The sequence below is a fragment of the Streptomyces sp. NPDC000941 genome (assembly GCF_053599555.1).
The window spans coordinates 1-45007 of record NZ_JBSFMM010000087.1 but is presented as its reverse complement, the minus strand read 5'-3'; the positions used below and the strand labels follow the sequence as shown (position 1 = coordinate 45007).

At 70.0% G+C, this 45007-nt stretch carries 33 protein-coding genes; 23 read left to right on the top strand and 10 right to left on the bottom strand.

Annotated features, from left to right (window positions below; translation table 11 throughout):
* The 4 genes from iolD to iolC form a co-directional block, all read right to left on the bottom strand.
* On the bottom strand, nucleotides 1-1755 hold a 1755-nt coding region (gene iolD, locus ACWDSL_RS26495; RefSeq protein WP_450489442.1), incomplete at its 3' end, for a 3D-(3,5/4)-trihydroxycyclohexane-1,2-dione acylhydrolase (decyclizing).
* Complete coding sequence (gene iolB / locus ACWDSL_RS26490; protein WP_450489440.1) at nucleotides 1752-2672, bottom strand: 5-deoxy-glucuronate isomerase; 921 nt, start codon at nucleotides 2670-2672, stop codon at nucleotides 1752-1754. The genes iolD and iolB, both read right to left, overlap by 4 nt.
* 38 nt (nucleotides 2673-2710) lie before the next feature.
* Nucleotides 2711-3598, bottom strand: a complete 888-nt coding sequence (locus ACWDSL_RS26485; RefSeq protein WP_450489438.1) for a Cgl0159 family (beta/alpha)8-fold protein — start codon at nucleotides 3596-3598, stop codon at nucleotides 2711-2713.
* Between the two features lie 118 nt (nucleotides 3599-3716).
* Complete coding sequence (gene iolC / locus ACWDSL_RS26480) at nucleotides 3717-4664, bottom strand: 5-dehydro-2-deoxygluconokinase (protein WP_358635865.1); 948 nt, start codon at nucleotides 4662-4664, stop codon at nucleotides 3717-3719.
* A gap of 301 nt (nucleotides 4665-4965) precedes the next feature.
* On the opposite strand from iolC, the gene ACWDSL_RS26475 reads away from it, so the two are divergent.
* From ACWDSL_RS26475 to ACWDSL_RS26450, 6 genes are all read left to right on the top strand, one after another.
* Entirely contained in the window at nucleotides 4966-5982 is a 1017-nt protein-coding gene (locus ACWDSL_RS26475; protein ID WP_450489435.1) for a sugar ABC transporter substrate-binding protein, read from the top strand.
* Nucleotides 5983-5989: 7 nt separating this feature from the next.
* Nucleotides 5990-7057 (top strand): ABC transporter permease, encoded by a 1068-nt coding sequence (locus ACWDSL_RS26470; RefSeq protein ID WP_450489433.1) that lies wholly within the window; start codon nucleotides 5990-5992, stop codon nucleotides 7055-7057.
* A gap of 5 nt (nucleotides 7058-7062) precedes the next feature.
* Nucleotides 7063-7929 carry an ATP-binding cassette domain-containing protein gene (locus ACWDSL_RS26465; protein WP_450489431.1) on the top strand — a complete coding sequence of 289 codons (867 nt, stop codon included), beginning with the start codon at nucleotides 7063-7065 and terminating at the stop codon, nucleotides 7927-7929.
* 238 nt (nucleotides 7930-8167) lie between these two features.
* A complete protein-coding gene (locus ACWDSL_RS26460; protein WP_450489429.1) occupies nucleotides 8168-9085 on the top strand; it encodes a sugar phosphate isomerase/epimerase family protein in 918 nt (305 codons plus the stop codon).
* Between the two features lie 59 nt (nucleotides 9086-9144).
* A complete protein-coding gene (locus tag ACWDSL_RS26455; RefSeq protein ID WP_450489427.1) occupies nucleotides 9145-10164 on the top strand; it encodes a Gfo/Idh/MocA family protein in 1020 nt (339 codons plus the stop codon).
* A gap of 291 nt (nucleotides 10165-10455) precedes the next feature.
* Nucleotides 10456-10662, top strand: a complete 207-nt coding sequence (locus ACWDSL_RS26450) for a helix-turn-helix transcriptional regulator (protein WP_450489425.1) — start codon at nucleotides 10456-10458, stop codon at nucleotides 10660-10662.
* 18 nt (nucleotides 10663-10680) lie between these two features.
* Here the strand turns inward: ACWDSL_RS26450 and ACWDSL_RS26445 are convergent, their stop codons facing one another.
* Nucleotides 10681-12048 (bottom strand): 6-phospho-beta-glucosidase, encoded by a 1368-nt coding sequence (locus tag ACWDSL_RS26445; protein ID WP_450489423.1) that lies wholly within the window; start codon nucleotides 12046-12048, stop codon nucleotides 10681-10683.
* On the bottom strand, nucleotides 12045-12800 hold the full coding sequence (locus ACWDSL_RS26440; RefSeq protein WP_450489421.1) for a DeoR/GlpR family DNA-binding transcription regulator: 756 nt from the start codon (nucleotides 12798-12800) through the stop codon (nucleotides 12045-12047). Before ACWDSL_RS26440 ends, ACWDSL_RS26445 begins: the two co-directional genes overlap by 4 nt.
* Before the next feature lie 198 nt (nucleotides 12801-12998).
* Between ACWDSL_RS26440 and ACWDSL_RS26435 the strand changes: the two genes are divergently transcribed.
* The 4 genes from ACWDSL_RS26435 to ACWDSL_RS26420 are packed head-to-tail and all read left to right on the top strand — an operon-like array spanning nucleotide 12999 to nucleotide 17247.
* The gene (locus ACWDSL_RS26435; protein ID WP_450489419.1) at nucleotides 12999-14030 is read left to right on the top strand and encodes a carbohydrate kinase family protein; all 1032 of its coding nucleotides are present in this window, start codon (nucleotides 12999-13001) and stop codon (nucleotides 14028-14030) included.
* Nucleotides 14027-15439, top strand: a complete 1413-nt coding sequence (locus ACWDSL_RS26430; protein ID WP_450489417.1) for an extracellular solute-binding protein — start codon at nucleotides 14027-14029, stop codon at nucleotides 15437-15439. The genes ACWDSL_RS26435 and ACWDSL_RS26430 overlap by 4 nt, the downstream gene beginning before the upstream one ends.
* Nucleotides 15440-15452: 13 nt before the next feature.
* A complete protein-coding gene (locus tag ACWDSL_RS26425; RefSeq protein ID WP_450489415.1) occupies nucleotides 15453-16421 on the top strand; it encodes a carbohydrate ABC transporter permease in 969 nt (322 codons plus the stop codon).
* A gap of 4 nt (nucleotides 16422-16425) precedes the next feature.
* On the top strand, nucleotides 16426-17247 hold the full coding sequence (locus ACWDSL_RS26420; protein WP_450489413.1) for a carbohydrate ABC transporter permease: 822 nt from the start codon (nucleotides 16426-16428) through the stop codon (nucleotides 17245-17247).
* A 10-nt stretch (nucleotides 17248-17257) separates the two neighbouring features.
* Here the strand turns inward: ACWDSL_RS26420 and ACWDSL_RS26415 are convergent, their stop codons facing one another.
* Complete coding sequence (locus ACWDSL_RS26415) at nucleotides 17258-19558, bottom strand: MMPL family transporter (protein WP_450489411.1); 2301 nt, start codon at nucleotides 19556-19558, stop codon at nucleotides 17258-17260.
* Nucleotides 19559-19735: 177 nt separating this feature from the next.
* Here ACWDSL_RS26415 and ACWDSL_RS26410 point away from each other — a divergent pair, with 177 nt between their 5' ends.
* From ACWDSL_RS26410 to ACWDSL_RS26400, 3 genes are all read left to right on the top strand, one after another.
* On the top strand, nucleotides 19736-20395 hold the full coding sequence (locus ACWDSL_RS26410) for a TetR/AcrR family transcriptional regulator (protein WP_450489409.1): 660 nt from the start codon (nucleotides 19736-19738) through the stop codon (nucleotides 20393-20395).
* Between the two features lie 200 nt (nucleotides 20396-20595).
* Entirely contained in the window at nucleotides 20596-20835 is a 240-nt protein-coding gene (locus ACWDSL_RS26405; protein ID WP_450489407.1) for a heavy-metal-associated domain-containing protein, read from the top strand.
* Between the two features lie 74 nt (nucleotides 20836-20909).
* The gene (locus ACWDSL_RS26400; RefSeq protein ID WP_450489406.1) at nucleotides 20910-23342 is read left to right on the top strand and encodes a heavy metal translocating P-type ATPase; all 2433 of its coding nucleotides are present in this window, start codon (nucleotides 20910-20912) and stop codon (nucleotides 23340-23342) included.
* Nucleotides 23343-23820: 478 nt separating this feature from the next.
* On the opposite strand, the gene ACWDSL_RS26395 is transcribed toward ACWDSL_RS26400, so the two are convergent.
* Together ACWDSL_RS26395 and recD2 are read right to left on the bottom strand one after the other, a co-directional pair.
* The gene (locus ACWDSL_RS26395) at nucleotides 23821-25110 is read right to left on the bottom strand and encodes a citrate synthase (protein ID WP_089506875.1); all 1290 of its coding nucleotides are present in this window, start codon (nucleotides 25108-25110) and stop codon (nucleotides 23821-23823) included.
* 238 nt (nucleotides 25111-25348) lie between these two features.
* Complete coding sequence (gene recD2, locus ACWDSL_RS26390) at nucleotides 25349-27559, bottom strand: SF1B family DNA helicase RecD2 (protein WP_450489403.1); 2211 nt, start codon at nucleotides 27557-27559, stop codon at nucleotides 25349-25351.
* A 182-nt stretch (nucleotides 27560-27741) separates the two neighbouring features.
* On the opposite strand from recD2, the gene ACWDSL_RS26385 reads away from it, so the two are divergent.
* The 5 genes from ACWDSL_RS26385 (at nucleotide 27742) to rbsD (ending at nucleotide 33769) form a co-directional block, all read left to right on the top strand.
* Nucleotides 27742-28749 (top strand): LacI family DNA-binding transcriptional regulator, encoded by a 1008-nt coding sequence (locus ACWDSL_RS26385; RefSeq protein WP_450489401.1) that lies wholly within the window; start codon nucleotides 27742-27744, stop codon nucleotides 28747-28749.
* Complete coding sequence (locus ACWDSL_RS26380) at nucleotides 28746-30368, top strand: sugar ABC transporter ATP-binding protein (RefSeq protein ID WP_450489399.1); 1623 nt, start codon at nucleotides 28746-28748, stop codon at nucleotides 30366-30368. The genes ACWDSL_RS26385 and ACWDSL_RS26380 overlap by 4 nt, the downstream gene beginning before the upstream one ends.
* Nucleotides 30358-32322, top strand: coding sequence for an ABC transporter permease/substrate-binding protein (locus ACWDSL_RS26375; RefSeq protein ID WP_450489397.1), 1965 nt, complete (start codon nucleotides 30358-30360; stop codon nucleotides 32320-32322). Before ACWDSL_RS26380 ends, ACWDSL_RS26375 begins: the two co-directional genes overlap by 11 nt.
* Before the next feature lie 86 nt (nucleotides 32323-32408).
* Nucleotides 32409-33368, top strand: coding sequence for a ribokinase (locus ACWDSL_RS26370; protein WP_450489395.1), 960 nt, complete (start codon nucleotides 32409-32411; stop codon nucleotides 33366-33368).
* Nucleotides 33365-33769, top strand: a complete 405-nt coding sequence (gene rbsD, locus ACWDSL_RS26365; protein ID WP_450489393.1) for a D-ribose pyranase — start codon at nucleotides 33365-33367, stop codon at nucleotides 33767-33769. Before ACWDSL_RS26370 ends, rbsD begins: the two co-directional genes overlap by 4 nt.
* A gap of 418 nt (nucleotides 33770-34187) precedes the next feature.
* Here rbsD and ACWDSL_RS26360 read toward each other — a convergent pair whose 3' ends face one another.
* Complete coding sequence (locus tag ACWDSL_RS26360; RefSeq protein WP_450489391.1) at nucleotides 34188-34988, bottom strand: ArsR/SmtB family transcription factor; 801 nt, start codon at nucleotides 34986-34988, stop codon at nucleotides 34188-34190.
* A 289-nt stretch (nucleotides 34989-35277) separates the two neighbouring features.
* Between ACWDSL_RS26360 and ACWDSL_RS26355 the strand changes: the two genes are divergently transcribed.
* From ACWDSL_RS26355 to lanM (ACWDSL_RS26335), 5 genes are all read left to right on the top strand, one after another.
* Nucleotides 35278-36135 carry an AfsR/SARP family transcriptional regulator gene (locus ACWDSL_RS26355; RefSeq protein ID WP_450489389.1) on the top strand — a complete coding sequence of 286 codons (858 nt, stop codon included), beginning with the start codon at nucleotides 35278-35280 and terminating at the stop codon, nucleotides 36133-36135.
* Nucleotides 36136-36238: 103 nt separating this feature from the next.
* Nucleotides 36239-36487 carry a plantaricin C family lantibiotic gene (locus tag ACWDSL_RS26350; RefSeq protein ID WP_450489444.1) on the top strand — a complete coding sequence of 83 codons (249 nt, stop codon included), beginning with the start codon at nucleotides 36239-36241 and terminating at the stop codon, nucleotides 36485-36487.
* A gap of 25 nt (nucleotides 36488-36512) precedes the next feature.
* Nucleotides 36513-36689: a class II lanthipeptide, LchA2/BrtA2 family gene (locus ACWDSL_RS26345; protein WP_450489387.1), complete on the top strand. Its 177-nt coding sequence runs from the start codon at nucleotides 36513-36515 to the stop codon at nucleotides 36687-36689.
* A gap of 127 nt (nucleotides 36690-36816) precedes the next feature.
* Nucleotides 36817-39879, top strand: coding sequence for a type 2 lanthipeptide synthetase LanM (gene lanM / locus ACWDSL_RS26340; protein WP_450489385.1), 3063 nt, complete (start codon nucleotides 36817-36819; stop codon nucleotides 39877-39879).
* 1 nt (nucleotide 39880) lies between these two features.
* A complete protein-coding gene (gene lanM / locus ACWDSL_RS26335) occupies nucleotides 39881-44932 on the top strand; it encodes a type 2 lanthipeptide synthetase LanM (protein ID WP_450489383.1) in 5052 nt (1683 codons plus the stop codon).
* The last annotated feature ends 75 nt before the right edge of the window (nucleotides 44933-45007 follow it).

Below are 45007 nucleotides of genomic sequence, written 5' to 3'. Positions count from 1 at the left end.
CGGCCCACCTGCGTCTACGTGGAGACCGAAACGGCCGGCCCGGTGCCAGGCGCGCGCGGCGGCGAGCGCCGCGCGCAGCTCGGCCACGCTCCCGGCGCGGATCACCTCCATACCGAGCGAGGCGGCGTTGGCCGCCAGGTCGACCGGGAGCGGATCGCCGGTGTACGTGCCGTCGGCGGCGCGGAAGCGGTAGGCGGTGCCGAAGCGCTCACCACCAGTCTCCTCCGACAGGCCGCCGATGGAGGCGTAGCCGTGGTTCTGGATCAGCACGATGTTGATGTTGATGCCTTCCTGGACCGCGGTGACGATCTCGGTCGGCATCATCAGATACGTACCGTCCCCGACCAGCGCCCACACCGGGCGGTCGGGCGCCGCGAGCCGGACGCCGATCGCGGCCGGGATCTCGTAGCCCATGCAGGAGTAGCCGTATTCGAGGTGGTACTGGCGCGGCGAGCGGGCCCGCCACAGCTTGTGCAGATCGCCGGGGAGTGAACCGGCGGCGTTGATGACGACGTCGTCGTCACCGACGGTCTGGTCCAGGGCGCCCAGGACCTGGGTCTGGGAGGGCCGGGCGGACTCGTCCCCGGCGGCGTACGCGGCGTCGACCCGCTGCTCCCAGCGCGCCTTCCCGGCGGCGTACTCGGCCTCGTACGCCTCCTCGACTCGGTGCCCGGCCAGCGCCTGGGTCAGCGCCTCAAGACCGGCGCGGGCGTCGGCGACCAGGGTCGTCGCGCTCAGCTTGTGGGCGTCGAACGGCGCGATGTTGAGGTTCAGGAAGCGGACGCCGGGGTCGGCGAAGAGGGTCGCGGAGGCGGTGGTGAAGTCGCTGTAGCGGGTGCCAACGCCGATGACCAGGTCGGCGGTGCGGGCCAGGTCGTCCGCGACGGAGGTGCCGGTGTGCCCGATGCCGCCGATGTCGGCGGGGTGGTCGTGGCGCAGCGAGCCCTTGCCCGCCTGGGTGGAGGCGACGGGGATGCCGGTGGCGTCGACGAGCGCGCGCAAGGCATCCTCGGCCTCGCTGTGGTGGATGCCGCCGCCCGCGACGATCAGCGGCCGCCGGGCGGCGCGCACGGCCTGCGCGGCCGCGGCGAGCTCGGCCGGCTCGGGCGCGGGGCGGCGTACATGCCAGACGCGGTCGGCGAAGAACTCCTCGGGCCAGTCGTACGCCTCGGCCTGGACGTCCTGCGGGAAGGCGAGGGTGACGGCGCCGGTGTCGGCCGGGTCGGCGAGCACCCGCATGGCCTGGAGCGCGGCCGGGATCAGCGACTCGGGGCGGACGATCCGGTCGAAGTAGCGGGAGACCGGCCGCAGGCAATCGTTGACCGACACATCGCCCGCGAAGGGAACCTCCAGCTGCTGGAGCACCGGGTCGGCGGGGCGGGTCGCGAAGGTGTCGCCGGGCAGCAGGAGTACGGGCAGCCGGTTGACGGTGGCCAGGGCGGCGCCGGTGACCAGGTTGGTGGCCCCGGGGCCGATGGAGGTGGTGACGGCCTGGGCGGCGAGCCGGTTGGACTGGCGGGCGTAGCCGACGGCCGCGTGCACCATGGCCTGCTCGTTACGGCCCTGGAGATACGGCATGGTGTCCTGGCCGGTCTCCAGCAGCGCCTGGCCGAGGCCCGCCACATTGCCGTGGCCGAAGATGCCCCAGCAGGCGTTGATGAGGCGCCGGCGCGTCCCGTCGCGCTCGGTGTACTGGTGGGCCAGGAACTCCACCAGGGCCTGTGCCGTGGTGAGTCTGCGGGTGGCTCCACTCATGGTGTGTCTCCCGTGGGGGCGTCGTAGAGGGGGAGTCGGGGGTCGACGGGCCGGTCCGGCCAGGTGGCGCGGATCCAGGCGTGGTCGGGGTGGTCGCAGATCAGCCAGTCGCGCTCCTGGCCGGGGCCCGCCATGACGTTGAGGTAGTACATGTCGTGGCCGGGGGCGGCGATGGACGGGCCGTGCCAGCCGTCGGGGATCAGGACCACGCCGCCGGAGCGGACCTCGGCGAGCACATCCGTACCGCGGCCGCGGCCGGAGGGCGAGACCCGCTGGTAGCCGACGCCTTCGCTGCCGTGTGCCTCGGCGATCTCGAAGTAGTAGATCTCCTCCAGCTCGGACTCCTCGCCCGGACGGCACTCGTCGTGCTTGTGCGGCGGGTAGGAGGACCAGTTGCCGCCGGGGGTCAGCACCTCGACCGCGATCAGCTTGTCACACTCAAAGACCCCCGCCGCGCCGAAATTGTTGACCTGGCGGGAGCAGTTGCCAGTGCCGCGCAGCTCGACGGGGACGGCGGAGGCCGGTCCGTAGCGGGCGGGCAGCCGGCGCTCGCAGCGGGCGCCGGTCAGCGCGAACCGCCCGCCCGCCGCGCTCGCGATCCGCGCGTGCGCGTCGCGCGGCAGATACGCGAAGTCGGTGACGCCGCTGAACACACTGTCCCGGCCGTGCAGTTCGAAGGCTTGGCCCCCGGTCTCCACGGTGCAGCCGCCGCTCAGCGGCAGCACGATCCACTCGCTGTCGCCGGTGGCCAACTCGTGCGAGCCGCCGGCCGGCAGGTCGAGGACGCGCAGCGAGGAGTAGCCCCATCCGGCCCGCGCGGGGTCGATGTCCACGGCGTACGGTCCGCCGGCCGCCTTGCCGGCCTGCAGATGGAAGCCGGTGGAACCGGTGTAAGGGTCGCTGTCGCTAGTGGTCATGTCGTCAGTCTCCGCCTTGTTCCCTGGTCCCGGCGCCGTCACAGCAGTCCGACGGCCGTGTCGACGGCCTGCTCGACGGTGCCCTCCGCCGGGTAGAGCAGCGCGCGGCCGACCACCAGGCCCTGGACGGTGGGCAGGCTCAGCGCCTTGCGCCACTTCTCGTACGCGCCCTCCTGGTCCCGCGGGCTCTTGCCGACGTCCCCGCCGAGCAGCACCGCGGGCAGCGTGGAGGTCTCCATGACGGCGGCCATGTCGTCGGCGTCCTCGGTGACCGGCACCTTCAGCCAGGTGTACGCGGAGGTCCCGGCGAGCCCGGAGGTGATGGCGATGGACTTGGTGACGGCCTCGGCGCTGAGGTCGTTGGTGACCTTGCCGTCGATCCGGCGGGAGATGAAGGGCTCGACGAAGATGGGCAGCCGGCGCTCGGCCATCTCGTCGATGGCTCTGGCCGTCGACACCATGGTGGCCAGCGAGCCCTCGTCGGAGTAGTCGATGCGCAGCAGCAGCTTGCCTGCGTCGAAGCCGAGCCGGGCGATGTCCTGGGGCCGGTGGCCGGTGAAGCGGTCGTCGAGTTCGAAGGAGGCGCCCGCCAGGCCGCCGCGGTTCATCGAGCCCATGACGACCTTGTTGTCGAGGGCGCCGAGCAGCAGCAGGTCCTCGATGATGTCGGCGGTGGCGAGCACGCCGTCGACACCGGGGCGGGACAGCGCCACGCACAGCCGCTCCAGCAGTTCGGCGCGGTTGGCCATGGCCAGCTTGTGGCCTCCGACGGCGAGGGCGCCGCGCGCGGGGTGGTCGGCGGCCACGATCATCAGACGGCCGCTGTCGCCGACGAGGGGGCGCCGGACGCGGCGGGCGGCCGCCTCGGCGATCGCCTCCGGGTGCCGGGTCCGCACCTTGACCAGGTCGGGAATGCTGATGCTCAACGGGTGCTCCTCGAAGTCGCGTTCATGAGATCACGCCATCCGCTGGTCGCGCGGCCTGGTGGCGGCCGGAGGGCGAGGGGGCGGGTGATCAAGAGAAGGGGTGGCTGGTCACCTGTGGTCAGTCCCCGGCGAGCAGGGCCTCGACCTCGGCTTCGGTGGGCATCGCGGAGGAGCAGGCGAGGCGGGACGCCACAATCGCGCCCGCGGCGTTGGCGTACCGCATGATGCGCTCCAAGTCCCAGCCGGACAGCAGGCCGTGACACAGGGATCCGCCGAACGAGTCGCCCGCACCCAGGCCGTTGACGACCTCGACGGGGACCGGCGGCACCTCGGCCGTGGTGCCGTCGCGGTGTACGGCGAGTACGCCCTTGGGGCCCTGTTTGACGACGGCCAGCTCCACCCCCGCCTCCAGCAGGCGCTCGGCGCAGGCCGCGGGCTCCCGCACCCCGGTGGCGACCTCGCATTCGTCGAGGTTGCCGACGGCGACGGTGGCGTGGCGCAGCGCCTGGGCGTAGTACGGGCGGGCCTCGGCCGGGTCCGGCCAGAACATCGGCCGCCAGTCCAGGTCGAAGACGGTCGGGCCGGCCTTGGCGCGCGCCTCCAGGGCGGCCAGGGTGGCGGCGCGGCTGGGCTCTTCGCTGAGGCCGGTGCCGGTCATCCAGAAGATCCGGGCGGCGCGTACGGCGTCGAGGTCCAGCTCACCGGGGTGGATCTCCAGGTCGGGGGCTTTGGGCCGACGGTAGAAGTACAACGGGAAGTCGTCGGGCGGGAAGATCTCGCAGAACGTGACGGGGGTGGGGTAGGCGTCGACGGGGGTGACCCAGCGGTCGTCCACGCCGAACTCCCGCAGCGCCTGGTGGATGTACTCGCCGAAGGGGTCGGCCCCGGTGCGGCTGATCACCGCCGTGCGGCGGCCGAGCCGGGCGGCGGCCACCGCGACATTGGTCGCGGAGCCGCCGAGGAATTTGCCGAACGTCTCGACCTGCGGCAGGGGGACACCGATCTGCAGGGGATAGATGTCCACCCCGATCCGGCCCATCGTGATCAGGTCGTACGGCTCACTCATGCGTACCCCTTCAGGAAAGACGCAGCTCAGGCGGCAGCTCAGGCTCACGGCCCGCCCAATGTGCGGGCGGCTGTGGCCCTTCAGGTCTAAGGGTGTCCCCCATCCCCTGTCAAGGATTTGTCCTTACATTCGGACCTATCAAGGGCGCATCAGGGGCGTCGATGGGTGACGTTATCGCCTCGTTACGTCCAGATGAAATGTTGTCATGACAAACCCTTGACAGCCGACGGCCCCGGGGAGTTGGCTCCCCTTCGCAAAGGCCGCGTTAACGACGGTCCCGGCTTGAGAGGTGCTGGAAGAGATGAACCTCAGAATCAACCGAACCCGCAGAGCGACGGCCCTGGCCGCCCTGGCCACGGCAGGCGTCCTCATCGCCACCGGCTGCAGCAGCAGCTCAGGGGGCAAGAAGGCCCAGGAAGCCTCGGACGACATCTCCGCCGGCAAGGCGAACACCCCCCGGTTGAAGATCGCGATGATCACCCACGCGGCACCGGGCGACACCTTCTGGGACACCATCCGCAAGGGCGCCAAAGCGGCGGCCGCCAAGGACAACGTCGACCTGGTCTACTCGAGCAACCCCAACGCGGCCGACCAGGCGAACCTCATCCAGAACGCCATCGACCAGCACGTCGACGGCATCGCGGTCACCCTCGCCAAGCCCGACGCCATGAAGGGCGTCATAGCGAAGGCCGAGAAGGCCGGTATCCCTGTCGTCGCCTTCAACGCCGGACTCGACAACTGGAAGGACATGGGCCTGCTGGAGTACTTCGGCCAGGACGAGAACATCGCCGGCCAGGCCTTCGGCAAACGGCTGAACGAGATCGGCGCCAAGCACAACATCTGTGTGATCCAGGAGCAGGGCCATGTCGCCCTCGAGGCCCGCTGCGCCGGTGTGAAGAAGACCTTCAAGGGCAAGACGGAGAACCTTTACGTCAACGGCACCGATATGCCGTCGGTCAAGTCGACGATCACCGCGAAGCTCAGGCAGGACTCCAGCATCGACTACGTCGTCACCCTCGGCGCCCCCTTCGCCCTGACCGCCGTCCAGTCCGCCGACGAGGCCGGGGGCAAGGCCAAGGTCGCCACCTTCGACCTCAACAAGGACCTCGTCAACGCGGTCAAGAGCGGCGATGTGCAGTTCGCCGTCGACCAGCAGCCGTATCTCCAGGGCTATCTGTCGATCGACTCGCTGTGGCTCTACAAGGTCAACGGCAACTTCAGCGGCGGCGGCGAGAAGCCCGTGCTGACCGGGCCCGCCTTCGTCTCCAAGGACAACGTGGAGACCATCGCCAAGTTCGCCGCGAAGGGCACTCGGTGATCGCCCGATGACCCAGACCACGACGCCGGCGGCGGCGACGCCGCCGGCCTCCCCCACCGTCCACAAGGCCCGCACCACCGAGCGCTCGCTGCTCCGCCGGACGCTGGCCCGCCCCGAGATCGGCGCGCTGGTCGCGGCCATCGGCGTCTACGTCTTCTTCTTCGCCGCCGCCCCGACCTTCCGCCAGGCCGACTCCTTCGCCACGGTCCTCTATCAGGGGTCCACCATCGGCATCATGGCCCTGGCAGTCTCCCTGCTGATGATCGGCGGCGAGTTCGACCTGTCGGCCGGTGTCGCCGTCACCTCCTCGGCGCTGACCGCGAGCATGCTCAGCTTCCAGCTCACCACCAATGTGTGGGTGGGAGTCCTGGTCGCCCTGGCCGTCTCGCTCACCGTGGGCCTGATCAACGGCATCCTGCTGATCAAGACCGGACTGCCCAGCTTCCTGGTCACCCTCGCCAGCTTCCTGATGCTCCAGGGCGCCAACCTGGCCGTCACCAAGCTGCTGACCGACAATGTCGCCACCGACACGATCAATGACATGGACGGCTTCGACCAGGCCAAGTCGGTCTTCGCCTCCGAGGTCTCGATCGGCGGCATGGATGTGAAGATCACCGTGCTGTGGTGGCTGTTCTTCGCGGCCATCGCCACCTGGGTGCTGCTGCGCACCAAGTTCGGCAACTGGATCTTCGCGGTGGGCGGCTCCAAGGAGAGCGCCCGGGCCGTGGGTGTCCCGGTGACCTTCACCAAGATCGCGCTGTTTATGACGGTGGGCTTCGCGGCCTGGTTCGTCGGGATGCACCTGCTGTTCGAGTACAACACCGTGCAGGCCGGCGAGGGCGTGGGCAACGAGTTCTACTACATCATCGCGGCGGTGATCGGCGGCTCTCTGCTCACCGGCGGCTATGGCTCGGCGATCGGCGCGGTCCTGGGCGCCTTCATCTTCGGCATGGTCAACCAGGGCATCGTCTACGCCAACTGGAACCCCGACTGGTTCAAGTTCTTCGTCGGCGTGATGCTGCTGCTCGCGACGCTGGTCAATCTGTGGGTGCGCCGCCAGGCGACCAGGAGGTGATGGCAATGGCCACGAACGTGACCAAGGAAGCCGCCGCGGGCCGAAGCCCGGAGCCGGTGGTCCGGCTCGACGGAGTCGGCAAGCTCTACGGCAACGTCCGCGCGCTGAGCGGAATCGACCTGGCCGTACGGCCGGGCCAGGTGACCTGCGTACTGGGCGACAACGGCGCCGGCAAGTCCACCCTCATCAAGATCGTGTCCGGGCTGCACCAGCACGACGAGGGGGAATTCCTCGTCGACGGCAATCCGGTACGCCTGTCCAACCCGCGCGACGCCCTCAACCTCGGCATCGCCACCGTGTACCAGGACCTGGCCACCGTGCCGCTGATGCCGGTGTGGCGGAACTTCTTCCTCGGCTCCGAGCTGACCCGCGGCCCCTGGCCCGTACGCCGCCTGGACATCGAGCGGATGAAGCGGATCACCGACGAGGAGCTGTCCGCCATGGGCATCCACCTCGACGACCTGGACCAGCCCGTCGGCACCCTCTCCGGCGGCCAGCGCCAGTCGGTGGCCATCGCCCGGGCCGTGTACTTCGGCGCCCGGGTGCTGATCCTGGACGAGCCGACGGCGGCGCTCGGCGTCAAGCAGTCCGGAGTGGTGCTCAAGTACATCGCCGCCGCGCGCGAGCGCGGGCTCGGCGTCATCTTCATCACCCACAACCCCCACCACGCCTATATGGTGGGCGACCATTTCTCGGTGCTCAGGCTCGGTGCGCTGGAGCTGAACGCCGGCCGTGCGGACGTCACCCTGGAAGAGCTCACCAACCACATGGCGGGCGGGGCCGAACTGGCCGCGCTCAAGCATGAGCTCGCGCAGGTCCGCGGGGTCGATGTGGAGGAGCTGCCGGAAACGGTGCAGACCCCCTCCGCCTGATCCCCGTCCCGCCGGCTCGCCCCATCTCCTGGCATCCTGCTCCTGACATCCTGACCTTACGTCCGAATGTCCTGACGAAACCTTGACGGATGGCCACCCGGCCCATGAAGCTGCCCAAAACAGCATCACCCGGGCACCACAGCCCCACCCGCACCACAGCAGCACCGCACCGCAGCCCCACCCGCACCGCACGCCCCCTTCCCCGGTCGCCGACGACCGGTGAGAGGAGTTCCCCTTCATGACTGCCGCCTCCCCCGCACCTGCCCTGGACCGCATCCGGGTCGGTTCGGCCCCCGACTCCTGGGGCGTATGGTTCCCCGACGACCCGCAGCAGGTCCCCTGGCAGCGCTTTCTCGACGAGGTCGCCGAGGCGGGCTACGAGTGGATCGAACTGGGCCCGTACGGCTATCTGCCGAGCGACCCGGCGCGGCTCACCGAGGAGGTCGGCCGGCGGAATCTGAAGGTCTCGGCGGGCACGGTCTTCACCGCCCTGCACCGCGGCCCCGGCGTCTGGGACGCCACCTGGGAGCATGTCTCCCAGGTGGCCGGGCTCACCCAGGCCATGGGCGCCCGCCATCTGGTCGTCATCCCGTCCTTCTGGCGGGACGACAAGACCGCCGAGCTGATCGAGCCCCCGCAGCTGACCGCCGAGCAGTGGCGCCATCTGTCCACCGGTATGGAGCGGCTGGGCCGCCAGGTGCGCGAGCGCTTCGGGCTCGACATCGTGGTCCACCCGCACGCCGACACCCACATCGACGGCGAGGAGAACGTCGCCCGCTTCCTCGACTCCACCGACTCCGACGTGGTCAACCTCTGTCTGGACACCGGGCACTACGCCTACTGCGGCGGCGACAGCGTCAAACTCATCGAGACCTACGGCGAGCGCATCGGCTATCTCCACCTCAAGCAGGTCGACCCGGAGATCCTGGCCGACGTCGTCAAGAACGAGGTGCCCTTCGGGCCCGCCGTCCAGCGCGGGGTCATGTGCGAACCGCCGAACGGCGTCCCCGCCCTCGAACCCGTGCTGACCGCGGCCCAGCAGCTGAACGTGGATCTGTTCGCCATCGTCGAGCAGGACATGTACCCCTGCCCGCCCGACAAGCCGTTCCCGATCGCCCAGCGCACCCGCCGCTTCCTGCGCTCCTGCGGCGCCTGACGCTTTCACCCGCCACACCGGAACAGCCCGCCACACCGGAACAGGAGAGAAGACACACCATGACGCAGCAGGGGACGCTCGGGGTCGCCGTCATCGGGACCGGCATGATGGGCGCCGATCATGTCCGTCGGATCAACGACGTGATCAGCGGGGCGCGGGTGGCCGCCGTCGTCGATATCGACGAGGCACGCGCCAAGCATGTCGCCGACGGTGTCGAGGGCGCCGCGGCCTACACCGACCCGGCCGCCGCCATGGCCGCGCCGGACGTGGACGCCGTACTGATCGCCTCGCCGGGACCGGCCCATGAGGCCGCGCTGCTGACCGCCTTCGAGCACGACCTGCCGGTGCTGTGCGAGAAGCCGCTCACCCCGGACCCGGACTCCGCGCTGCGGGTGCTGGAGGCCGAGCAGCGGCTGGGCCATCGCCGGGTGCAGGTCGGCTTCATGCGGCGCTACGACAGCGAGTTCATGAAGCTCAAGTCGCTGCTCGCGGGCGGCGAGCTCGGGCGCCCCCTGCTGCTGCACTGCCGCCACCGCAACGCCTCCGTGCACTCGTACTTCACCAGCGACATGCTCATCACCGACTCGGTGGTGCATGAGATGGACCAGTCCCGCTGGCTGCTGGAGCAGGAGATCACCGCGGTGACCGTGCTGCGCCCGACCCCCAGCGCACACGCCCCCGAAGGGCTCAGCGACCCGCAGTTGGTGATTTTCGAGACCGACGGCGGCTCACTCGTCAACGTCGAGATCTTCGCGACCTGCGGCTTCGGCTACCAGGTGCAGGCCGAGGCGGTCTGCGAGCGCGGCACCGCGCGCGTCGGCGACGCCCACGGCATGCTGATCAACCGCACGGGCGGCTGGGGCGGCGAGATCGCCCCGGACTTCGTGGCCCGCTTCGAGGAGGCGTACGACCGCGAGGTGCAGGCCTGGGTGAACGCCACCCGGCGCGGCGAGGTGGAGGGCCCCAGCACCTGGGACGGCTATGCCGCTGCCGCCGTCAGCGCGGCGGGGGTCCGGGCCCAGACCACGGGCGAGCGCACGGCGGTCGAGATGATCGAGCGCCCCGCGTTCTACGCCTGAGTCGTTCTACACCTGAGCCGTTCCACGGCTGAGCCACCTCGCACAGTGCGGCAGGGTGACCCGGTGTTCTCACGCTGGGTCACCCTGCGTTGTCCCGCTGGGTCACTCGGCTGTCACGGCCGTCACATCTCCGCGATCCTTCCGTCACAGACGTTCAACAACGCCTATCCGGGCGTCACTCACCGTCGTTGACCGGGCACAGGCTGAGTGATCACAAGCGGTCGCGCCGCAGCTCCCCCCAACGGCCCTTGGCGGACCGTTGACTGCGGCGCCCGCAGGAAGGCGCGAGAGATGACCGACCGGAGGCTTTGGTCGTACAAGGAGATCGCCGCGCACATCAGTGTGCGGACGGACACCGTACGGTCATATCGCAAGCACGGCCTGCTGCCGCCCCCCGATCACGTGGAGGGCGGCAAGCCGTATTGGTACGCGGACACCATCCGGACCTGGGTGACCCTCAGACCCGGCAACCGCTCCCGGCGTGATCCCAGAGACTAGGCCCCCGGGCGGACGCCGTCAGGCGGAGCGGTGGAACACCGCCGCGACCTCGGGGATGCGGTCGATATAGCCGTCCAGCAGCTTCCGGCCGACCGTCACCGAGTCGACCAGCGGGTGCAGCGAGAACGCCTTGACCGCGTCCGCCCGGGACCCCGTCAGCGCGGCGCTGATGGTCAGCCGCTCCACCGCCTTGACCTGCTGCATCAGCCCCGCCTGGGACAGGTCGGGCGGTGTCGTGGCCAGCGGGTGGACGCCGTTGGCGTCGACCGTCACGGGCACCTCGACCACCGCGTCGGCGGGCAGCGCGGCGATCGTGGTGCCGTTGCGCACGTTGAGGATCATCGTGGCGCGCTCATTGCGGCTGATCGCCGCCATGACGGAGAGCGCCACCCCCGCGTACCCCTGGTGGGCGGGGTCGGGGCTGAACGCCTCATCGGGCGGTGTCTCGCCCTGCACCGTGCCCTTGGCCTCGGCCATGTAGTTGGCACTGCGGTTGGCGACCGTCTCGCGCCACAGCTCCACCGGCGACGCGCCGGCCGCCTGCGTCACCCGCTCGTAGAACTCGCCCTGCTGGCGGGACAGGAACTCACCGCGAGTGCGCGGGGCGTCGAGGATGCCCCGTACCGCGTCCCGGTTGAAGTAGTAGTAGTACAGGTACTCGTTGGGGATCAGCCCCAGGTCGCGCAGCCATTCGCGGCCGAAGACCACGCCCTCCTCGAAGTCGCCGAGCAGGTCGTCGTCGGCGAGCAGCCGAGGCAGTACGTCCTCGCCGTCCACCAGCACCCGGCGCATCCAGCCCAGGTGGTTGAGGCCGACGTAGTCGAACTGGGCCCGGGAGGCGTCGAGTCCGAGCGCGGTGGAGACCCTGCGGCCCAGGCCGGACGGCGTATCGCAGATGCCGAGCACCCGGTCGCCGAGCACGCTCTGCATCGCCTCGGTGATCATCCCCGCGGGGTTGGTGAAGTTGATGACGTACGCCTTGGGCGCCAGCTCCCGCACCCGCCGGGCGATGTCCATCATCACCGGGATGGTCCGCAGCCCGTAGGCGAGGCCGCCGGGCCCGGTGGTCTCCTGGCCGAGTACGTTCAGGTCGAGCGCCACCCGCTCATCGCACACCCGGCCCGCGAGACCGCCCACCCGGATGGCGGCGAAGACGAAGTCGCTGCCTTCCAGGGCGGAGTCGAGCGAGGTGGTCGCGGTGACCTTCGGGGCGTCGGGGTGGCCGTCGGCGAACCGGGCGAGCACGTCGGTCATTGCCTTGAGCCGTTCGGCGTCGGTGTCGTACAGCCAGACGTCGTCGATGCGCGGGGAGCCCTGGTCACGCAGCAGGGCCTGGTAGACGTACGGCACCCGGAAGCCGCCACCGCCAAGGATGGACAGTTTCATGCGGAGATCACCTTTCCGCCCGCCTCGCGGCAGAGCTGGACGGTCTGAGGATCGGCGCCCTGCGTGGTGATCAGGACGTCGACATCGGAGAGGGAGCACAGGCGCAAGGAGCCCGAACCGGGGAACTTCGCCTCGGAGGCGAGCAGCACCACCTGGTCGGCGGCCTCGATCAGGGCCTGCTTGATCGGCGCCTCGACCGCCATGTTGTCCACCACATGGCCGCCTGAGCGCACCCCTGTGCAGCTGAGGAACACCAGGTCGGCGCTGACCTGGCGCATCGCGGTCTCGGTGAGCGAGCCGACGAACGAACGGAAGTTGCGCCGCAGTACACCGCCCAGCAGCACCAGCCGCACGGTGTCGTCGTCGCGCAGCTCGTCCAGCACCGCCAGGCTGCTGGTGATGACGGTGACCGGACGGCCGCGCAGCCGGCGGGCCAGCAGCGGGGTGGTGGTGCCGATGTCGAGCACCACCACGCTGTCGTCGGGGACCAGCGCGGCGGCCTGCTCGGCCATGCGCTCCTTCATCGCCCGGTCCTTCGCCGCCGAGACATCGAACGGCGCCTCGGGCTGGCGCATGGTCAGGGCAGCGCCGCCGTAGGTGCGTACCAGCTCTCCGTCCTGATCCAGCTGCTTGAGATCACGCCGGATGGTGGATTCGCTCACCTGCAGGCTCTCGGCCAGGTCGCGCACCGATGCGACGCCGGTCGCCCGCAGCGACTCCACGATTCTCGCATGCCGATTTCTCGAAGTCACGCAGTGACGGTAGCACCGATGACTGACTTCGGTCATCGTGGCAAGAAACAATCACTTTACTGACCGAATCTTGTCATCAGCCGATCTCATTGCTCATAGTTGAGCACCCACCGGTCACAGCCGCCGTGTCATCGGCACATGGACGGCGCTTGGACGACGCATGCACGGCGCTTGGACGGCGCATGGAAAGGTGCTCCCTTGCTTGATGCTCTCTTCGCGGGCGGGGTCTTCTGCGACCTCGTCTTCGGCGGTGTCCCGCACCTCCCCTCGCCCGGCAGCGAGGTCTACGCCGACCGGTTCGCGGTGGTCGCCGGCGGCACCGCGACCCGCTGCGTCGCGGCCGCCCGGCAGGGCCTTGCGACCGGGCTGTTCGCCGTGATCGGCACCGACCTGTTCGGCGACCACCTCGCCGCCGTCCTCGGTGCCGAACCGGGCCTGGACCTGCGCTGGCTACGGCGTGACCCCTCCGTGCACACCCCGATCACGGTGGCCGTCGCCAATGAGCACGACCGCGCCTTCATCACCTACGAGGAGGACGGCGCCGGCCGCCCGGACACCTGGGCCGGGGAACTGCCGCGGGTGCGCATCCTGCACCTGGGCATCGCCGAGCCGCTGCCCGGCTGGGCCACCGAACTGCGCGCCCGCGGCACGCTCGTGGTCGGCGGCGTCGGCTGGGACTCCACCGGGACGTGGTCCCCGGACCTGCTCACCCGGCTCGGCGACGTCGACGTGTTCGTCCCCAACGCCACCGAGGCGATGAACTACACCCGGACCGACACCGTCGAGAAGGCCGTCAAGGTGCTCGCCGACCACGTCCCGCTGGTCGTCGTCACCGACGGCCCCCACGGAGCCGTCAGCGTCGACCCGGACTCCGGCGGTCTGCTCCGTATCCCCTCCCCGCCGGTCACCGCCGCCGATCCCACCGGAGCCGGCGACGTCTTCACCGCCTCCTTGGTGACCGCCCTGCTCCACGACGACTGGCCGCTCACCACCCGGCTCAGATACGCCGCGATCTGCGCCTCGATGTCCGTACGGACGCTCGGCGGCGCCGCGAGCGCCCCCACCCCCGCCGCCATCCGCGCGTTCGTCGACCGGCTGCCCGGCAGTGAACTGCCCGACCAGGACCGCGCCGTCATCCGGACCGCCCTCCAGAACGCCGCCTCCCAGAACGCCGCCCCCCAGAAAGCCCACCAGGACGCCGCCCACCAGCACCAGGAGAACGACTCATGAACGACAGAACGCCGTCCTCGGGCCGCCGCGGCACTCGCCGTGGCACTCACCGCCGCCGATACACCGCCCTGGCGCTCGCCGCCGCCTGTCTCACCGCGGCCGCGGCCTGCGCTCCCGGTTCCACCAGCGGTTCGGGCGACACCGCGGACAAGACCGCGGGCCCCGTCTCCACCGATCCCGCGAAGGCCGGCAAGGTCACCCTCACCGTCTGGGACCAGAACACCGAGGCCGGCTCCGACGGCTCGACCAAGGCGCTCAACGACGCGTTCATGAAGAAGTACCCGAACGTCACCATCAAGCGCGTCTCCCGGTCCTTCGCCGACCTGAAGACCACCCTGAAGCTGGCCATGTCCTCCGCCAACCCGCCCGACGTCGTCCAGGCCAACCAGGGCTACCCCGACATGGGCACCTTCGTGAAGGCCCGGCTGCTCCAGCCCGTCGACCGCTACGCCAAGGCGTACCACTGGGACACCGCCTACCCCGCCCAGCTGCTGGACCTCAACAGGTTCTCCGCCGACGGCAAGACCTGGAAGACCGGCAACCTCTACGGCGTCTCGCAGACCGGTGAGATCGTCGGCGTCTACTACAACAGGGCCAAGCTCAAGTCGCTGGGCCTCAAGCCCCCGCAGACCCTGGCGGACTTCCAGACCGCGCTCGCCAAGTCCAAGGCGTCCGGGCTGCTGCCCCTGTCCTACGGCAACGCCGACAAAAGCCCGGGCATCCATCTGCTCGGAGTCGTGCAGGCCCTGACCGCGGGCAAGTCCGAGGTCCGCAAGCTGGTGTTCTCCGAAGGCGCCAAGTGGACCGGCTCGGGCACCGTCAAGGCCGCCACCGTCCTGCGGGACTGGGCCGAGAAGGGCTATCTGACGAAGGGCTTCAACGGCCAGAGCAAGGACCAGGCCGCCACCGCGTTCGCCAAGGGCAAGTCCCTCTTCCTGGTCGACGGCACCTGGCAGGCCGCCGGTCTGGCCACCCAGATGGGCGGCGCGGACAAGCTCGGCTTCACCGCCCTGGCCCCCAAGGCCGGGGACACCCCGGTGACCCAGGGCGGCGAGGGCCTGGCCTGGGCGGTCACCTCCAAGTCCAAGCACCCCGATGTGGCCGCGGCCTATATCGACTTCCTGGTGAACGACGCGGGCATGAAGGTCAGCGCCGACAACGGCAACCTCCCCGCCCTGCCGCCCGCCTCCTACTCCCCGCGGTCCGGCACCGTCCACGCCGATGTGCTCGCCGCCTGGAAGTCGGTCAGCGAGAAGGACGGACTGCTGCCCTACCTCGACTACACCACGCCGACCTTCTACGACACCCTGACCGCCGCCGTGCAGGAGCTGATGGCCGGGCAGATCAGCCCGGAGAAGTTCGGTCAGACGCTGCAGACCGACCACGACTCCTTCCTCAAGAGCCGATAGGTCCCGCCCGACCATGTCGATCACCGTTTCCCGTACCACCGCGCGCAAGCAGCGCCCGGCCGGCGCCCGCACCGGGCGCCCGGCCGGGCGCCGCGGCCACCGGTCCTCGAAGGGCAACTGGAAGGGCTATCTGTACGCCCTGCCCGCCCTCACCGTGCTGACCCTGTTCATCCTGATCCCGCTGGGCCAGGTGGTGCAGATCTCCCTGTATCACTGGGACGGTCTGTCCGCCTCGACCTGGGCCGGCGCGGCCAACTACGCCGAGATCGTCGGCGATCCGCTGCTGCGCGACGGCTTTGTCCACTCCCTGGTCCTCCTCCTCTTCTACGCGGCCATCCCGGTCGCCATCGCGCTGGTGCTCGCGGCGGCCACCACCCGCGCCGCCCGGATGCGCGGCGTCTCGGTGTTCCGCGCGCTGCTCTTCCTGCCGCAGGTGATCGCCCAAGTGGTCACCGCGACCGCGTGGACGGCCATCTACGCGCCCGACGGCGTGCTCAACCAGGTGCTCGAGGCCGTGGGCCTGAAGTCGGTCACCCGCGCCTGGCTCGGCGACTTCTCGACCGCCCTGCCCGCGGTCGGCCTGATCGGGACCTGGCTCGAGGTCGGCCTGTGCCTGGTGCTGTTCACCGCGGGGATCGGCCAGATACCCCGCGAGCTGTACGAGGCCGCGAAGGTCGACGGCGCCGGGGCCGTCCGGGAGTTCTTCGCCGTCACCCTTCCCGGCCTGCGCGGCCAGATCACGGTGGCCCTCACCCTCACCGTGATCGCCGCACTGCGCACCTTCGACCTGGTGTACGTCTCCACCCACGGCGGCCCCGGCAACTCCACGAGCCTGCCCGCGTATCAGATTTACAACCGGGCCTTCAACACCGGCCAGGTCGGTTCCGCCTGCGCCATCGCGGTCGCGCTGACCCTGCTGATCCTTGTCCTCACCTTCCTGATCACCAGGCTTCAGCCCGACGAGTCCGAAGAGGGGTCCTGAGCCGATGATCACCCGGCGTGAACGCGCGCTGAACTACGCCATCCTGACGGTCTTCGCCGGCCTCGCGCTGCTGCCGCTGGTCGGGGTGGTGTCCTCCGCCCTCACCCCGGCCGAGGAGTCCTCGTCCTCCTTCACCTGGCCGTCCAGCCTGGACTGGGGGAACTTCACCGCCGCCTGGTCCCAGGGCCACTTCGGCACATATCTGGGCTCCAGCGTGCTGGTCGCGGTCAGCGTGGTGCTGCTGACGAGCGTGCTGGCGATCCTCGCGGGCTACTCCTTCGCCCATTTCCAGTACCGGGGCCGGTCCGCGCTGTTCTACCTCACCCTGGTCGGGCTGATGGTCCCGCCCGAGGCGTTCGTCATTCCGCTCTACTTCGATCTGCGCGATGCGGGGCTGAGCGACACCTACTGGTCGCTGATCCTGCCGCAGACCGCCCAGTCGCTCGCCTTTGGCGTCTTCTGGATGCGGAACTTCTTCCGCTCGGTCCCGCGCAGCGTGATCGAGGCGGCCCGGCTCGACGGCGCCTCGGACTGGCGGGTGCTCTGGGGGATCCTGGTGCCCGCCGGCCGGCCGGCCCTGCTGACCATGGCGATGCTGGTGTTCATGTGGACCTGGAACGAGTTTCTGCTTCCGCTGGTCATGATCACCGACGAGGCCAAGCGGACCGTGCCGCTGGGGCTGGCCTTCTTCCAGGGCCAGCACACCACCCAGTTCTCGCTGCTGGCCGCCGCCTCGGTGATCGTCGCCCTGCCCGTGGTGCTCCTGTACGTCTTTCTGCAGCGTCACTTCATCTCCGGGATGCTCTCGGGCGCAGTCAAGGGATAGGGATAGCGGGTCAAGGGACAGTCACCCGCTCGGCGCGGGGCTCGGCGCCGCCGGCCTCCTCGACGGGGGCGGCGCCGGTCGCCGGGCCGGCGGATTCCCCCTCGCTGAGGCCGATACGGGCGTGCAGCCGGCGCAGCGGGCCCGGGGCCCACCAGGTCGCCCGGCCGGTCAGCCGCATCACCGCGGGCACCAGCAGGCTGCGCACCACCATGGCGTCCATCAGGACGGCCAGGGCGATACCGAGGCCGAGCATCTTGGTGTTGGTCACCCGCGAGGTGCCGATGGCGACCATGACGACGGCGAGGATCACCGCGGCGGCGGTGATCAGCCCGCCCGTGCGCCGCACGCCGAACTCGACGGCCGCGCGGTGGTCGCCCGTGCGGTCGTACTCCTCCTTGATCCGGGAGAGCAGAAAGACGCCGTAGTCCATGGAAAGACCGAAGGCCACACAGAACATCAGCACCGGCAGCGTGGTCTCGATATCCCCGGTGCTGGTGAAGGACAGCGGGCCGGAGAGGTGCCCCTCCTGGAAGACCCAGACCACCGCCCCGAACATCGCGGTGAGGCTGAGGGCGTTGAGCAGCACCGCCTGGAGGGGGATCAGCACGCTTCCGGTGAGCAGGAAGACCAGCAGCAGGGTGACGACGACGATGATGGCCAGGGCCCAGGGCAGCCGGTCGGCTATGGAGTCCTTGCTGTCCACCAGCACCGCGGCGACCCCGGTGACCGAGGCGGTGAACGGCGGGTGCTGGGCGCGGATGTCGCGCACCAGCTGCTGGCTCGCCTGGTCCACGCTTTCGCCCTTGGACAGCACGGTGACATACGCCGCCCCGCCGACTGCGCGCGCCGCCTCCACCGGGCCGGGCTCCGCCACCCGCCGGCCGCCCGCGAACTGGCCGGCCGGGCTGTCCACACGCGCCACTCCGGGCAGGGCCGAGATCTTGCCGCTGTAGTCGGCGAGGCCCGCCGGGTCGGGCCGGGAGCCGGGCCGGGAGTCGATCAGGATGTCGATCGACCCGCCGGGGCTGCCGGGGAAGTTCTCCCTGATGTGCTGCTGGACCACATGGGACTCGGCGCTCGCGGGCAGCTGACGGTCGTCGGCGGTGCCGAACTCCACCCGCAGGAAGGGCAGTCCGAGGACCACCAGACCGGCGACGGTGGCCAGCGCGAACAGCGGCGCCCGGCGCATCACCAGCCGGGCCACCCGGCCCCAGCCCGCTCCCGGCTCGCCCCGCTCCGAGCGGCGGCTGCGGAACACCCGGGTCAGATCCAGCGCGTTCACCCGCTCGCCGAGCAGGGCGAGCGCGGCGGGCAGCACCACCAGCGCGGCCGCCGCGGCGATCACCACCACCGCGATGCCCGCATAGGCGAACGAGCGCAGGAAGTACTGCGGGAAGACCAGCATGGCGGCGAGCGAGACGGCGACGGTCATCGCGGAGAACAGCACCGTGCGCCCAGCGGTGCGCAGCGTGGTGGCGATGGCGGGCAGCGTTTCCGCGCCCTGGCCCAGCTCCTCCCGGAAGCGCCGCACGATGAACAGGGCATAGTCGATGGCGAGCCCGAGGCCGAGCGCGGTGGTCAGGTTCTGCGCGAACACCGAGACATCGGTGAACTCGGTGAGGCCGCGCAGCACGGCGTCGGTCCCCAGGATCGCGATGATGCCGACGCCCAGCGGGAGCAGGGCCGCGACGGCGCTGCCGAAGACCATGACGAGCAGCAGCAGGGTGATGGGCAGGGCGATCATCTCGGCCCGCAGCAGATCCTCCTGGATGGTGGTCTGCAGCTCATGGCGCACCGCGACCGCGCCGCCGATCGTGACCTTCACCGGCCCGTGGTCGCCCCGGTAGGCGGGGGCTATGCGGTCCAGCACCTTCGCGGCCGCGCTCTCGTCGCCCACGATCCGCGCGGCGATCAGCGCCTCGCGCCCGTCCCGGTCGCGCAGGGCCGCGGCCCCGTCCCAGTAGGAGGTGACGCCGGTGACCGACTCCTCGCCCGCGAGCTTCTTGGCGAGGGCCCGGCCCTCGGCGGCGACCGCCGGGGCGTCGACCGTCGCCTTGCCGCTGTCGACCATCAGCAGCAGATTCGGCTGGGAGGCGGGGAAGTGCTTCTCGAGCGCCTTCGTGGCGTACGCCGACTCGGCGGCAGGGTCCTGCCAACCTCCGCTGCCCAGCCGGTCCGCCACCCCGCTTCCGGCCACGACGGCCAGCGCCGTGAACAGCAGGACGAGCAGCAGGGTCAGCCGCGGGCGGGCGGTCACCACTCCCGTCCAGCCTCGCGTCCGGCCCCTGTGCGGCCGGTTGACAACGGTCATAGCGGGGTGTCCCCTTCACCTGTGTCCATGCGGGCCTCACCGGTGCGACGGCAGGCAGGCAGCATGGGTCGACGATTGCCCAAGGAGCGGCAAACACGAGCGACCGCTCGCATTTCTCAAGAATGCGAGCGGGTACTCGCGTTTGTCAATGAACTACCGAGAGCTGGGGATAACCGCGTGACCGAGACCAAGGCAGGACAGCCCGCCGGTGAGGCGAAGCCGCGCCGCAGGCAGGCGCGCGGCGAGCGCCGTATCCAGCAGCTGCTCGACGCCGCGGCCAACGTGTTCTGCAGGACGGGCTACACCTCGGCCAGCACCAACGCCATCGCCCGCGAGGCCGGCGTCTCCCCCGGCACGCTGTACCAGTTCTTCCCGAACAAGGAGGCCATCGCCGTCGAGCTCGGCGAGCGCCTGACCAACCAGATGCGCGAGGCCCACGGCGTGGTCTTCACCCCCGAGTACGCCGCGCTCCCCCTCGGCGACATGCTGGACGCGGTCGTCGACCCGCTGGTCGAGTTCAACTGCCAGAACCCCGTCTTCCTGACACTCATCCATTCGGGTGACATCCCCGGCATCATGGCCGAGGACCAGGACGCGCTGCATGTGGCCCTGCACGCCCGCATCGAGGAGCTGATCGGGTTCATCCAGCCCGAGCTGTCCCCCGAGCGCAGGACCCGCACCGCGACGATGACGTTCTCCCTGTTCAAGGCCGGCCTCGAGCTCGTACTCGCCCATGAGGGCGAGGAGCAGGTCGCCTACATCGAGGAGCTGAAGGCCTCCCTCCACGGCTATCTCGCCCCGATCATCGGCACGGAGGCGCCGTCCCGCACTCCCTGACCGCCGCCCGTCGACCGCCGGCCGTCGGCCGGAGCCCGTCGACCGGAGTCCGTTGAATCACACCCGGCGGGCGACACCCTTCCCGTCATACCCCCTAGGGGTATTATGCTGTCATTGTCAGGGGACACAGGAGGATCCGGCGTCCCCTGGACACCGATGAACACAGCCGCTGCCCACCCGCTCACCGCACAGGAGAAGACATGAGCTCCGAGGCCACCACCGCGTCCGGCATCACCACCGTCTACCAGGTGACCGGCATGACCTGCGGACACTGCGAGGGCGCCGTCTCCGAGGAGATCTCCGCCATCGCCGGCGTCAGCTCCGTCAAGGCCGTCGCCGCCACCGGCCAGGTCACCGTCGTCTCCGCCGCCCCGCTCGACGACGAGGCCGTGCGCGCCGCCGTCGACGAGGCCGGTTACGAACTCACCGGCCGGGCCTGACCGCCCGAGGACACCCCTATCGGGCCGCGCGGCGGCGCCCCGCACGGCCCGGCCCTCCTCCCAGGAGACCCAGAATGACCAGCACGGCCCCGGAAGCCGCCAGGGAGCAGACACCGACGGCGGAGCAGGTCCCGCCGCAAGCGGCAGCGACCTCCCAGGTGGAGCTCGCCATCGGCGGTATGACCTGCGCCTCCTGCGCGGCGCGGGTCGAGAAGAAGCTCAACCGCATGGACGGCGTCACCGCCACGGTCAACTACGCCACCGAAAAGGCCAAGGTGACCTACGGCGGCGAGATCGAGATCGCCGATCTGATCGCCACCGTCGTCAAAACCGGCTACACCGCTGAGCCGCCGAAACCCGCAGAACCCGAGTCCGAACCTGAGCCGGAGCCCGAGCCCGAAGCCGCGCCCGACCGTGCCACGGTGGAGCCCGGAGCGGCCACAGAGAGCGAAGCAGCCGCCCCCGCCGGCGCGGAGACCAGCGCGCGCACCGAAGCGAAGGCCGAAGGGAAGACCGAAGCAAAGGCCGAAGCGAAAACCGACGCGCCGCGCCACCGCCTCCTGGTCTCGCTCACCCTCTCCGCGCCCGTCGTCCTCCTGGCGATGGTGCCGTCGCTGCAGTTCACTTACTGGCAGTGGCTGTCCCTCGCCCTCGCCACGCCCGTCGTGGTCTGGGGCGGTCTGCCCTTCCACAAGGCCGCCTGGACGAACGCCCGGCACGGCGCGGCCACCATGGACACCCTGGTCTCCCTCGGCACCCTCGCCGCCTTCGGCTGGTCGCTGTGGGCCCTGTTCTTCGGCGACGCGGGCATGCCGGGCATGCGCCACGGCTTCGACCTCACCGTCGCGCGTACGGACGGGTCGTCCTCGATCTACCTGGAAGCCGCCGCGGGGGTGACCGTCGTCATCCTCCTCGGCCGCTATCTGGAGGCGAAGGCCAAGCGCCGGGCGGGCGCCGCGCTGCGGGCGCTGATGGAGCTGGGCGCCAAGGACGTGGCCGTGCTGCGCGGGGGCAGGGAGGTCCGTATCCCGGTCTCCCGGCTGGCCGTCGGCGACCGCTTCGTGGTGCGCCCCGGCGAGAAGATCGCCACGGACGGCACGGTGGTCGAGGGTGCCTCGGCCGTGGACGGCTCCATGCTGACCGGCGAGTCGGTGCCGGTGGACGTCGCGGTGGGCGACAGCGTGGCGGGCGCGACCGTGAACGCCGCGGGCCGCCTGGTCGTCGAGGCCACCCGCGTCGGCGCCGACACCCAGCTGTCCCGGATGGCCGCGCTGGTGGAGGACGCGCAGAACGGCAAGGCGGAGGTGCAGCGCCTCGCGGACCGCGTCTCCGGGGTCTTCGTGCCGGTCGTCGTCCTCATCGCCGTCGGCACCCTGCTGGTCTGGCTACTGCTGACCGGCGACCCGACCGCCGCTTTCACCGCCGCCGTGGCCGTACTGATCATCGCCTGCCCGTGCGCCCTGGGCCTGGCCACCCCGACCGCCCTGATGGTCGGCACCGGGCGCGGCGCCCAGCTGGGCATCCTGATCAAGGGCCCCGAGGTCCTGGAGTCGACCCGCCGGGTGGACACCGTCGTCCTCGACAAGACCGGCACGGTGACGACGGGCCGGATGCGGCTGTACGGCGTGCACACCGCCCCCGGCGTGACCGAGGACGAGCTCCTGCGGCTCGCCGGTGCCCTGGAGCACGCCTCGGAGCACCCCGTGGCCCGCGCCATCGCCGAGGGGGCCGCCGCCCGCACCGGCCCCCTGCCGGACACCCACGGCTTCGAGAACATCCCCGGGCTCGGCGTCCAGGGCACCGTGGACGGACACACCGTCCTCGTCGGCCGGGAGAAGCTGCTCGCGGCCCATGGGACCGAGCTGACCGGGGAACTGGCGGCCGCAAAAAGGGAGGCCGAGTCGGAGGGGCGTACGGCCGCCGCCGTGGCCTGGGACGGCCGGGCACGGGGCGTGCTGGTGGTCTCCGACGCGGTCAAGGAGACCAGCGCCGAGGCCGTGGCCCGGCTGCGTGGGCTCGGCCTGACCCCGGTGCTGCTGACCGGCGACAACCGGCTGGTGGCCGAGTCGGTGGCCCGGGAGGTGGGCATCGAGCAGGTCATCGCCGAGGTGCTGCCGCAGGACAAGGTGGACGTGGTCCGGCGGCTGCGCGAGGAGGGCCGTACGGTCGCGATGGTCGGCGACGGCGTCAACGACGCGGCCGCCCTGGCCACCGCCGACCTGGGCCTGGCGATGGGCACCGGGACGGACGCGGCCATCGAGGCCGGGGATCTGACGCTGGTACGGGGCGATCTGCGGGTCGCCGCGGACGCGATCCGGCTGGCGCGCCGGACCCTGGCCGTCATCAAGGGCAATCTCTTCTGGGCCTTCGGCTACAACGTCGCCGCGCTGCCGCTCGCCGCGGCGGGGATGCTCAACCCGATGATCGCGGGCGCCGCGATGGCGTTCTCCTCGGTTTTCGTGGTCACCAACAGCCTGCGGCTGCGGACCTTCACCGAATCTCCATAGATTCACCAAGTCCCCATAAGCCGCACAACACCCATACACCGGAGCCTTGATATTCAGAACGTGGCTCTTGCCCTTTTACGCCCCCATATGGCAAGAGACGCAGATCACAGGCGGCCGAACGTAACCATCGCCGGGGGTGGGGAGTCTAATGGGGCGGTGAGGGTTCGTCTTGGGGGACGGATCCCACTACGCGTGGCCGGGGCGACGTACCCGGGGAGCTTTGAGCGGCCCTCCCGTACGTACGCGTCCCGGCAGCTCGCGTTGTGCGCGTGCGACAACAGTGTGGGCTTCTGTGGGCTTTACGCGGCCAACAGACCCCCGGCCGGATCCCGTGGGGGGAATCCGTAACCGGGAATGGAAAGCGCCCCGCTCCGACCCGTGGGGGGATCGGCAGCGGGGCGCTTTCTGCACCTCTTCAGGGCTCGGTTCGCCCCCAGCTACCGCTGGGAGGTGCCCCCGGCCCGGGTGGCACCCGGTGTCAGCGCTGCTCCACCGGGACGAAGTCGCGCTCGACAACGCCCGTGTAGATCTGGCGCGGACGGCCGATGCGGGAGCCCGGCTCCTTGATCATCTCGTGCCACTGGGCGATCCAACCCGGCAGCCGGCCGAGCGCGAACAGGACCGTGAACATCTCGGTCGGGAAGCCCATCGCCCGGTAGATCAGACCGGTGTAGAAGTCCACGTTCGGGTAGAGCTTGCGCGAGACGAAGTAGTCGTCGGCGAGGGCGTGCTCTTCGAGCTTGAGCGCGATGTCGAGCAGCTCGTCGGACTTGCCGAGGGCCGAGAGGACGTCGTGCGCCGCCGACTTGATGATCTTCGCCCGGGGGTCGAAGTTCTTGTAGACGCGGTGCCCGAAGCCCATGAGCTTCACGCCGTCTTCCTTGTTCTTCACCTTGCGGATGAAGGTGTCGACGTCGCCGCCGGACGCCTGGATGCCCTCCAGCATCTCCAGCACGGACTGGTTGGCGCCGCCGTGCAGCGGACCCCACAGCGCGTTGATGCCCGCCGAGATGGAGGCGAACATATTGGCCTGCGAGGAGCCGACGAGGCGGACCGTGGAGGTCGAACAGTTCTGCTCGTGGTCGGCGTGCAGAATCAGCAGCTTGTCCAGGGCGCTGACCACGATCGGGTCGAGCTCGTACTCCTGCGCCGGGACCGAGAAGGTCATCCGCAGGAAGTTCTCGACGTAGCCCAGGTCGTTACGCGGGTAGACGAACGGGTGGCCGACGGACTTCTTGTACGCGTACGCCGCGATCGTGGGCAGCTTGGCAAGCAGCCGGATCGTGGAGAGGTAACGCTGCTTCTCGTCGTGCGGGTTGTGGCTGTCCTGGTAGAACGTCGACAGCGCGCTGACCACGGACGACAGCATCGCCATCGGGTGGGCGTCACGCGGGAAGCCGTCGTAGAACCGCTTGACGTCCTCGTGCAGCAGCGTGTGCGTCGTGATCTGGTCGCGGAATTCGGCCAGCTCGTCGACGGTCGGCAGCTCCCCGTTGATCAGCAGGAAGGCCGTCTCGAGGAACGTGGCACGCTCCGCCAGCTGCTCGATGGGGTAGCCGCGGTAGCGCAGGATCCCCTGCTCACCGTCCAGATAGGTGATCGCGGATTTGTAGGCGGCGGTGTTGCCGTAACCGGAGTCCAGGGTCACCAGACCGGTCTGGGCGCGAAGCTTGCCGATGTCGAAGCCCTTGTCGCCGACCGTGCTGTCGACCACCGGGTAGGTGTATTCGCCGTCCCCGTACCGCAGTACTACAGAGTTATCACTCACGTCATCCCTCACCGACAAGTCTGCTTCTCTTCTTCGAGGTGCCCTGACTCCCCCCACCTTCCCCCATTCGGACGCTGAACGTGCACTCGGGGTCGGCTGAAGGCCCTTTTGGCGGCACTGAGTGCCGCTCCCACGGCCATCCTGCCCCGTTCGTGACGGTCCGGAAACCCTCCTGACACGTTCGCCGCGAACCTCACGCACGAACTTCATGGCCGAATCCACCGCAGCTCACCGAACCTCAGGTGCCGAACGAGCCGAGCCGGTGGTCCAGTGCGGTGCACCTCCTGCCCGCCGACACCGTGCGCACCGCCTGTCCCAGGGCGCGGCGCGAGCCGACGAGCACCACCAGGCGCTTGGCGCGGGTCACCGCCGTATACAGCAGATTGCGCTGCAGCATCATCCAGGCGCCGGTGGTCACCGGAATGACCACGGCCGGGTACTCGCTGCCCTGTGAGCGGTGGATGGTCACCGCATAGGCGTGTGCCAGCTCGTCCAGCTCGTCGAAGTCGTACGCCACCTCCTCGTCCTCGTCGGTCAGCACGGTCAGGCGCTGCTCATCGCTGTCGAGGGAGGTGACGACGCCGACTGTGCCGTTGAAGACCCCATTGGCCCCTTTCTCATAATTGTTGCGGATCTGGGTCACCTTGTCGCCGACGCGGAAGATCCGGCCGCCGAAGCGCCGCTCGGGCAGATCGGGCCGGGCGGGGGTGATGGACTGCTGGAGGAGGCCGTTGAGCGTCCCGGCACCCGCCGGACCGCGGTGCATCGGGGCCAGGACCTGCACATCTCGGCGCGGGTCGAGGCCGAACTTGGCGGGGATCCGACGGGCCACCACATCCACCGTGAGCTTCCCGGCGGCCTCGGTGTCCTCCTCGGCGAACAGGAAGAAGTCGGGCATGCCGTGGGTGATCGGCGGCACACCGGAGTTGATCCGGTGGGCGTTGGTGACCACGCCGGACTGCTGGGCCTGGCGGAAGATCCTGGTCAGCCGCACCGCCGGGACGGGGCTGCCGTCGGCCAGCAGATCGCGCAGCACCTCGCCCGCGCCGACGCTCGGCAGCTGGTCCACATCCCCGACGAAGAGCAGATGGGCGCCCGGCGGGACCGCCTTGACCAGCTTGTTGGCCAGCAGCAGATCGAGCATGGACGCCTCGTCCACCACCACCAGATCGGCGTCCAGCGGCCGGTCCCGGTCGTACGCCGCGTCCCCGCCGGGCTTGAGCTCCAGCAGCCGGTGGACCGTGGACGCCTCGGCGCCGGTCAGCTCGGCCAGCCGCTTGGCGGCCCGGCCGGTGGGGGCCGCGAGCACCACCTTGGCCTTCTTGGCGCGCGCCAGCTCCACCACGGACCGCACGGTGAAGGACTTGCCGCAGCCCGGCCCGCCGGTCAGCACCGCCACCTTCTCGGTCAGCGCGAGCCGGACGGCCTGGCTCTGCTCGGGGGCCAGATCGGCCCCGGTGCGCTGAGCGAGCCAGGCCAGCGCCTTGTCCCAGTCCACGTCCTGGAAGCCGGGCATACGGTCCTCCCCGCCGCGCAGCAGCCGCAGCACCTGGCCGGCGAGGGAGATCTCGGCGCGGTGGAACGGCACCAGATACACGGCCGTGACCGGCTCGCCGCCGTCCGGGCCCGGCACGCTCTCGCGCACCACGCCCTCCTCGTCGGCCAGCTCGGCCAGGCAGTCGATGACCAGGCCGGTGTCGACCTGGAGCAACTTGACCGAGTCCGCGATCAGTTGCTCCTCGGGGAGGAAGCAGTGGCCGTTGTCCGTCGACTGGGACAGCGCGTACTGCAATCCGGCTTTGACCCGCTCGGGGCTGTCGTGCGGGATGCCGACGGACTGGGCGATCTTGTCGGCGGTCAGAAAACCGATGCCCCAGACATCGGCGGCCAGCCGGTACGGCTCGTTCTTCACGACCGAGATCGAGGCGTCGCCGTACTTCTTGTAGATCCGCACGGCGATGGACGTGGACACCTCCACCGTCTGGAGGAAGAGCATGACCTCCTTGATCGCCTTCTGCTCCTCCCAGGCATCGGCGATCTTCTTCGTGCGCTTCGGGCCGAGGCCGGGGACCTCGATCAGCCGCTTCGGCTCCTCCTCGATGATCTGCAGGGTGTCCAGGCCGAAGTGCTCGGTGATGCGGTCGGCGAAGACGGGCCCGATGCCCTTGATCAGGCCGGAGCCCAGATAGCGCCGGATGCCCTGGACGGTGGCGGGCAGCACGGTGGTGTAGTTCTCGACGGTGAACTGCTTGCCGTACTGCGGGTGGGAGCCCCAGCGGCCCTCCATCCGCAGCGACTCGCCGGGCTGCGCGCCCAGCAGCGAGCCGACGACGGTCAGCAGATCACCGGAGCCGCGGCCGGTGTCGACCCGGGCGACCGTATAGCCGTTCTCCTCATTGGCGTAGGTGATCCGCTCCAGGACCCCTTCGACCACCGCGAGTTTGAGCATGTCCCGACGGTACCGCCGGACGCCGACACACCCCCGGGCCCTGTGCACAACCCTGTGCACAACCCCCATCGGCACCCAGTGACCGGAATATTACGATCCGGTTTCAGCCACTCCAGGGCTCTTGTCCAGCCTCGTGTAATCGATTCCAATCCTCCTTGTAATCGATTCCACGAGGAGGTGGAATGGCGAGCATCAAGGACGTGGCGCAGCACGCCGGAGTGTCCGTGGCAACGGTCTCCCGCGTGCTCAACGACCATCCGTCCGTCCGCGCGGACACCCGTGACCGGGTGCTCACCGCCGTCGCCGAGCTCGGCTACCGCCCCAACGCCGTGGCCCGCTCGCTGCGCACCGACCAGACCCGGACCCTCGGGCTGGTGATCAGCGACGTACTCAACCCGTTCTTCACCGAGCTCGCCCGCTCGGTCGAGGACGAGGCCCGCGCGCTGGGCTACAGCGTGGTGATCGGGAACGCCGATGAGCGCCCCGAGCTCCAGGACCACCATGTGCGCACCCTTATGGACCGCCGCATCGACGGCCTGCTGGTCAGCCCCACCGACGGCGGCTCCCCGCTGATGCTGGACGCCGTCCGTTCGGGCACCCCTATGGTCTTCGTCGACCGCTGGATCAAGGGCGTGGACGTGCCCGTGGTCCGTACGGACGGCACGGACGCCGTACGCGACCTGGTGGCCCATCTGCACGCGCTCGGCCACCGCCGGCTCGCCATCATCGCCGGACCGGCCGCCACCACCACCGGACGCGAGCGCGTGGAGGCCTTCCGGTCCGCGCTGCGCGAGTTCGGGCTTGCCCTGCCGGCCGACTTCATAGGCCAGGGCGACTTCCAGGCGGACAGCGGACGGCGGGTGACCGCCCGCTTCCTCGATCTGCCCGAACCCCCGGACGTCATCTTCGCCGCGGACAACCTCATGGCGCTCGGCGCGATGGACGAGATCCGCGCGCGCGGCCTGCGGGTGCCCGACGACGTGGCGCTCGCCGCGTTCGACGACATCCCGTGGTTCGTCCACACCGATCCCCCGATCACCGCCATCGCCCAGCCGACGGGCGAACTCGGCCGCGCCGCCGTACGCGCGCTGATCGACCGCGTCGAGGGGCGGACCACCGACTCGGTGATCCTGTCCGCCCGCCTGGTCACCCGCCGCTCGTGCGGCGAGCCCGAAGGGAGCAAGCCATGAGCACGCCGAGCGCCACACAGCCGCCGCAGCCGCCACAGGGCGTGCCGCCGAGCGCGGGGGGCGGTGCGGGAGGCGCGGCCGAACTGCTGCGCATGGAGGGCGTCCGCAAGACGTTCCCCGGCGTGGTCGCGCTCGACGGCGTCGACTTCGATCTGCGCCGCGGTGAGGTGCACGTCCTGCTGGGCGAGAACGGCGCGGGCAAGAGCACGCTGATCAAGATGCTCTCCGGCGCCCACCGCCCCGACGGCGGCCGCATCCTCGTCGACGGCTCCCCGGTGCGCATCCACGGCGCCCAGGACGCCGAGCGGCTCGGGATCGCCACCATCTACCAGGAGTTCAACCTCGTCCCCGACCTCAGCGTCGCCGAGAACATCTTCCTGGGCCGCCAGCCGCGCCGACTGGGGCTGATCGACCGCAGGACCATGCACGAGCGGGCCGCCGAGCTGCTGGCCCGCGTCGGGGTCGACGTCTCCCCCAGCGACCGGGTGCGCGACCTGGGCATCGCCCGGCTCCAGATGGTCGAGATCGCCAAGGCGCTGTCCCTGGACGCCCGCGTCCTGATCATGGACGAGCCGACCGCGGTGCTCACCACCGAGGAGGTCGACAAGCTCTTCCGGATCGTCCGCGCCCTGCGCGCGGACGGCGTCGGCGTCGTCTTCATCACCCACCACCTGGAGGAGATAGCGGCCCTCGGCGACCGCGTCACCGTCCTGCGCGACGGCCGCAGCGTCACCCAGGTCCCGGCCACCACCGAGGAGAACGAGCTGGTCCGGCTGATGGTGGGCCGCTCCATCGAGCAGCAGTACCCGCGGCGGCCCGCCGAGGCCGGGGCGTCCCTGCTCAAGGTCCAGGGCCTGACCCGGAACGGCGTCTTCCACGACGTCGCCTTCGAGGTACGGGCCGGAGAGGTGGTGGGGCTCGCCGGACTCGTCGGCGCGGGCCGCACCGAGGTCGTACGGGCCGTCTTCGGCGCCGATCCGTACGACGCCGGCAGCGTCGAAGTCCTCGGCGAGCGGCTGCCCCGGCACGATGTGGGCGCCGCCATGGCCGCCGGCATCGGGCTCGTCCCCGAGGACCGCAAGGGCCAGGGCCTGGTCCTGGACGCCTCGGTCCAGGAGAACCTGGGCCTGGTCACGCTGCGCTCCGCCACCCGCGCCGGACTCGTCGACCGGGCCGGACAGCGCCGCGCGGCGGCCCGGATCTCCGAGCAGCTGGCGGTCCGCATGGCCGGTCTCGAGCAGCGCGTACGCACCCTGTCCGGCGGCAACCAGCAGAAGGTCGTCATCGGCAAGTGGCTGCTGGCCGACAGCAAGGTGCTCATCCTCGACGAGCCCACCCGCGGTATCGACGTGGGCGCCAAGGTCGAGATCTACCAGCTCATCAACGAACTCACCGCCTCCGGGCACGCGGTGCTGATGATCTCCAGCGACCTCCCCGAGGTGCTGGGCATGAGCGACCGGGTCCTGGTCATGGCACAGGGCCGGATCACCGGCGAACTCAACCGCGAAGAAGCGACCCAGGACGCCGTGATGGCCCTGGCCGTGAAGGACGTCAAGGTCGTCGAGCCCGTCGTAGCGCTCGACGGCACAGAGGAAAGCGAGGGCTCCCGTGGCCACTGACACGATGAAGCCCGGTCGGGCACAGCAGGGCTCCGGCGGCCCGGCCGTGCTGCGCCGGGTGCTGCTCGACAACGGCGCGCTGAGCGCCCTGGTGCTGCTTCTCGCGGCCATGTCGCTGCTGTCCGGCGACTTCCTCACCACCGACAACCTGCTCAACGTCGGCGTCCAGGCGGCGGTCACCGCGATCCTCGCCTTCGGCGTCACCTTCGTCATCGTCTCGGCCGGGATCGACCTGTCCGTCGGCTCGGTGGCCGCGCTGTCCGCCACCGTGCTCGCCTGGTCGGCGACCTCACAGGGCCTGCCGGTGTGGCTCGCGGTGATCCTCGCGCTCGCCACAGGTCTGGCCTGCGGCCTGGTCAGCGGCGCGCTGATCTCCTTCGGCAAGCTGCCGCCGTTCATCGCCACCCTCGCCATGCTGTCGGTCGGCCGCGGTCTGTCCCTGGTCATCTCCCAGGGCAGCCCGATCCCGTTCCCCGACTCGGTCTCGCACCTCGGCGACACCATCGGCGGCTGGCTGCCGGTCCCGGTGATCATCATGGTCGTGATGGGCCTGATCACCGCGGGCATCCTGGCCCGTACGTACGTCGGCCGCACCATGTACGCGATCGGCGGCAACGAGGAGGCCGCCCGGCTCTCCGGTATCCGCGTCAACCGCCAGAAGCTGGCCATCTACGCCCTGTCCGGAGCCTTCGCGGCCGTCGCGGGCATCGTGCTCGCCTCCCGCCTGTCCTCCGCGCAGCCCCAGGCCGCGGTCGGCTACGAACTCGACGCCATCGCCGCGGTCGTCATCGGCGGCGCCAGCCTCTCCGGCGGCGTCGGCAAGGCGTCCGGCACGCTCATCGGCGCGCTGATCCTCGCCGTCCTGCGCAACGGGCTCAACCTGCTGGAGGTCTCCGCCTTCTGGCAGCAGGTCGTCATCGGCGTCGTCATCGCGCTGGCCGTGCTGCTCGACACCGTGCGCCGCCGCGCCGGATCCCGCCCGGGCGCTCCCGGCGGCGCCGCGGGCGGAGCCGGCGGCCCCGGGGGCAGGCTGACGCCCGCCCAGATCGGGAAGTACGCGGTCGCGGCCGTCGCCGTGGTGGCGGTCGTGGTCGGCGCCTCGGTGTGGCGCTCCGACTCCTCCGGGAGCGGCGGCAAGATCAAGGTGGCTCTGTCGGTCTCCACCCTCAACAACCCCTTCTTCGTCCAGCTGAAGCAGGGCGCGCAGGCCGAGGCCAAGGCCCAGGGCATCAGCCTCTCCGTCACCGACGCCCAGAACGACGCCTCCCAGCAGGCCAACCAGATCCAGAACTTCACCAGCCAGAACGTGAAGACGATCATCATCAACCCGGTGGACTCCGACGCCTCGGGCCCGTCCGTCCGGGCGGCCAACAAGGCCGGCATCCCCGTCCTCGCCGCCGACCGCACCGTCAACAAGGCGGACATCGCCACCCTCGTCGCCTCCGACAACATCGCGGGCGGCAAGCTCGCCGCCAAGACGCTGGCCGAACAGCTCGGCGGCAAGGGCCGGATCCTGGTCCTCCAGGGCACCGCCGGCACCTCGGCCTCGCGCGAGCGCGGCCAGGGCTTCGCGGAGGGCCTGAAGGCCTACCCGGGCATCCAGGTCGTCGCCAAGCAGCCCGCGGACTTCGACCGCACCAAGGGCCTGGACGTGACCACCAACCTGCTGCAGGCCCACTCGGGCATCACCGGGATCTTCGCCGAGAACGACGAGATGGCGCTCGGCGCGGTCAAGGCGCTCGGTTCCAAGGCGGGCAAGTCCGTCAAGGTCGTCGGCTTCGACGGCACCCCGGACGGCCTCACCGCGGTCCAGAACGGCACGCTCGCGGCGACCGTCGCCCAACAGCCCAAGGAGCTGGGCAAGATGGCCGTGCAGAACGCGATCAAGGTCGCGAAGGGGCAGAAGGTCGACCAGATGGTGAAGGTGCCGGTGAAGGTCGTCGCCGCGAAGTGAAGCGGGACCGGCCGGCCCCCGCCCCGGGGCCGGCCGGAGCACCTGAACCCCTCAGGCACACACAGCGAAACGAAAGGACGTGCAGGATGCCCGACTACGACCTCCTGGTCGTAGGGTCGGCCAACGCCGACCTGGTGATCGGAGTCGAACGCCGCCCGGCCGCCGGGGAGACCGTCCTCGGTTCCGACCTCGCCGTCCACCCGGGCGGCAAGGGCGCCAACCAGGCCGTCGCCGCCGCCCGGCTGGGCGCCCGTACGGCCCTGCTGGCGCGCGTCGGCGACGACGGACACGGCCGCCTACTGCTGGAGTCGCAGCGGGACGCGGGCGTGGACACCGCGGGCGTCCTGGTCGGCGGCGCGCCCACCGGCGTGGCACTGATCACCGTGGACCCGTCCGGCGACAACAGCATCGTGGTCTCCCCCGGCGCCAACGCCCGGCTGAGCCCCGAGGACGTACGGGCCGCGGCCGATCTGCTGGCCTCGGCTGGTGTGGTCTCGCTGCAGCTGGAGATACCGCTGGAGACGGTCGCGACGGTCGTGGAGGTGGTCCGTACGGGGCGGGCCGGTGCCGGTGCCGGTACGGGCGACGGTGGTAGGGGCGAGAGCGGCCCGCGTATCGTCCTCAACCCCTCGCCGCCCGCCCCGCTCCCCGCCGAGGTGCTGGCCGCCTGCGATCCGCTCGTGGTCAACGAGCACGAGGCACGCTTCCTGCTGGGCGACGACCCGGCGGGCCGGGAGGAGGCCCCCGAAGCCTGGGCGGCCGCCCTGCTGGCGCGCGGCCCGCGCTCGGTGGTGATCACCCTGGGCGCCGCGGGCGCGCTCGTCGCCGACCGCGACCGTACGGCCCTGGTCCCCAGCCTCCCGGTCAAGGCGGTGGACACCACCGGCGCCGGGGACGCCTTCACCGGCGCGCTCGCCTGGCGCCTGGGCGTCGGCGACGACCTCGAGACGGCGGTCCGGTTCGCCGTACGGGTCGGCGCGGCCGCGGTGACCCGCGCCGGCGCGCAGGAGTCCTTCCCCACGGCCGAGGAGGTCGCAGCGCGATGAAACGATCCGGGATCTTCAACCGCCAACTGAGCGGGGCGATAGCCGAGTTGGGCCACACCGACACGGTGATGGTCTGCGACGCCGGACTCCCCATCCCCGCCGGCCCGGGCGGCCCGGCCGTGGTCGACCTCGCCCTCGTGGCGGGGGTGCCGTCCTTCGAGCAGGTGCTGACGGTGCTGCTCGACGAGCTGGTGGTCGAGGGGGCCACGGCGGCGCTGGAGGTACGGGAGCACAACCCGTCCGCGACCGCGCTGCTGGACGGCCTCTTCCCCGGGCCGGCGCTGGAGCTGGTGCCGCACGAGGATCTGAAGGCGCGGACGGCCACGGCGCGGCTGGTGGTACGGACGGGGGAGGCGCGGCCGTACGCGAATGTGCTGCTGAGGTGCGGCGTTCCGTTCTGATCGGCGGCCTGCTCGACGTACGGGCGGGCAGGGAGAAGCGGCGGACATATTTCGAGGGGCCCGGTCCATGGACCGGGCCCCTCGCTTCCCCCTCCGCAAGGCTTCCTCGTATTCCCCCCCCGGAACCCCTCCCCAGGAAGCCTGACGCCACATACGACCCGCGCGAAGCCGGAAGGGTTGCACGGTTTTCCGGAGTTATCAATCCGTGACGTCTCGTCAATCACACGATTCACGGCCGGGGTCCGCACACTGACCGGAACGACCCCCTCCAGTGACCGGAAACCGTCTATGACCTGGCCCGCAGGACAGCGCGCTGCGAATATTTCACCAGGTGGGGATTTCTTGCCCCGGGCCGCGAACCGGGCCGGGCGCGGCCCCTACATCCACGTCGGCCCGCCGGGACCCGACAGGCGACGGCCTACTGCTCCGCCACCGGCTTGCCGCCCTCGAGGAGCGTCTTCAGGGCCGAGAGGATCATCACCCAGCCGCCGCTCACGCCCTCCAGCATCTTGCTGTCCGGGCTGTCGAACCCGTCGTGCGTGATGGTCAGCTTCACACCCATCTCCGGCACCTCCGCCGGCTCGATGTCGAAGGCGACCCTGGACTTCTCCTTGCGGGCCTCCTCATATTCCTCGTCCGAGCCGAACAGCTCCCGGTGCATCGGGAAGATCCGGTGCCAGCTGTACGCAAGCCGCTTGCCCGGCTCAGCCTCCAGCACCTGCTGGTCCAGGTCCTCGTAATCCCCGTCGGGGCCCATTTTCCACAGCACCGGCGACCCGACCTTCCAGTCGGACTTGGGCCCCCAGCCGCCGAAGTACCGCTGGGCGAACTCGGCGTCGATCAGCGCCTCGTACAGCCGCTCCGGCGTGGTCTGGATGTAAATCACGTAGACGAATTCAGGCTTGCTCACGGTCGTTCCTTCCAGGGTCCGCTTGAGATGGCCGAGGGCGCTCAGCCGCCCGCGCTCGTATTTGCCGATCCATCGATCCGATATCTCCTGGATGGGCACCGGATTCAGATAGTGCAGCTTCTCCCGCCCCCGCCGGACGGCCGTGACCAGGCCGGCCGCCTCCAACACCGCCAGATGCTTGCTCACGGCCTGCCGACTCATTTCCAGGCCCTCGCACAGCTCCCGCAGGGTCTGCCCGTTCCGCGTATGAAGCCGGTCCAGCAGACGCCTGCGACTGGCGTCGGCGAGCGCCCGGAACGCGTCGTCCATGTGGTCATCCCTCCGTCGACCCAGAATGGCAACCATCCGGTTGCCTGTCAACCCGCGGCGGATCCGTCCCGGACGTCCCGCACGACCGTCGCGCACCTCTCTGACCAGGCAGGACGGTACTGGACGGGGGCCGGACGGCAGCGGACTGTCCGGGACGCCGTCCATCCGTTGTTCCGCCCGGTCCGCGTTGGTAGGCATTGATTGCCGGCATTCACACGGCATCACGGTCTGCTCGATCTCGACGAGCTGGAAAACGGGGAGAAGAGAGTTGACGGCCATCAAGACAGCCATGAAAAGCGAGGGTGAAACGGCGGCCCTCTCGACCATCGACCGGGACCCACGGGCGGCGGAATCGCTCATGCTCTTCAGAGTTCTCGGCCCCATGAAAGTCCTCGGCGGAGACGAACCGTCCTCGCCACTCCGGCGAGCCATTCTCACCGCCCTTCTGCTCCGCACCGGACAGGCCATCACCATCGCCGAGTTCACCGAATTGCTGTGGGATGAGCCGCCCGCCTCCGCCGCGGCCAACATCCGCAGTCACCTCACGGCGCTGCGCCGCGACCTCGACGACATCGAACCGGGCCTGAGCCGACGGGTGCGGACCTGCCGCGGCAGCCTCAGCGGCTACGCGCTGGACGTCGCCCCCGAGGAATTCGACGTACCGATGTTCATGGTGTCCGCCCGGCACGGCCGCAACCTGCTGCTGCGCGGCGACGCGGACCGGGCGGTGGCCGCGCTGGAGAAGACGGTGGCGCTGTGGCGCGGCCCGTTCGGTCCGAGTCTGCCGCCGACCCGCTGGTTCGGCGCGCATGTCGCCGGGCTCAACAGCGCGCGCTTCGACGCATACCAGGACCTGTTCACCGCCGCCGTCCTGGCCGACCGCACCGAAACGCTCTCCTATCGGATCGAGAGCGCCATCGCCGAGGCGCCCTATCGGCAGCGCTTCTGGGAGCTGCTGTCCGCGGTGCACTGCATCAACGGCGATGCCGTCGGCGCCCTGGACGTCATCGGGCGGTGTCAACGCCTGTTCGCCGACGACCTGGGGCTCGATCTGCCGCCGAACGTCGCGGCGATGCGGACCGCGGCCCTGAACTGGGACCGCGCGGAAGCCCACCGCCTCGTGGCGATGCTGGCGCCGGCCGCCTGACGCCCCACATCGACCCCCGACGCCTGTGCGGGCCGTATGCACGGCCTGTGCGCAAACCCCGCTCTTCGCGATGCGGCCGGCCAACAACGGCCTCGCAGAATGAATTCACGGGCCGCCGGAAGAGCGGGGCGCTCGGCGCCCGTATCCAATCCGACGAAGGAGACGGAAAATGAATCCGGAATTCGAGGGAGACATTCCCCTCGCGGAAGAGCTCGCGGAGCAGGACTTCCACGACGTCGCACAGCACGGCGGCACCATGCTCCCCGACCCCCTCACCAGCATGTACCTCGGGGGAGGCAGGTACGGGTGGTTCTGCACCCTGACCAAGGAATGCCAGCCCAACTGCAACTGACGAACAACCAGAGAAAGGAATCGACATGGAGAAGGACACCGACATCCTCGGCGCATGGGACGAGGCCGAGCTCGTCGAACTGAGCGAGGCGGACACCCACGGAGGCACCGGACCCGTCTGCGTCTTCCTTGCCGTCACCAGCATCGCCGCCGGGGTCTCCGCGGCGGTCTGCCCCACCACCAAGTGCACCAGCAGGTGCTGAGCACAGGGCATCCGGTTCGGTGAGTACGTAGCGCATCGAGGCGGAATGGGGGCCCAGCGACAGGCCCCCAGTCCGCCCCCTCCGCCGAATTCCGGTACCTCCACGCGGATATGGAGTATGACGAGTCGTGAAAACCTCAGCCCCGTATTATCCGGAACTGAGCGAAGCTCAGATCACGGACGCCATCGCGCCGCTGGCGCAATTCGACGTACAGACCCTCGAAGTGCTCCGAGGCATAGAGAGTCCCCGTACCGCCGAGCCCCCGGCCACCCGCGTCGCGGTGGCACAGTGGTGCGAAGCACCAGAGAATTACCCGTTCCAGAGGATCATCAGAAACGCCGCCGCCTCACTCGCGGACCCCGACCCTGTCGCCCCGTTCGCGCCGCTGTTCGCCGATCCCCCGGCTGTGCTGCGGCAGTTGCTGCAACGAGCCGAGGCCCGGCTGCGTGCGGTGTACACCAGGCCGCTGGTCGCCGCCGTCAACCACGCGCGCCGGCAAGGTCGGCTCGTGGGCGCGGACCCTGCTCTGCGGTACCAGTACTTTGTCGACCAGTCGATCCGCGGTTCCTTCGAGGCATTCAGCGGACTGTCGTTTCCCGTGCTGCGCGATGTCACACGCGTCGTACTGGCCTACGAGGCGCACAACTTCCGGGAACTGTGCCTGCGGCTCTCGGCCGACCGGGACACCATCGCCGCCATCTTCGGCATTGACGCGGCGGACCAGGTCGTCTCTTGCGGGTTCGCCGACGGCGACGCCCACCACCAGGGCCGCAGCGTGTCCGTCCTGGAGTTCCGGTCCGGCAGGAAGCTGGCCTACAAGCCGCGCGACGTGTCCTGCGAGGCCGCGTACGCCGTCATCGCCCGCGAGGCCAACGACTGGCTGGGCACCTCCCTGGTCGCAGCCAAGGTCCTGGAGCGGGCGGGCTACGGATATGTGGAGTACGTGGCGGCGGAGGACGTCGCCGACATCTCCGCACAGTTCATGCAGGCCAGTGGCGAGCTCGCCGCCGTGATGTACCTGCTCAACGCACAGGACATGCACTTCGAGAACGTCGTGGCCACCCGCCGCGGCCCGGTGCCGATCGACCTGGAGACGATCCTCCAGCCCGTCCGGCTCCACCTCGGTACGCCCGAGGAGACACCGGACAATGCCCATCACCGGATCACCCAGTCGGTCTACGGCATCGGGATCCTGCCCCTGCTCATGGCCGGCCGGGACGAGGACTCCGGCTATCTCGACCTCGGCTTTCTCGGCGAGCAGGGAGGCGGCGAATCACCGTTCAAGTCCCTGCAGTTCGAAGCTCCGTTCACCGACCAGGTGCGACTGACGCTGAGCAGGCAAGCGGCGGAGGAACGGCAGACGGTCGTGGGGACGCTGAACCAGGACGAGGTCCACGCATTGGGCGAGCGGATGGCGGCCGGATTCACCCGGGTGTGCCGCACGGTGATGTCGGACAAGGAGCGCTGGACGGCTCTGGTGCGCAGGGCGGCCGCCGGCGTGCGCGTTCGCTACCTCCACAATCCGACGTCGGTGTACGCGCAGACACTGCGTACGTCGTCGAGTGCGCGGGCCATGAGTGACCCAGCGTCCTATCTGGCGGCGCTGAAGCGGGTGGCCATTCCCAGCGGATCCGCCGCGCGTGCGATCGTCCGCTCCGAGTTGCGGCAGCTCACGGGGCGCGACATCCCCTACTTCACCGTCGCCGCGGCGGACGTGGCCCTCATGGACGGCAAGGGCACCGAGGTCGGGGCGGCGCTGGCCACATCGCCACTCGATCTGGCCGCGGCGAAGGTCGCCGCCCTGACCGAGTTCGAGGTGAGCGACCAGCTGAGGCTCATTCACTCCGCCTTCTCCTGCCGCTTCCCCGACGACCATCTGACCTCGGCCGACAGCTTCGACCCCGCGCTGCCTGGCAGTACGGCAAGCGGACGGCCGACGGGTCGGCCGGGCGGCACGCTCGCCGGGGTCGTGACCCGGCTGTGCGACACCATGGTCTCCTCGGCCCTGCCCGACCGGTTCGCCGATCTGCCCTATACCTGGATCGGTCCGCTCGCCTCCGCGCAGACCAACCGGCCGTGGCCGCCCGCGGTGCTCGGATACGACCTGTACACGGGGAGGGTCGGCCCCGCGCTGGCCCTGGCGGCGGCCGGCCGTGTCCTGGACGACTCCACCTACCGCGACCTGGCCACGCAGATATTCTCGGCCATCGCGGAAGGCCTGGCCGATACCCCGTCCGGTCCCCCATCCGAGACGCCGTCCGAGACATCGGCCACCCGGCAGACGGCCCCCTTCTCCGCGTATTCCGGATCGGCCGGCACGCTGTACGCGCTGGCGGCGGCGGGCAGGCTGCTCGAACAGCCCGATTGGGTCCGCGCCGCGCAGCAGGCGGTGCCCGAGGTGCTCGACCTCGTGGGCGCCCGCCCTGCCTCCGACCGGCCCCTGGACATGATCAGCGGGCTGGCGGGCGTCGTGTCCTGCGTAACGACGATCGGCGGACCGCACGCCGACGAGTCGGCCGCCGCGCTGACGGCCATGCTCACGGACGCCTTGAGGCGGGGCACCCCGCGGCCGGACAACCACCACCCCGTACTCGACCAATCCGGCTTCGGACACGGGGTCAGCGGTGTCATCCACGGGCTGAGCCGGGCCTACCCGCGCCTGCCCGAGCAGCAGCGAGGAGCTGTCGAGGCCACGCTGTCCCGCCTGATCGGACGGCTGCGCGACTTCTACGCCCCTCGTGAGGGCGACTGGTACTCCAACGTGGCCACCCCCTGGTCCTTCCCGACCGGCTGGTGCCATGGCTCGGCCGGCATCGCGCTCGCCCTCACGGCGTACGGCGCGTTGACAGGCGACGAGTCGGTGGAGCGCCTGCGGAAGGTGGCCGTGGGCAACATGCTCCGCCGTGGCTTCGGCCGCAATCTGACCTGGTGCCACGGCGATCTCGGCAACCACGACATCCTCTCCGCCGTGGCGAGCACAGAGGAATCGCTGCGCGCCGCGGTCGCGGACATCGAGCGGACCTGGCTGGGCCCCGAGGTGTTCGCCCGCAAGGCCGCGGACACGCGGAGCCGGTACGCGCACACCAACAGCCTTCTCGTCGGGACCGCCGGGATGGTGATCCATCTCGTCAACCGCATCGATCCGTCGGTTCGCGTGTCCCCCGTCGATCTGAGTACGGAGGGCCGATGACATGACGTGGAACACCATCGTCCGCCGGTCCGGCCCGGCCCGGCGGGTACCGACGATCACACAGGTGGCCCAGACCGAATGCGGCCTGTGCTGCTGCGTCGCGGTCCTGCGCTACCACGGGCGCGCGGAGGAGATATCCGGCGCGCGGCAGGAAATGGAGGCCGGCCGGGACGGCCTCAGCGCCACCCAGCTGGCCCGCTTCCTGCGGGAGCGCGGCATGGACGCGAAGCTCTTCCGCGTCAAGAACGTGTCGGCCCTCGCGAAGTTCACATCGCCGGTGATCCTCTACTGGGAGGATCACCACTTCGTGGTCCTCGAGCGGTTCGACGGCCGCAGAGCGGTCATCATGGACCCGTCGCTCGGGCGGCGGCGCCTCAGCGGGAAGGAACTGGAGGCCGGCTTCAGCGGTATCGCGGTGTCCGCCGAGCCCGGTCCCGATTTCGAACCGACGCCGCGGAAGTTCATGGCGGAGTGGCGCGGTGTCTCGCTCTTCGCGCAGGGTTCGCGCAGGCGCATCGCGCTGGTGGGGCTCCTGTCGCTCGGTGGATACGCGGGAACCCTCGGCATACCGATGCTGACGGAATGGGCGGTCGACCGGTACGCCCGCTGGGGAGGCCTGGACGACCTCGCCACGGTCCTTTCGGTCATCGTCGCCGTGGCCGTCGGGTATTTCGCGCTGTATCTGCTCAGAGTCGCCGTTCTCTCGTCCGTGGTGGCGATGATGGGCGAGCATCTGATGGTCCAGACGTTCTCCAAGCTGCTCTCCCTTCCGTACAAGTTCTTCACGACGCGACAACCCGGCGAGCTTCTGTTCCGGCTCAACAGCGTGAATGTGATCAGAGATCTGCTGTCCTCACGCGTGGCCCAGGGCGTACTGGACGTCGGCACGCTGGTGTGCGTCAGCGGCTATCTGCTGATCGCCGAATGGCGCCTCGGCCTGGTAGCGGCGGGACTGTCCCTGGTCAATGCCCTGTATCTGATGAAGACCCGGGTCCGGGTGCTGGAGTCCGTGGACACGGAGATGACCCAGCTGAGCAAGAGCCAGTCGGCCCAGCTGGACGCGATCGTCTCGGTGCCCACCATCAAAATGGGCGGTTACGCCGCCGAGTTCCTGGCCGGCTGGAGCAAGGTCTATTCCTCGTCCCTCCAGGCGATGAAGGACCGCATGCGTCTGCAACAGGGCCGGATCTCGGGCCTGACCTCCACCACCCAGATGTTCGGCCCGCTGATCCTGCTGCTGTCGAGCCTGTACCTCGTCGGCCACGGGCAGATCTCCCTGGGCCAGGCCATGGCGGTGCAGACGGTGTCCGGCACCTACTTCGCGCTGTCGACCTCGGTGTTCCAGACCTGCACCGAGTTCGCCGAGGCGTCCCGCTACATGGCGCGGCTCAACGACATCGCCGAGACGCCCTCGGAGGATCGCGGCGGCGACCTCAAGCGGCTGCCCTCGACTTCCATCCGCCTGACCGACATCGGCTTCCAGTACACGCGCCACAGCGACCCGGTCCTGAGCGATGTCTCGATCGACATTCCGGCCGGGGCCAAGGTCGCCCTCGTCGGCCCCTCGGGATCCGGCAAGAGCACGCTGGGGCGGATCATCTGCGGGCTTTACGAACCGACGCGGGGCACCATCGAGTTCGGCGGGCGGGACATGAGCGAATACGACAAGGATTCGCTGCGCCGCTCCATCGGATACATCCCCCAGGAAGTGCATCTGCACAATCGCTCGATCCTGGAGAATCTGACGATGGGACAGGACATCCCCGAGGAACAAGTGCGGGAATTCTGCGAGAGCGTCGGAATCCTCGACTTCCTCGAGGACCTTCCCATGGGGCTCAACACGCTGATCTCGGAAATGGGCGCGAACTTCTCCGGCGGTCAGCGGCAGCGGCTCGCCATCGTACGGACCCTGCTCCAGCGGCCCGCGATCCTGGTGCTCGACGAGGCGACGGCCTCGCTGGACACCATCAACGAGCGACGCGTCACGGACATCATCCAGGACATAGGCGCGACGCAGATCATCATCGCCCACCGGCTGGCGACCATCAAAGCGGCCGACCGCATTTACGTGCTCGACCGCGGACGCGTCATCGAACAGGGCACACACGAGGAATTGCTGAACGGAGGACCGGTCTATATGAATCTCTACGCGGAAAGTGACCCCGATGTCCTGATATCGGGGCGGGAAGTATCGGGTCCGGAAAGCATGACCGGCCCGGAGGGCCCCATCCCCGACCCGGACGTCTCGATCCCCGCCTTCCTCCCGTTCTATCAGCACCTCGTGCCCAGGAGCTCCGTTGTCGCGGCGCTGCGCGAGGTCATGACCCCGGTCACCCGCCCCGAACGGCGCGAGGCGGCAGTGGACACCATCTGGGGGGAGCTGCTGACGGCTGTCGAGGGCCACTCCTTCCGTACGCTGATCGGCGAGTTCCACACCTTCCGCGAGGGCCTTGGGCTGCCCATGACGGCCGACGTCGACGAGGCACTGCAGCGGTTCCGCAGGCATCTCGGCGCACCCGGCACCTGCCGGCGCATCGCCGACGCCTACCCGGTGCTGCGGCAGCGGCTGGCGACTCTGGCGGACAACTCCCTGGACGCGTACACCGATATGTTCGCCGCCTACATGGCGGACCAGGAGGCGCTGCGGGCCGACTGCCTGACTCCCCGTACGGCGGCGACCGGCGAGCTGATCGAGGACATCTTCCTCACCGGGTCCGACCCGCACAACGACAACCGCCAGGTGATCGGGGTACGGCTGACCAGCGGCACGCGGCTGATCTTCAAGCCGCGCGCCCTGGCGACGGACGGATTCGTACGGGACCTGTACACCGCCGCCGACCCCTACCTCACCTTCTCGCTGCGCGACTGCCTGCCCATGTCGGTGACGTCCGGCTCGCACGGCTGGCAGCAGTTCATCCCCGCGGAGCCGATGACCTCGTCCGATCAACCTGCCCGGTACTTCTACCGGTTCGGCGCGCTGTGCGCGATCCTCTCCGCCATCGGGGCATCCGACCTCCACGACGAGAATCTGCTGGCCCACGGCGAGAATCCGTGCGTGATCGACACCGAGACCATCCTTCGGCCGGACGCGAGCGGCGAGAGCAACACGCTTCCGCACTTGCTGATCAATCACATGAAGCTGTCGGTCGTCTCCACGATGCTCGTCCCCGCGAAGAGCCCGGCGTCCCCCGTCGACTTCCTCATGGCGGGGGTGGGCGTGGCCGGGGATCAGCCCTCCAAGATGACCAAGACGGTGGTCCACGACATCGGCACCGACGGCATGTCCGTCGGGCGGGACCCCATCACCTACCGGCAGGACGCCAATCTGCCACGGCTGGGGGACGCGCCGCTGTCCGCGACCGACTACTTCTCCGATGTGCTGGCCGGCTACACCGACGCCCTCGAGTTCGTGCGCGGCGGTGCGATCCCGGCGCTCCTCGACGCCCATCGGGACATGCCCGTCCGGTATGTGCTGCGGGCGACGCTGGTCTACAGCCGGTTCATGGACGCCTCGACGCACCCCTCCTACCTCGCCCGGCCGGAGGAGGCCGAGCGGCTGTTCGGATTGCTCGGGAATTCCGGCCAGTTCACGCCCGAGTTGGCCGGCCGCGTGGGCGCCGAGGAGCGCGCCGGTATGCACACGGGGAACGTGCCCTACTTCAGCTCGCGGGCGGACTCCACCGACCTGGCGACGTCACGGGTGCGCTTCCCGGAGGTGTTCCAGACCTCGTCGGTGGACCACGCCCGGCGTGGCGTCACCCTCAACGCCGCCCGGCCGGACGGCTACCACCACTATCTGCTCGAGGAGTGCTTCGGCGAGGTGTTCGGCGAGGACAGCCCGGCCGGGCTGTCCCGGCACAGCGTGTTCGCGGCACCCCTGCGGCACGCCCGTCCGGGCACGTGGTGGCCGGAGATCGCGCGTCGGATCGCCGACCTCGGCGTGACCCTCCACACGCCGGACGGCCCGCGGACCGGCTGGCTGGGCGGCATCGGCCCCGGACGGCTCGCGGCGACCATCACCCCGGGCAACTTCGTCTCGTTCCACGACATGGGCGGCATCGTCGCCTTCCTCAACCGGGCGACCACCCTGGACGACGGCTTCCGGACCATTCACCACCGCGCCGACCAGGGACTCGACGAACTGCTCACGGAGTACGGCGAGATGCTGCGACAGACCCCGGAATCCGTGTTCACCGGCGCCTCCTCCCTGCTGCTCACCCGCCCGCAGGCGGCGCCGACCGACTGGCTCGGCCCCGTCCTCGACAAGATCGACGCGCGGTCCGCGTCCAACGACGTCGAAACCGACCTCAGCAACGGCCCGGCCGGTCTGCTGATGGTCCTGCTGTCCCGTCTGGAGGCCGGCGACGACCCGGCCGCCCTGGGCGGCGAAGACCGGCTCGCGCGCCTGCGCGATCTGGTCCTCGGCCACCTCCAGGCCCCCAGGACCGCACCCTGGTTCGACCTGGCGCACGGCGAGCTGGGGCTCCAGTGGGCCCGCGCCCGTATCGGAAGGGTCCTCGGCGACGAGGCGCCGGCCCGGGAGTCCGCGGACTGGCTGACCGCACGGACCGGGTCCGGTACGGGAACGTCGCTCGCGGGGTGGTGCAACGGCGCGGCCGGTCTGCTGCTGGCCTCCGCCGAGATCCTGTTCTCCGCCGGCCGGGCGGACGAACTCTCCGGCCGTCGGCTGACGACCCTGGTCGACGCGGCGACACGGCTGCCCGCCCGTCGCCCGGTCGACCTGTCCGTCTGCCACGGCAGCAGCGGCGTCGTCCAGTCGCTGATCGCCACGGGGCGCGTGCTCGGCGACGACTCGCTGCTGACCCGAGCGCGCGAATACCAGGAGCTCGTCCTGACCAGGGCCCGCGAAAACGGGTTCTACACGGGGTCGCCCGGCCGGACCTCGCTGCTCGGCTACATGCTCGGCTGGGCCGGCATCGGCGACACCGACGCCCTGCTGCATGCCGCGGAGCAGAACCACGACGACGGCTTCTTCCGCGTCCCGGTGGCGATGACCTCGGAATTCGCGCGGCCGGGCCAGCCGGTGGGGTGAGTACGGGACAGCGACACGCCGTCGTCACGGCGTGTGGGTGTCACACAAAGACCCCAGAAATAATTTGGCGTGCGC

Coding starts and splice junctions, on each gene's coding strand:
- ACWDSL_RS26400 (WP_450489406.1), top strand. CDS start 20,910: ATGACCAGCACGGCCCCGGAAGCCGCCAGGGAGCAGACACCGACGGCG.
- ACWDSL_RS26430 (WP_450489417.1), top strand. CDS start 14,027: ATGAACGACAGAACGCCGTCCTCGGGCCGCCGCGGCACTCGCCGTGGC.
- ACWDSL_RS26455 (WP_450489427.1), top strand. CDS start 9,145: ATGACGCAGCAGGGGACGCTCGGGGTCGCCGTCATCGGGACCGGCATG.
- ACWDSL_RS26445 (WP_450489423.1), bottom strand. CDS start 12,048: ATGAAACTGTCCATCCTTGGCGGTGGCGGCTTCCGGGTGCCGTACGTC.
- ACWDSL_RS26355 (WP_450489389.1), top strand. CDS start 35,278: ATGAAAAGCGAGGGTGAAACGGCGGCCCTCTCGACCATCGACCGGGAC.
- recD2 (WP_450489403.1), bottom strand. CDS start 27,559: ATGCTCAAACTCGCGGTGGTCGAAGGGGTCCTGGAGCGGATCACCTAC.
- rbsD (WP_450489393.1), top strand. CDS start 33,365: ATGAAACGATCCGGGATCTTCAACCGCCAACTGAGCGGGGCGATAGCC.
- ACWDSL_RS26475 (WP_450489435.1), top strand. CDS start 4,966: ATGAACCTCAGAATCAACCGAACCCGCAGAGCGACGGCCCTGGCCGCC.
- iolC (WP_358635865.1), bottom strand. CDS start 4,664: ATGAGTGAGCCGTACGACCTGATCACGATGGGCCGGATCGGGGTGGAC.
- ACWDSL_RS26465 (WP_450489431.1), top strand. CDS start 7,063: ATGGCCACGAACGTGACCAAGGAAGCCGCCGCGGGCCGAAGCCCGGAG.
- ACWDSL_RS26470 (WP_450489433.1), top strand. CDS start 5,990: ATGACCCAGACCACGACGCCGGCGGCGGCGACGCCGCCGGCCTCCCCC.
- lanM (WP_450489383.1), top strand. CDS start 39,881: ATGACGTGGAACACCATCGTCCGCCGGTCCGGCCCGGCCCGGCGGGTA.
- ACWDSL_RS26345 (WP_450489387.1), top strand. CDS start 36,513: ATGGAGAAGGACACCGACATCCTCGGCGCATGGGACGAGGCCGAGCTC.
- ACWDSL_RS26415 (WP_450489411.1), bottom strand. CDS start 19,558: ATGACCGTTGTCAACCGGCCGCACAGGGGCCGGACGCGAGGCTGGACG.
- ACWDSL_RS26405 (WP_450489407.1), top strand. CDS start 20,596: ATGAGCTCCGAGGCCACCACCGCGTCCGGCATCACCACCGTCTACCAG.
- ACWDSL_RS26425 (WP_450489415.1), top strand. CDS start 15,453: ATGTCGATCACCGTTTCCCGTACCACCGCGCGCAAGCAGCGCCCGGCC.
- iolB (WP_450489440.1), bottom strand. CDS start 2,672: ATGACCACTAGCGACAGCGACCCTTACACCGGTTCCACCGGCTTCCAT.
- ACWDSL_RS26450 (WP_450489425.1), top strand. CDS start 10,456: ATGACCGACCGGAGGCTTTGGTCGTACAAGGAGATCGCCGCGCACATC.
- ACWDSL_RS26385 (WP_450489401.1), top strand. CDS start 27,742: ATGGCGAGCATCAAGGACGTGGCGCAGCACGCCGGAGTGTCCGTGGCA.
- ACWDSL_RS26460 (WP_450489429.1), top strand. CDS start 8,168: ATGACTGCCGCCTCCCCCGCACCTGCCCTGGACCGCATCCGGGTCGGT.
- ACWDSL_RS26420 (WP_450489413.1), top strand. CDS start 16,426: ATGATCACCCGGCGTGAACGCGCGCTGAACTACGCCATCCTGACGGTC.
- ACWDSL_RS26380 (WP_450489399.1), top strand. CDS start 28,746: ATGAGCACGCCGAGCGCCACACAGCCGCCGCAGCCGCCACAGGGCGTG.
- ACWDSL_RS26370 (WP_450489395.1), top strand. CDS start 32,409: ATGCCCGACTACGACCTCCTGGTCGTAGGGTCGGCCAACGCCGACCTG.
- ACWDSL_RS26360 (WP_450489391.1), bottom strand. CDS start 34,988: ATGGACGACGCGTTCCGGGCGCTCGCCGACGCCAGTCGCAGGCGTCTG.